This window comes from Kitasatospora sp. NPDC059648 (assembly GCF_042734825.1).
GTDB lineage: Bacteria > Actinomycetota > Actinomycetes > Streptomycetales > Streptomycetaceae > Kitasatospora.
In genome coordinates this window covers 1-57,671 of sequence record NZ_JBHWDU010000043.1, presented here as the reverse complement: position 1 = coordinate 57,671, position 57,671 = coordinate 1, and the positions used below count along the sequence as shown (strand labels likewise).

At 74.1% G+C, this 57,671-nt stretch carries 27 protein-coding genes and 3 pseudogenes (1 of these 30 running past the window's edge); 19 read left to right on the top strand and 11 right to left on the bottom strand.

The features are described from left to right. The 4 genes from ACFV1W_RS23935 to ACFV1W_RS23920 all read left to right on the top strand — a co-directional run. On the top strand, positions 1-1,219 hold the 3' portion of the coding sequence (locus ACFV1W_RS23935; protein WP_380419266.1) for an alpha/beta hydrolase. The gene continues 470 nt to the left of window position 1, outside the view; the window shows 1,219 of its 1,689 coding nt (coding positions 471-1,689); its start codon lies off the left edge, out of view; its stop codon occupies positions 1,217-1,219. A gap of 1 nt (position 1,220) precedes the next feature. Further along, positions 1,221-1,769 carry a hypothetical protein gene (locus ACFV1W_RS23930; RefSeq protein ID WP_380419265.1) on the top strand — a complete coding sequence of 183 codons (549 nt, stop codon included), beginning with the start codon at positions 1,221-1,223 and terminating at the stop codon, positions 1,767-1,769. Between the two features lie 161 nt (positions 1,770-1,930). Beyond that, positions 1,931-2,338: a hypothetical protein gene (locus ACFV1W_RS23925; RefSeq protein WP_380419264.1), complete on the top strand. Its 408-nt coding sequence runs from the start codon at positions 1,931-1,933 to the stop codon at positions 2,336-2,338. A gap of 3 nt (positions 2,339-2,341) precedes the next feature. Then, positions 2,342-4,030, top strand: a complete 1,689-nt coding sequence (locus tag ACFV1W_RS23920) for an alpha/beta hydrolase (RefSeq protein WP_380419263.1) — start codon at positions 2,342-2,344, stop codon at positions 4,028-4,030. A 54-nt stretch (positions 4,031-4,084) separates the two neighbouring features. On the opposite strand, the gene ACFV1W_RS23915 is transcribed toward ACFV1W_RS23920, so the two are convergent. Then, entirely contained in the window at positions 4,085-4,972 is an 888-nt protein-coding gene (locus ACFV1W_RS23915; protein ID WP_380419262.1) for a LysR family transcriptional regulator, read from the bottom strand. Positions 4,973-5,110: 138 nt separating this feature from the next. Here ACFV1W_RS23915 and ACFV1W_RS23910 point away from each other — a divergent pair, with 138 nt between their 5' ends. Beyond that, the gene (locus tag ACFV1W_RS23910; RefSeq protein ID WP_380419261.1) at positions 5,111-6,157 is read left to right on the top strand and encodes a YncE family protein; all 1,047 of its coding nucleotides are present in this window, start codon (positions 5,111-5,113) and stop codon (positions 6,155-6,157) included. A gap of 110 nt (positions 6,158-6,267) precedes the next feature. Then, positions 6,268-6,888, top strand: coding sequence for a hypothetical protein (locus ACFV1W_RS23905; RefSeq protein WP_380419260.1), 621 nt, complete (start codon positions 6,268-6,270; stop codon positions 6,886-6,888). A gap of 136 nt (positions 6,889-7,024) precedes the next feature. Here the strand turns inward: ACFV1W_RS23905 and ACFV1W_RS23900 are convergent, their stop codons facing one another. From ACFV1W_RS23900 to ACFV1W_RS23870, 7 genes are all read right to left on the bottom strand, one after another. Then, positions 7,025-7,237: a DUF6059 family protein gene (locus ACFV1W_RS23900; protein ID WP_380419259.1), complete on the bottom strand. Its 213-nt coding sequence runs from the start codon at positions 7,235-7,237 to the stop codon at positions 7,025-7,027. A gap of 74 nt (positions 7,238-7,311) precedes the next feature. Beyond that, positions 7,312-7,515: a ferredoxin gene (locus tag ACFV1W_RS23895; RefSeq protein WP_380419258.1), complete on the bottom strand. Its 204-nt coding sequence runs from the start codon at positions 7,513-7,515 to the stop codon at positions 7,312-7,314. Between the two features lie 38 nt (positions 7,516-7,553). Further along, positions 7,554-8,759, bottom strand: a complete 1,206-nt coding sequence (locus tag ACFV1W_RS23890) for a cytochrome P450 (RefSeq protein ID WP_380419257.1) — start codon at positions 8,757-8,759, stop codon at positions 7,554-7,556. 140 nt (positions 8,760-8,899) lie between these two features. After that, a complete protein-coding gene (locus ACFV1W_RS23885; RefSeq protein ID WP_380419256.1) occupies positions 8,900-10,363 on the bottom strand; it encodes an FAD-dependent monooxygenase in 1,464 nt (487 codons plus the stop codon). A 116-nt stretch (positions 10,364-10,479) separates the two neighbouring features. Further along, positions 10,480-10,992 carry a hypothetical protein gene (locus ACFV1W_RS23880; RefSeq protein WP_380419255.1) on the bottom strand — a complete coding sequence of 171 codons (513 nt, stop codon included), beginning with the start codon at positions 10,990-10,992 and terminating at the stop codon, positions 10,480-10,482. A gap of 264 nt (positions 10,993-11,256) precedes the next feature. Next, entirely contained in the window at positions 11,257-12,855 is a 1,599-nt protein-coding gene (locus ACFV1W_RS23875) for an MFS transporter (protein WP_380419254.1), read from the bottom strand. Positions 12,856-12,878: 23 nt separating this feature from the next. After that, positions 12,879-13,595 carry a TetR/AcrR family transcriptional regulator gene (locus ACFV1W_RS23870; protein WP_380419253.1) on the bottom strand — a complete coding sequence of 239 codons (717 nt, stop codon included), beginning with the start codon at positions 13,593-13,595 and terminating at the stop codon, positions 12,879-12,881. Between the two features lie 264 nt (positions 13,596-13,859). Here ACFV1W_RS23870 and ACFV1W_RS23865 point away from each other — a divergent pair. The 5 genes and pseudogenes from ACFV1W_RS23865 to ACFV1W_RS23845 all read left to right on the top strand — a co-directional run. Then, positions 13,860-20,369: pseudogene (locus tag ACFV1W_RS23865) on the top strand (SDR family NAD(P)-dependent oxidoreductase); the annotation flags it as partial. Positions 20,370-20,414: 45 nt separating this feature from the next. Continuing rightward, a complete protein-coding gene (locus ACFV1W_RS23860) occupies positions 20,415-32,198 on the top strand; it encodes an SDR family NAD(P)-dependent oxidoreductase (RefSeq protein WP_380419252.1) in 11,784 nt (3,927 codons plus the stop codon). A 59-nt stretch (positions 32,199-32,257) separates the two neighbouring features. Continuing rightward, positions 32,258-35,365: pseudogene (locus ACFV1W_RS23855) on the top strand (type I polyketide synthase); the annotation flags it as partial. Further along, positions 35,362-36,189, top strand: coding sequence for a 2-oxo acid dehydrogenase subunit E2 (locus tag ACFV1W_RS23850; protein WP_380419251.1), 828 nt, complete (start codon positions 35,362-35,364; stop codon positions 36,187-36,189). The pseudogene ACFV1W_RS23855 and the gene ACFV1W_RS23850, both read left to right, overlap by 4 nt. After that, positions 36,186-37,262 carry an alpha/beta hydrolase gene (locus ACFV1W_RS23845; protein ID WP_380419250.1) on the top strand — a complete coding sequence of 359 codons (1,077 nt, stop codon included), beginning with the start codon at positions 36,186-36,188 and terminating at the stop codon, positions 37,260-37,262. The genes ACFV1W_RS23850 and ACFV1W_RS23845 overlap by 4 nt, the downstream gene beginning before the upstream one ends. 1,052 nt (positions 37,263-38,314) lie before the next feature. Here ACFV1W_RS23845 and ACFV1W_RS23840 read toward each other — a convergent pair. Continuing rightward, positions 38,315-39,211, bottom strand: a pseudogene (locus tag ACFV1W_RS23840) (ABC transporter ATP-binding protein); the annotation flags it as partial. A 117-nt stretch (positions 39,212-39,328) separates the two neighbouring features. Here ACFV1W_RS23840 and ACFV1W_RS23835 point away from each other — a divergent pair. After that, positions 39,329-40,750: an MFS transporter gene (locus ACFV1W_RS23835; protein WP_380419249.1), complete on the top strand. Its 1,422-nt coding sequence runs from the start codon at positions 39,329-39,331 to the stop codon at positions 40,748-40,750. A 23-nt stretch (positions 40,751-40,773) separates the two neighbouring features. After that, complete coding sequence (locus ACFV1W_RS23830; RefSeq protein WP_380419248.1) at positions 40,774-41,490, top strand: TetR/AcrR family transcriptional regulator; 717 nt, start codon at positions 40,774-40,776, stop codon at positions 41,488-41,490. 4 nt (positions 41,491-41,494) lie between these two features. On the opposite strand, the gene ACFV1W_RS23825 is transcribed toward ACFV1W_RS23830, so the two are convergent. Then, complete coding sequence (locus tag ACFV1W_RS23825) at positions 41,495-44,371, bottom strand: ATP-binding protein (protein WP_380419247.1); 2,877 nt, start codon at positions 44,369-44,371, stop codon at positions 41,495-41,497. Positions 44,372-44,894: 523 nt separating this feature from the next. Between ACFV1W_RS23825 and ACFV1W_RS23820 the strand changes: the two genes are divergently transcribed. Both ACFV1W_RS23820 and ACFV1W_RS23815 read left to right on the top strand, forming a co-directional pair. Then, positions 44,895-45,908, top strand: a complete 1,014-nt coding sequence (locus ACFV1W_RS23820) for a threonine/serine dehydratase (protein ID WP_380419246.1) — start codon at positions 44,895-44,897, stop codon at positions 45,906-45,908. A gap of 41 nt (positions 45,909-45,949) precedes the next feature. Next, positions 45,950-46,159 (top strand): DUF5988 family protein, encoded by a 210-nt coding sequence (locus tag ACFV1W_RS23815; protein ID WP_380419245.1) that lies wholly within the window; start codon positions 45,950-45,952, stop codon positions 46,157-46,159. Positions 46,160-46,300: 141 nt separating this feature from the next. Here ACFV1W_RS23815 and ACFV1W_RS23810 read toward each other — a convergent pair whose 3' ends face one another. Then, positions 46,301-47,128, bottom strand: a complete 828-nt coding sequence (locus ACFV1W_RS23810) for a hypothetical protein (RefSeq protein WP_380419244.1) — start codon at positions 47,126-47,128, stop codon at positions 46,301-46,303. A 321-nt stretch (positions 47,129-47,449) separates the two neighbouring features. Here ACFV1W_RS23810 and ACFV1W_RS23805 point away from each other — a divergent pair, with 321 nt between their 5' ends. The 4 genes from ACFV1W_RS23805 to ACFV1W_RS23790 all read left to right on the top strand — a co-directional run. After that, positions 47,450-50,506: an amino acid adenylation domain-containing protein gene (locus ACFV1W_RS23805; protein ID WP_380419243.1), complete on the top strand. Its 3,057-nt coding sequence runs from the start codon at positions 47,450-47,452 to the stop codon at positions 50,504-50,506. Positions 50,507-50,933: 427 nt separating this feature from the next. Beyond that, positions 50,934-51,707, top strand: a complete 774-nt coding sequence (locus ACFV1W_RS23800; protein WP_380419242.1) for a thioesterase II family protein — start codon at positions 50,934-50,936, stop codon at positions 51,705-51,707. Positions 51,708-51,718: 11 nt separating this feature from the next. Further along, on the top strand, positions 51,719-52,489 hold the full coding sequence (locus ACFV1W_RS23795) for a BTAD domain-containing putative transcriptional regulator (protein WP_380419241.1): 771 nt from the start codon (positions 51,719-51,721) through the stop codon (positions 52,487-52,489). Between the two features lie 253 nt (positions 52,490-52,742). Next, positions 52,743-57,671: beta-ketoacyl synthase N-terminal-like domain-containing protein (locus ACFV1W_RS23790; protein WP_380419240.1), on the top strand; the 4,929-nt coding region annotated here is incomplete at its 3' end.

Here is a 57,671-nt window from a genome sequence, read left to right as displayed (position 1 = left end):
CACCCGGCTCGCCCACCTCGCCACCAACGCCGGCAACGGCACCGGCCTCGACTCCGCCACCGCCAAGGCCGACACCGCCGCCGCCAACGCGCTCGAACAGGTCCCCGCCGCCGGCACCGACCCCAACAGCGTCAAGGCCTGGTGGAACGGACTGACCGACGAGCAGCAGCACCGGATGGTCCTCAACCACCCGGACCAGATCGGCAACATGGACGGCATCCCCGCCGTCGACCGGGACCAGGCCAACCGGATCAACCTGGCCCGCGGCAAGCAGGACATCCAGCGCCAGCTGGACGGCCTCGGCCCCGCGCCGTCGGCGACCATCGGTTCCGGCAGGTTCATCCGCCCGAACCCCGCCTACACGGACTGGCAGCAGAAGCACGACGACCTCACGGACAAGATGAACGGCATCAACGCCATCGAGGGGCGGCTGAACCATCCGGTCGACGACAAGCACCCGCCGACCTTCCTGATGGGCTTCGACACCAACGGCCATGGCCACGCCATCGTCGCGGTGAACAACCCCGACACCGCCGACAACGTGTCGACCTACGTCCCCGGTACCGGCGCACGCCTGGGCAGCATCGGCAGTGACATCAACCGCTCGGACGTGATGGTCGCCTCGGCCAACGACGCCAGCAAGGGGAAGAGCACCACCTCGTCGATCACCTGGGTCGGCTACGACGCGCCGCAGAGCATCATCCCGGAGGCCGCGGACGACACGTACGCGAAGAACGCGGAGGACAAGCTGGTCAGCTTCGAGAACGGCCTGCACGCCACCCACAACGGGAAGATCGGGAACAACACCATCCTGGCCCACAGCTACGGCACCACGACCGTGGGCTACACCATGCGCGACCACGGCCTCCCGGTCGACAACGCCGTCCTCATCGCCAGCCCGGGCGCCGGTGTCGAGAACGCCAAGGACCTGCGCATCGACCCGAACCACGTGTACGCGGCACAGAGCCCCGCCGACGCGATCGGCTGGGCCGCCGCCACCGACCCCAGCGGGATGGGGGACAACGTCTGGGACAACATCAAGACCGACTGGGGCTTCGGCGACGGCGACCACCACCTGATGTACGGCCGTCAGACCACCGCCCCCCAGTTCGGCGCGAACGTCATGCCCGTCGACCCCAACGCCGGGCACTCCGACTACTGGAACGACGGCTCGCCCACCCTGGCCGCCATGGGCCAGGTCATCGCCGGAAAGCACTGACATGAGCACCACCGACCAGGCCCGCCCGATCGGGCGGGCCGCGGCCACCACCGCTGCCGCCGCCGTCCTGACGGCCACCGCCCTGGCGCTGAGCGGCTGCGGCGCGGCCACCGTGCACGAGCGGTCGCAGCCCACGATGACGCTCGACCAGGCGAAGAAGCAGATCGACGGCTACCGGTCGGACATCCTGGCGAACCTGCCGGTCAAGCCCGCGACGGATCGGACGGATCCGGCCCCGTACAGCGACTCGGAGTGCGACGCCAACGACATCGGCCCGCACGGCCGGGAACAGACGGAGCGCTCCGCCGTCTTCGCGGACCTCCCCCTGCCCGACCGGACGAAGGCCGCCGACGCCTTCCGCGCGTACCTCACCGGGCGGGGCTTCCAGGTGGTGCCGGAGCCGCCCGACGCCCACATCGGCTGGGTGCGGATGAAGAACCCCAAGGACGACTTCCTCGCCGTCCTGGACGGCGCCACCGACGCCGGACGCACCTTCCAGCTGAAGGTCAGCTCCCCCTGCGTCTGGCCGAACGGCACCCCACCCGCATAGCCCAACTCCCGTCCGGGGCCGTACCTTTGAGAAGGTGCGGCCCCTTCGCACACACACCCCGCGATCCCCCTTGCCGGGTCGTCACGATCCGCTAGCATGCGTCGTCGGTTACCGCGACGGGCCGCACCAGCAGTCGGCCCGTGACTGACGGGGGGGGACACATGGCAGACCCGGACGCGTCCTTGGACTTCAAGGTCAGACCGGACGAGCTGGACGGCTGCGGACAGAGCGCCCAGCACATCGGCGGGCTGATACCCGGCGAGACCTCGAAGATCACCGACCCGTGCAACCAGGCCGCCGGCACCCTGCAGGGCTGGCTCACCGCCGCCGCCCTGACCGCCTGCGGCAGCAACTGGAAGACCCTGCTGGACAAGCTCGGCGGCGACATGGGCGAGGTCGGCACCAAGCTCGGCGCCTCGGCCGCCTACTACCGCCAGGTCGAGCAGGACATCCACACCAACATGATCCACCCGGACACACCCGTCCCGGACGGGCCCGAACCGGACCCGTTCGGCACCACCGTCGTCCCCGGCCCGGTGAAGCCCCGCAGCGCCGGAGCGGCGGAGTAGCCGATGGACATCAAGACGTTACAGAGCGCCGGCTTCGGCAACCTCACCACCGCCAAGACGGCCTTCGACGCCCTGGCCACCGCCTTCGGCCAACACGTGGAGAACTGGCAGCACGACGTCGTCGACCGGCTGGGCCGCTCCGAGTGGACCGGGACGGCCGCCGGCCACGCCAGCACCCGGATCCAGACCCTGCACGACGAACTCCACGCCGCCCAACAGGAGATCGGCCTGATCAGCCGGGCCCTCCAGGACGCCTACGACGGCTTCGCCGCCGCCCAGGCGCACCTGATCAGCGCCCTCGACGACGCCAGGGCCCAGGGCCTCACCGTCGCCCCCGACGGCGGGATCACCTGGGACAACGACCCCAACTCCCTCACCTTCGCCGGGCACGGCGCCCCGGAGCACGCCAAGGACATCCGGGACCGGATCAGCGCCGCCCTCACCGAGGCCGACCACGCGGACCGGACGATCAGCAAGCGGCTCGCCCACTTCACCACCAACGCGAGCAACGCCACCGGGCTCGACTCGACCGTCGCCACCAACGACACGGCCGCCGCGAACGCGCTCGACCAGGTCCCCGCCGCCGGCACCGACCCGAACAGCGTCCATGACTGGTGGAACAGCCTCACCGACGATCAGCAGCACCGGATGATCCTCAACCACCCCGACCAGATCGGCAACCTCGACGGCATCCCCGCCGTCAGCCGCGACCAGGCCAACCGGACCAACCTGCGCAACGGCAAGGCCGACCTCCAGCGTCAGCTCGACGCGCTCGGCCCCGAGCCGCCCGAGTACGGCGGGGGGTACTCCGCCGGCATCGCCGTCCCGAACCTCGACTACACGGCCTGGAAGCAGCAGCACGACCTCCTCGTCGAGAAGATGAAAGGCATCGACGACATCGAGAAGCGGCTGAACACCCCGGTCGACGCCGCCCACCCGCCGACCTTCCTACTGGGCTTCGACACCAACGGCCTGGGCCACGCCATCGTCGCGGTCAACAACCCGGACACCGCCGACAACGTCTCGACGTACGTCCCCGGTACCGGCGCCCGGCTCGGCAAGGTCGACGGCGACATCAGCCGGTCGGACGCGATGGTCGCCGCGGCCAACGCCGTCGGCAACAACCGGACCACCTCCTCGATCGCCTGGATCGGCTACGACGCCCCGCAGAACCTCGTCCCCGAGGCCGCGGACGACACGTACGCGAAGAACGCCGAGGACAAGCTGCACGGCTTCGAGGTCGGGCTCCACGCCACCCACGACGGGAACATCGCCAACAACACCGTCCTGGGACACAGTTACGGCACCACGACGATCGGCTACACCATGAAGGACAAGGGCCTTCCGGTCGACAACGTCGTCCTCATCGCCAGTCCGGGCGCCGGCGTCGACACCGCCGCCGACCTCCGCATCGACCCGTCCCACGTCTACGCGGCGCAGAGCCAGGGCGACCCGATCGGCCTGGCTCCCGCCCTCGACCCCGGCGGTCTGGCGGACAACGCCTGGGACAACATCAAGTCCGACTGGGGCTTCGGGGACGACGACCACCACCTGATCCACGGCCGGCAGACCACCGCTCCCGAGTTCGGCGCGCAGATCCTGCCCACCGACCCCAACGGCGGGCACTCCGACTACTGGAACGCCAACTCGCCCACGCTGCCCGCCATGGGGCGGGTCATCGCCGGCCAGTAGGGCCGCCACTCCCTCCTCCCGGCCCGGGGCCGTACCTCCGCGAAGGTACGGCCCCTACGCCTGCCGCACCGCGGCCGCCAGGTGCGTACGGAACCAACGCTGGCCCGGGTCCGCCGAGTTGCGCGGGTGCCAGGCCATCCCCACTTCCAGCGGCGGGAGTTCGAGCGGAATCGGGAAGGTGCGCAGGCCCAGCGCCTCGAAGGTCCGCGGCAGCCAGTCCGCCGGGCCGAGGGTCACCAGGTCGCTGTCCCGGGCCAGCAGCATCGCGCCGGTGTGGCTGGGCACCACCACCGCGACTCGGCGGCGCAGCCCGCGCTCGGCCAGCGCGGTGTCGATCGGCCCGTGCCGTCGGCCGCGCCGGGAGACCCCGATGTGGTCGGCGGCGGCGAAGCGCCGGGCGGTGATCCGCCCCTCGAACAGCGGATGGCCGCTGCGCGCCACGCCCACCACCGGCGCGGTGACCAGCGGCCGGGAGCGGACCTCCGGGTCCAACTGCCCGAGCACACCCACCTCGACGTCCACCACGCCCTGGCGCAGCGCCGGTCCGCCCTCCATGGCCTCGGGCAGGAACACCACGTCCACGCCGGGCGCCTCGGCGCGGATCCGTTCGGTGAGCGGGCCTGCCACCCGGACCAGCACGGCGTCGCCGGCCTGCACGGTGAAGGTCCGCTCCAGGTGCGCCGGGTCGAAGCCCGCGCCGGGACGCAGCAGGCTCTCGCAGCCGCGCAGCAGGTCCGCGACCTCCTCGCGCAGTTCGAGCGCCCGCGGGGTCGGCACCAGGCCCTGCCCGGCCCGCACCAGCAGCGGGTCGCCGACGGCCCGGCGCAGCCGGGCGAGCATCCGGCTCACCGCCGCCGGCGAGGTACCGAGCCGCTCGGCGGCCCGGGTCACGCTGTTCTCCTGGAGCAGGGCGTCCAGGGCCCGTAGCAGGTTGAGGTCCATCCATGGCTCCTGAACTGTGGTTTTTCGCTGTGGTCAATGATCCCGTGCCGATCCTTGCATTGTTCGGCCGCCGCGGGGCGCGGAGAGTGGAACCGTCCGAGCCAGTCGGGCGACAAGTCCTCACTTCCAGGAGTCCACGTGCCGAACGACCTCCGTTCCCACCTCGCCGGCGACGTCCTCGCCGTCGTCAGCCAGAGCGGCGCCACCGTCTCGTTCTTCGACGCCGCCACCGACGCCCTGCTCGACAGCCTCGAAGTGACCGCCGAGCCGCACGAGTTGTGCTTCGACCCGACCCGGCGCCTGCTCTGGTGCACCACCGCGTACCACTCCGGCTACTACCACGCCCACGGCGGCCGGAGCACCAAGCTGACCGTCATCGACGCCGACACCCGCCGGATCGTCGAGGTGGTCGACCTGGCCCCCGAGCACGGCCCGCACGGGCTGGCGCTGGACCTCGACCGCGACCGGCTCTACGTCAGCGTCGAGGCGTCGGCGGACCGCCCCGGCGGGGTGGTGGTGGTCGACCTCACGACCCGCCGCCCGCTGGGCCGGATCGACACCGACGCCCCCGGCCCGCACTGGTTCGCCATCTCCCCCGACGGGCGCACCGGTTACGCCACCAACAAGGAGGCGCCGTTCGTCTCCGTGGTGGACCTCGGCCGCGGCGTGCTGACCGCCAAGGTGGAGGTCCCCGGCAGCGAGGGCCTCGCCGTCTCCCCGGACGGCGACCGGGTGTACGTGGGCGCGCCGTACCTCGGCTTCGCCGGCAAGCCGGACGCCGAACCCGGCATCCACGTCATCGACACCCGTACCGGCTCCGTGGTGGAGGTCCTGCCCACCCGGTCCGCCGTCATCCCGGTCCATCTGACCTCCGCCGGCCGGCTGCTGGCGGGCGAGATCAGCGCCACCCCCGACACCGACTCACCCCTCGGCCGCCAGGCCCCCGGCCGACTGACCGTCTTCTCCGCCGCCACCCACCGGCCCCTCGGTTCGGTCGAGGTGGGCCAGTTCCCGCTGACCATCACCTCCTCCCCCGACGGCCGCTTCGGCTACGTGTCCTCCGTCGTCTCCTCCACCGTGGACGTCGTCGACCTCACGACCCTGGCCCCCGTCAGCCGCCTCACCGTCCCCAAGCACGCCGAAGCGGGCGCCCACGGCCTGGCCTACCTCCCCCGGCCCGCCTGACACCACCCGACTCCGGGCGGCGGCAACGCCTCCGTCCGGAGTCTTGTCGCCGCCCCGGGTGCGGAGCATCCTGAGGCACATCCGTTCTTCCGTCGGGTGGGGGAGGCACGATGAGGCGCGGCTCCGGCGCGTTCTGCTCCACGAGGGCGCTGGTCGCGGCGCTGGTCGCGGCGCTGGCGGCGACCACCGCGTGCGAGCCGGTCATCGACCCCCGTGCGATCCGCCACCCGGTCCTGCTCCCCGAACCCGCCCCGCCGTCCGCCCAGTGGATCGTGGACCTCGTCGCCGGGCTCAACGCGCCACCCCAGTGCCCGCAACCGACGCTGCCGACCATGGCCGTCCTCGACACCGACGGCTGGTCCCGGGCGGTCGCGTTCTGGCCGGTGGACAACTTCGACGTCTGCTACGCCGTCGTCAACCACCGGGGCGAGACGCCCACGACCATCTGGTTCTCCCCCGTCGAGGACCTCGTCGCGCGCACCCCCATGCCCGCCGACACCACGGCGGGCGTCGACTCCTACGCCTTCACGGCCTACCGCGGCCGGGTGGACGGCATCGAGGTCTCCGGCGACCCCGACCACCTCGTCAGCCCCGTCCGGCACCTCACCGTCGACCTCGGCCTCGGCGACCTCGTCACCTTCGCCGCGTACCACTACCGCATCCCGTCGACCGGCAGGCCGCTCTCCCTCACCCTCTGCACCCCGACCGGCCCCTGCCGCGACGCCCACTGACCGCCACGCACCCACCGTGGACGGCCGGGGCCCGGCCGCCGCTTCCAAGGGCACGCCTCCACAGGACGGACCGGGACCTGAAGCGCGAGGAGTGCTGATGTCAGTGACGTGACGCCGACACACCGGGGGTGGCGGCTCAGACGGTGTGGTCGAGCTGGGCCCAGAGGGTGCGTTCGGTGGGGGTGGGCGGGACCTCCGGGCAGAGCCGTTCGGGGTGGCGGGGCGCGGTGGTGCCTGCCTGGTTCGGCGTCAGGCCGTGGACGTCCACCCAGAGTCCGCCGAGGCAGGCCAGCGTCTGCCAGAGGCCGGCGACCAGCGGGACCAGTAGGCGTCGGGCGGTGGTACGCATCCGTGTCCTCCTCCGATCGAACGTGCGCCTCCCCCAGAACGCACGGGGGAGGCGCACGGTGGCGGTGTGGTGCCCTAACGCCCCTGGCCCTGTAGGCGCACGGCGCCGGACGGGCAGTTGCGGACGGCAGCCTCGACCTCGGACCGCCGCTCCTCCGCGGGGTCCGCGTCGAGCACGACGACCAGCCCGGTCCGCTCGTCCTGGTCGAAGACGGCCGGCGCGTTCAGGGCGCAGAGGCCGCCGCCGATGCAGGCGCCCTGGTCGGCTGAGACTCGCATGTTCTCTCCTTCTCGCTCTCCTGCTCGGTCCGCAGGGGTCACCAGGTCACGGGCAGGGCGGAGACGCCCTCCAGGCCGCCGGTGTCGCGCAGCGGAACCTGGTCCGCGGGCACCGCGAGGCGCAGCGTGGGGAAGCGGGTGAGCAGGGCGGTCAGCGCCACCTCGATCTCCGCCTTGGCCAGGTGCTGGCCGATGCACTGGTGCACGCCGAAGCCGAGGGCCAGGTGGCGGCTCTCGGAGCTGCGGGTGATGTCGAAGGTGTCCGGCTCCTCGAAGGCCTCCGGGTCGCGGTTGAGCAGGGCGTTGGGCATCAGGACGCCCTCGCCGGCGGCGATGGTCTGCCCGGCGATCTCGATGTCGGCGACCGCGATCCGCCGGGTGACGGTGTCGGCGATGGACAGGTAGCGCAGCAGCTCGTCGACCGCCGAGGGCATCAGTTCGGGCTTGGCGCGCAGCAGGGCGAGCTGGTCAGGGTGTTCCAGTAGCGTGAAGACACCCAGGGCGATCATCGACGAGGTGGTCACGTGGCCGGAGTTGAGCATGACCAGGGCCAGGACGACGAGTTCCTGGTGGCTCATCTCCCCGTTGGCGACCGGTCCGGCGACCAGGTCGCCGAGCAGGCCGGGCTGCGGTTCGTCGGCGTTCTCCATGGCGGTGATCAGGCGGTCCAGGTAGCCGAACAGCTCGCCGATCATCTGCTGGACGGACTCGACGCTCTCCACCTTCTCCAGGCGGTAGCCGCGGTCCTGGAAGAACTCGTGGTCCTCGAAGGGGATGCCGAGCAGCTCGCAGACGATCTTGGAGGGCAGGTGGATCGCGAACTCGGAGACCAGGTCCAGCGGGCCGCCCTTGGCCTGCATGGCGTCGATGAGCTCGTTGGTGATCTCCTCGATCCTCGGACGGGCCTCGCGGGCGCGCTTGAGGGTGAAGGAGGGCAGCAGCATCCGGCGCTGGATGTCGTGTTCGGGCGAGTCCATCTCGGGCAGCATCCGGAACGGACGCGGGGTGCGCTCGGCGGCGGACAGCGCCGGGAAGTCGGGCCGGGTACGGTCGTTGGAGAGCCGGGGGTCACCGAGCAGCTTGTGGGCGACGGCGTGGCTGCTGACCAGCCAGGCACTGCGACCGTCGAACAGCCGGACCTTCTGCAGCGGGCCCTTGCCCTTGAAGTCGTCGTATCCGGTGGGCGGCTGGTAGGGGCAGCTGCGGGACAGCGGGAAGGACGCGGTGGGCGTCGGCTGGGTCATGGACAGGCTCCTGGACTGGGAAGGCGTCTCACGGGCAGGGTGGGCGGAGAGGCGAACACCGGCCTGTGCGGCCGGAGTCGGGATCCGGGGAGGGGGCGCGTGCCGCGGCTTCGGCGGTCACGCGCCCCCTTGACGGCCGGTCAGTTCGCGGTGGTGACGAACCAGGTGGCGAGCGCGGCGTCCAGGCCCGCGGCGTCCGCACCACCGGCCCAGGCCACGAACCCGTCGGGGCGGACCAGGACGAGCTCGGCATCGAGGGCCTGGTCGGGCTCGGCGGCGACGACGGTCACCCAGTCGGCGATCGGCGCCAGGGCGGAGAGGTCGGCCGCGCCGCCGGACAGGTCCAGCAGCACGCCGCGGCCGGCGCTGAGGGCCTCGGCGGTGCCGGTGACCGTCCCGTCGGCGGCCTTGAGGCTCACGTTCGGCACCGGCCGGCCGAGGATCGCGGGCGCCTCGGCGCCCTCCGGCGCCGGGAAGGGGTAGCGCACGTCGCTGACCATGGTGACCAGGTGCCGGTTGACGTCGTCGTAGGTGATCAGGTCGGTGAGCAGCGCCCGGAGCGGGGCGACCGACTCCAGCGGGTACATCAGGGCGGTCTGGGCGCGCAGCGCCTCGCAGGCCCGCGCGCCGACCGGCTGGCGCTCGGCGGAGTAGCTGTCGAGAAGGCCCTCGGGCGCCGCCCCGCGCACCTCGGCGGCCAGCTTCCAGCCGAGGTTGACGGCGTCGTTGAGGCCGGTGTTGAGGCCGTGCCCGGCGGTGAAGAGGTGGTGGTGCGCGGCGTCGCCGGCGAGCAGCACGCGGCCGAGCCGGTACTGGGTGACGTACTCGCTGCGGCCGGAGTAGCGGCGCAGCCAGCGGGCGTTGGCGATGGGGCGCTTGCTGCCGGTGAGGCGCTCGATGTTGGCGTCGAGCTCCTCGATCGTCACCGGGGTGTCGGCCGGGGGCGCGGGGACGTCGAACTCGATGGTCTGCAGCCGGTAGAGGCCGCGCTGCGGGTCGGGCATGGCGCCGAAGACACCGCCCGGGTAGAGCTGGGCCTCGATCTGGCCCTCGTAGGTCTCCAGGTCGGCGAGGACGCCGTACCAGGACGGGCCGCCGGTGACGGTCTCGAAGCCGGCCAGGCGGCGCACGGTGCTGTCCGAGCCGTCGGCGCCGACCAGGTAGTCGCAGCGGATCGGGCTCTCGCCGTCGGCGGAGCGCAGCCGGACGGTCACGCCCTCCTCGTCGGCGTCGAGGCCGACGACCTCGCGGTCGGTGACGACCTTCGCACCCAGGTCCACCGCGCGCTGCTGGAGCAGCGCCTCGACGCGGCTCATCTCGACCAGGTAGTTCTCCTGGTCGGTGACCTTGGTGAGGTCCAGCCAGAGCAGACCGAAGTGGAGCGTGGGCCACTGGTAGAAGCCCTCGCCGCGCAGCTGCTCGGCGAGCCCGCGCTGTTCGAAGAGCTCGACCGAGCGCTGGTGGAAGGTGGAGATCCGCCAGTCCTCGTTGGCCCGCGTCCTGCGGTCGACGACGACGGCCTGCACGCCGGCCGCGGCGAGCTCGCCGGCGAGCATCAGGCCCACCGGACCGGCGCCGGCGATCAGAACGGTGGTGGTGTCCATCAGTGCTCTCCCTGGAGGCTTCAGCGGCTTGGGGGGGGTGTTGCGCGGCCGACGGCCGGCGGGACCGTCGGCGGGCGGCGGCCGGCGGGGACTGCTGCGGCTCGGCGGCCGGAGCGCTACTGCGGCTCGGCGGCCGGCGCGCGCAGGACGATCTCGGCGTGGAACGTGTCGGGCTTGTCGGTCTGCAGGTAGGAGCGGCTGCCGGCCGTTCCCCGGTAGCGTCCGCTGAGGCCGTAGGCGTCGATGCTCTGGCCCTGACCGGCCATGGTGGCCGTGATGTCGACGATGCCCATGGTCCGGGCGGTGCCGTCGGCGAAGGTGAGGAACTCCCGGTAGAAGCCGAAGATCCGGTGGTCCCCGGGGCGGACGTGGACGATGGTCACCGCGCCGGTCAGTTCGGCGAGGTGTTCGCCGTCGGCGGTGGTGATCTCGTTGGTGAACGTCGCGCCGTCCCCGACCCCGATGCCGGCCCCGCTGATGACGATCTCGCGTTGCACGACGACGTCGGTGAGATCGGCGAGGACGATCTCCTCGGTGGCGGCGGGGTCCTCGACCGCGGCCGAGCGGTCGGTGCCGACCGGGATCAGGGGGGTCAGCGCCGTGACGGGGATGGCGACGGGTGCTCCCATGTCGTGACGTCTCCTCTCGCAGGTGTCGCGGCCTTGTTCCCTGTACCTTCGCGAAGGCGACTGAAGCTGGTCTAAAGCCCTTCTTGGCATGCGGAGTTCGAGGTCAACGACCTCCGGAACAGCTCCGGGACCAGCCCCGGGAACGACGGAACCCTCCCTCTCTCCGCGAGCCGGGGGTGTCCCGCGGAGAGGGGGAGGGCGTTCGGTGGGCCCGGTGGCCGGCCGTCGGGCAGGCCGCCGGGCAGGCCGCCGGGCAGGGGCCCGCTAGTCGGACTTCACCGCACCGTCCGCAGGGTCGACGAGCTCCACCTCGACCTCCGCCGGGCGGGGCTTGCGCTTCGGCAGGAAGAGCAGGGTGAGGACCGCGAAGACTCCGAGGATGGCGGCGCTGGCCACCAGCGACTGGGTCATGCCGTGGGCGTAGGCGGTGTTCGCCGCCTGGGTCAGCCGCCCGCCGGCGTCGGCCGGCAGGCCGCCGGCCACCCCGTGGGCGCCGGCCACACTGGCCGAGGCGGCGTCGCGGGCCGCGCCGGGCAGGTCGCGCACCGCGTCGACGATCTTGTCCCGGTAGCCGCTGTTGAGCATGCTGCCGATGATGGCGGAGCTGAACGAGACCGCGATGTTCTGCATGGTGCGGGACATTCCGTTGCCGGTGCCGGCCTGGGAGAGCGGCAGGGCGGAGAGGACCACGTCCACCGAGAGCGGGATGCTCAGGCCGAGACCGAGGCCGAACACCACCAGCCCGAGTGCGACGCTGCCGTAGCCGCTGTCGGCGTGCAGCTGGGAGAGCAGTACCAGGCCGACCGCGCTGACCACCATGCCGACCAGGATGATCGGCTTGGCGCCGATCTTGCTCGCGGGCTTCTCCCCCGCCGCCGCGCCGGCCAGCATCGCGCCGATCAGCGGCAGCAGCCGCACGCCCGTCGACTCGGCGGACGCGCCCTGCACCAGCTGCATGTAGGGCGTGAGCACGAACAGTCCGCCCATCATGGCGAAGCTGACCATGCCGAAGGTGATCGAGCCCCAGGTGAAGTGCCGGTTGAGGAACAGCTTCAGGTCGATCAGCGGGGAGGGGGCCCGGCGCTGCCAGAGGACGAACAGGATCAGGAAGACGAGGCCGCCGATGAGCCCGAGCAGGACCTTCGAGTCGGACCAGCCTTCGAGCGGCTGCTCGATGATGCCGTACGCCATGCCGGTGACGCCGATCGTGACCATCACGGCGCCGGGCCAGTCCAGCGTGGGCGCGGCCGGGTCGCGGCTCTCGGGGACCCAGAGCGCGACGCCGAGCAGGCTGAGCAGGACCACCGGGCCGTTGATCAGGAAGACCCAGCCCCAGGCGAAGTGACTGAGCATCCAGCCGCCGAGCAGCGGGCCGAGCGGCATGCCGAGCATGGTGCCGATCGTGGTCACCGTGATCGCACGCTTGCGCTCCTCCTCGTCCGGGAAGATGACCGGCACCAGGGCCAGCGCGAGCGTCATGATCATCGCGGCGCCGGCGCCCATCAGCGCGCGGGTGGCGATCAGGGCGGTGGCCGACGTGACCTGACTGGCGATCACCGAGGCGATGCCGAAGACCACCAGGCCGGTCACCAGGACCTTGCGCCGGCCGATCCGGTCGCCGAGTTTGCCGGCCGGCAGCAGCAGGCCGGACCAGGCGAGCGTGTAGGACGCGGAGATCCACTGGAGCTGGCTGTTGGAGGCGCCGAGCTCGTCCGAGAGGGTGGGCAGGGCGGTGGCCAGGACGTAGGTGTCCAGACCGATCACGAGGATGCTCAGGGTGAGCGCGCCGAGCGCCCACCAGCGAAGGGTGCCCCGCACGTCGTTCGCCCCGGACCGGGAGGTCGCAGAGCCGGTGATTGCCATCGGAGTTTCTCCTGTTCGGTGTTTCAGTAGGCGCGCTGGAGTTGTTCGCGGTGGCCGTCGGCCATCGCCTGGAACATTTCGGTGACCCGGGCGTTGAGCTTGGCCAGGGTGGCGGAGTCGGGCGGGGTGTCGTTCTCCAGCGAGCGCCGCAGCACGTACGCCAGGAGGTCGGCGCGTGCTTCCAGCGACAGCCCGTCGTCCTCGCCGAGCTCGTCGGCGTTGGAGAAGCCGCGGGCGACGTTCGCGAGGATGTGCTGCGCGGTGGCCCCGGACAGTTCGGGGCGCAGGATGCCCTCGTCGGCCAGCATCTGCAGGTAGTCGGGGTTCTCGGCGAGGTCCTGCTGGGCGGCGCGGACGCTCTCGTCCTGGGCGAGGTTGCCGAGGACGGCGGCGTCGGCGAGCAGCAGGGCGCGGACGAGGGGGCGGCGGACGCCGTCGAGGAAGATCACCCGCATCAGCCGGTGCGGCAGGGCGAGGGTCGGTTCCTTGCCGAGTTCGTCCACCAGGTGGTCGAAGAGCCGGAGGGCCTCGCGCTGCAGCACGGCCCAGAAGAGGGCTTCGCGGGTCTTCCAGTGCAGGTAGACGGTGCCCTTGCCGATGCCGGCGCGGGAGGCGACGTCGTCGATGGTGACCCGGCGGTACCCGTGCTGTTCCAGCAGTTCGGCGGTGGTGTCGAGGATCCGCTCGGCCCGTTCCTGGCGAGCGCCGGACCCCACTGGCAGGCGTTGGGATCTGTTCACGGCACGAGTGTATGACCAGATTTCAAAGTTGGTCAACAAGAAAGTCGTGGTGCCCCGCCCGCCCCGGATCCCGCCCGCCCACTTCCGGCTCCGGACCGCCCCTGCCGACTCCGGACCACCGACCCACGTGCGGCACCGAGGCTTTAGGCCCCGCCAAGGCCCCCGTTAGCCGCCCCTCCGACATTGATCCGGTTGGCTCCGCGCCCTTGTGCGCGCGGATCGCCGTGATCGCCGTCGCGACCAGTGGGGACTGAATCCATGGCTCCGTCTTCCGAGAAACTCGTTGAAGCCCTCCGTGCGTCGCTGCTGGAGAACGAACGCCTCCGGCGGGACAACCAGCAGCTCACCGAGGCCAGGGCCGAGCCGGTCGCCATCGTCGGCATGGCCTGCCGCTACCCCGGGGCGGTGAGCTCACCGGAGGAACTGTGGGACCTGGTGCACGACGGGGTGGACGCGGTCGCGGGCTTCCCCGCCGACCGCGGCTGGGACGCCGCCGCGCTGTACGACCCGGACCCGGAGCAGACCGGCCGGACCTACGCCCGCGAGGGCGGTTTCCTCTACGACGCCGCCCGGTTCGACCCCGAGTTCTTCGGCATCTCGCCGCGCGAGGCGCTGGCGATGGACCCGCAGCAGCGGCTGCTGCTGGAGACCGCCTGGGAGAGCTTCGAACGCGCCCGCATCCGGCCGTCCACCCTGCGCGGCAGCCGCACCGGCGTCTTCACCGGAATCATGTACGGCGACTACGGCGCCCAGCTGTTCCACCGCACCCCCGACGGCTTCGAGGGCTACATCGGCACCGGCAGCGCCTTCAGCATCGCCTCCGGCCGGGTCGCCTACACCTTCGGGCTGGAGGGCCCGGCGGTGACCGTCGACACCGCCTGCTCCTCCTCCCTGGTGACGCTGCACCTGGCCTGCCAGTCGCTGCGCGAGGGCGAGTGCACCCTGGCACTGGCCGGCGGGGCGAGCGTGATGGCCACCCCGAGCACCTTCATCGAGTTCAGCCGCCAGCGCGGCCTGGCCCCCGACGGGCGGTGCAAGGCGTTCGCCGCCGCCGCCGACGGGGTCGGCTGGGGCGAGGGAGTCGGCATGCTGCTGCTGGAGCGGCTCTCCGACGCCGAGCGCAACGGCCACCCGGTGCTCGCGGTCATCCGCGGCAGCGCCGTCAACCAGGACGGCCGCAGCAGCCAGCTCACCGCGCCCAACGGGCCGGCCCAGCAGCGCGTGATCCGGGCCGCCCTCGCGGCCGCCCGGCTCACCCCGGCGGACGTCGACGCCGTCGAGGCGCACGGCACCGGGACCACGCTCGGCGACCCGATCGAGGCACAGGCCCTGCTGGCCACCTACGGCCAGGCGCACAACAGCGAACAGCCGCTCTGGCTGGGCTCGTTGAAGTCCAACATCGGCCACACCCAGGCCGCCGCCGGCGTCGGCGGCGTCATCAAGATGGTCCAGGCGATGCGTCACGGCGTGCTGCCCCGCACCCTCCACGTGGACGAGCCCACCCCGCACGTCGACTGGGAGTCCGGCGCCGTCGAACTGCTCACCGAGGCCCGGCCGTGGCCCGAGACCGACCGTCCCCGCCGGGCCGCGGTCTCCTCCTTCGCGATCAACGGCACCAACGCCCACGTCATCCTCGAAGCCGCCCCGGAGCGCGCCGTCGAGCCGCGCCCCGGGACCGCCGCGCCGGCCCTGCCGTGGGTGCTCTCCGCCCGGACCGAGCCCGCCCTGCGCGACCAGGCCGCCCGGCTCGCCGCCCAGCTGGACCGCCGACCCGCCGACCCCGCCGACGTCGCCCTCGCGCTCGCCACCACCCGCGACCAGCACGCGCACCGCGCGGTGGTCGTCGGCACGGACACCGCCGGGCTCCGCGCCGGACTGGACGCACTGGCCGACGGCCGGGCCGTCGCGGGCCTGGTCCAGGGCGAGGCCGCCGACCCCGGCCGGACCGTCCTGGTCTTCCCCGGCCAGGGCTCCCAGTGGGAGCGGATGGCCGTCGACCTGCTGGATTCCTCCGAGGTCTTCCGCGAGGCCATGGAGGCCTGCGCCAAGGCGCTGGCCGAGCACACCGACTGGTCGCTCACGGAGGTCCTGCGCGGCGCCCCGGACGCCCCCGGGCTGGAGCGGGTGGACGTCGTCCAGCCGGTGCTGTTCGCCGTCATGGTCTCGCTGGCCCGGCTCTGGGAGTCGCTGGGCGTACGGGCCGACGCCGTGCTCGGGCACTCGCAGGGCGAGATCGCCGCCGCACACATCGCGGGCGCGCTCACCCTGGAGGACGCGGCCCGCGTCGTGGCCCTGCGCAGCCGGGCGATCACCGCGCTGGCGGGCAGGGGCGGCATGGCCTCCATCGCGCTGCCGGCCCGGGAGGTGACCGAGCTGATCGGCGGGCGCGCCGACCGCATCTCCGTCGCCGCCGTCAACGGGCCCCGCCACACCGTCGTCTCGGGCGACCCGGCGGCGCTCGACGAGTTGGTGGCCGAGTGCACCGCGCGCGGCGACCGGGCCCGGCTGATCCCGGTCGACTACTCGTCGCACTCCCCCCAGGTCGAGGGGATCCGCGCCGAACTGCTCGCCGAGCTCCGCGGCATCGAGCCGCGCTCCGCGGCGACCGTGTTCTGCTCCACGGTCACCGCCGGGCCGCTGGACACCAGTGCCCTGGTCGCCGACTACTGGTACACCAACCTGCGCGAGACCGTCCGCTTCGAGGCGGCCGTGCGCCACCTCGCCGGGACCGGCCACACCACCTTCATCGAGGTGAGCCCGCACGCCGTGCTGCTCCCCGGCATCCAGGAGACACTGGAGGACGCCCTCGGCACCGACACGACCGGCGCCCTGGTGACCGGCACGCTCCGGCGCGACGAGGACGGCTGGACTCAGCTGCTCACCTCGCTCGCCCGGCTGCACACCCACGGCCACCCGGTCGACTGGTCGGCCCGGGTGGCCGGCGCCCCGGCCGAGCCCGCCGATCTGCCGACCTACGCCTTCCAGCACAGCCACCTGTGGCTGCTCCCCGCCGCCGGCGGCGATCCGCGCGCCGACGGCCTGCGGGCCACCGGCCACCCGCTGCTCGGCGGCGCGGTGCACCTGGCGTCCGGCGGGGGCCGGGTCTGGACCGGCCGCGTCGGTCTCGGCGAGCAGCCCTGGCTGGCCGAGCACCGGGTGCTCGGCTCCGTCGTCCTGCCCGGCGCGGCGATCGCCGACCTCGCGCTGCGGATCGCCGCCGAGGCCGGCTGCGCGGAGGTCGCGGAACTGGTACTGAGCGCCCCGGTCGTCCTCCCCGAGGAGGGCGGGCTCTGGCTCCAGGCGATCGTCGACGGCCCGGACGACACCGGGGCGCGCGCGCTGAGCCTGTACTCCCGCCCGGCCGCCGCCGACGACGGCAAGGACGAGGAGGCGGACGAGCCCTCCTGGACCCTGCACGCCACCGGACGGCTGACCGCCGCGTCCGACCCCGACCGGCCCGCCGCGCCCGCCGCCTGGCCGCCGGCCGGCGCCGCCGAGCTGGACGCGGCCGGCCTCTACGAGCAACTGGCGGCGGTCGGCCTGGAGTACGGCCCGCTGTTCCAGGGTGTCCAGGCCGCCTGGCGGGCGGGTGGCGCCGTCCACGCCGAGGTGACGCTCCCTGACGACGCCGACGTCACCGGCTACGGCGTCCACCCGGCCCTGCTGGACGCCTGCCTGCACCCGATCGCCCTGCTCGGCGCGCCCGGCGAGCCCCGTCTTCCCTTCTCCTGGCAGGGGTTGACGCTGCACCGGGCGGGCGCGCACCGGCTGCGGGTCAGCGTCGAGTCGACCGGGGAGCAGACCGCCCGGATCACGGTCACGGACGAGGAGGGCGCCCCGGTGCTCGACCTCGCCGAGCTGACGCTGCGCCGGATCGCCGCCGACCAGCTCGCCGGCGCCCGCCGGGACGGCGGCGTCGACGCGCTGTTCACCGTCGAGTGGCCCGCGGTCGCGGCGCCGGCCGACCCGCCGGTCCGGACCTGGCTGGTGCTGGGCGGGCCGCCGGCCGACCCGGTGGCCGGCGCCCTGGCCGACGCGGGCCTGACGGCCCGGTCGGCGACCCTCGACGAGGCGACCGAGGCCGACGTCCTGGCGGTGCCCGTCCCCCCTTCGGCCGGCGGCGAGGTCCGCGGCGCCGCCGAACCGGTCCTCGCCCTGGTCCGCGACTTCCTGGACCGCGACCTGCCGGCCGACACCCGGTTCGCCGTGCTCACCCGCGGCGCGGTCACCACCGAACCGGACGGCGACGTCACGGACCTCGGCGGCGCGGCGGTCTGGGGGCTGATCCGCTCCGCCCAGACCGAGAACCCCGGCCGGTTCCTGCTGATCGACACCGACGGCAGGCCCGAATCGCTCCGTGCCCTGCCCGCCGCCCTCGCCAGCGGAGAAGCACAACTTGCCATCCGCAAAGGCGAGTTGGCGGCTCCACGGCTCGCCCGACCGGACACCGTGCTGACCCCGCGCACCGACACCGGCGCCTGGTACCTGGGCACCACCGGCACCGGCACCCTGGCCGACCTGGCCCTGCTGGCCGACCCGGAGGCGGACCGCCCGCTCGGGCCGGGCGAGGTCAGGGTCGAGGTGCACTGCGCGGGCCTGAACTTCCGCGACATCATGCTCTCGCTGGGCCTGGTGACCACCGACGTGCGCCGGCTCGGCGGCGAGATCGCCGGGGTCGTGCTGGCCGTCGGCCCGGACGTCACCGGGCTGACGCCGGGCGACCGGGTGATGGGCCTCACCGCCGGCACCGGACCGACCGTGGTCACCGACCGGCGGCTGCTCACCCTCGTACCGCGGGGCTGGTCCTTCGCCGAGGCCGCGACCGTACCGGTCGCCTTCGCCACCGCCTACTACGGCCTGCGCGACCTCGCCCGGATCACCGCGGGTGAGAGCCTGCTGGTGCACGCCGCCGCCGGCGGGGTCGGCATGGCGGCCCTCCAGCTCGCCCGCCACTGGGGCGTCGAGGTGTACGGCACGGCCAGCTCCGGCAAGTGGCCGGTCCTGCGCGAGCAGGGGCTGGACGAGGCGCACCTCGCCTCCTCCCGCGACCTCGACTTCGAGGAGCACTTCCGGACCGCCACCGGCGGGAAGGGCGTCGACGTCGTCCTGAACTCGCTGGCCCGCGAGTTCGTGGACGCCTCGCTGCGGCTGCTGGCCGACGGCGGCCGGTTCGTCGAGATGGGCAAGACCGACATCCGCGACCCGCAGGAGGTCGCCGCGGCCCACCCCGGCGTCCGGTACCGGGCCTTCGACGTCCTCGACACCGCCGGCGCCGACCGGGTCCAGGAGATCCTCGAAGAGCTGACCGCCCTGTGCGAGCGCGGTGTGCTGAGCCCGCTGCCGATCACCTCCTGGGACGTCCACCGGGCGCCCGAGGCGTTCCGCCACCTCAGCCAGGCCCGGCACGTCGGCAAGGTCGTGCTCGACCTGCGCCCCGGCCTCGACCCGGACGGCACCGCGCTGATCACCGGCGGCACCGGGCTGCTCGGCGGTCTGGTCGCCCGCCATCTGGTCACCGCCCACGGTGTACGCCACCTGCTGCTGGTCAGCCGCAGCGGTCCGGCCGCCGACGGCGCCGGCGAACTGGCCGAAGAGCTCAGCCGGCTGGGCGCCGAGGTCACCGTCACCGCTTGCGACACCGCGGACCGCGCGGCGCTCGAAGCGGTGCTGGCCGACATCCCCGCCGCGCACCCGCTGACCGCCGTGGTCCACGCCGCGGGCGTGCTGGACGACGGCATCGTCCAGTCGCTCACTCCGGAGCGGCTGGACAGGGTCCTGCGGCCCAAGACCGACGCGGCCTGGAACCTGCACGAGCTGACCCGCGACACCGGGCTGCGCGCCTTCGTCCTCTTCTCCTCGATCGCGGGCACAGTGGGCGGGGCCGGCCAGGCCGGCTACGCCGCCGCCAACGCCTACCTCGACGCGCTCGCCCGGCATCGCCGGGCCCGGGGGCTGGCGGCGGTCTCGGTGCCATGGGGCTACTGGGACCAGGCCAGCGGCATGACCGGCCACCTCGACGCCCAGGACATCCAGCGGATGACCCGCAGCGGTCTCGTCCCGCTGGGCTCCGCCCAGGGCCTCACCCTCCTCGACACCGCACTCGGTGCCGACCTGCCGGTCCTGGTGGCCGCCCCGCTGGACACCGCGGCCATGCGCGGCGTCGCGGGCGGCGGCCTGCCGCCGGTGCTGGCCGACCTCGTGCCGGCGCCGCTGCGCCGCCGTACCCCGAGCGGGCGCGGCGGGGGCGCGGCAGGCGGCGCCGCGGACCTCGTCCGCCGCCTGGCCGCCGTGGCCGAGGGCGAACGGGAGCAACTGGTCCTGGACCTGGTGCTGAACCAGGTGGCGGCGGTGCTCGGGCACGGCTCCCACGAACGGATCGCGGCCCACCGGGCACTCAAGGAGCTGGGTTTCGACTCGCTCTCCGCCCTGGAGCTGCGCAACCGGCTCAATGCGGCCACCGGCCTCAAGCTCGCCCCGACCCTGGTCTTCGACCACCCCACCCCGAGTGCGCTCGCCCGGCAGCTGCTGGCCCGGCTCACCCCGGATCCCGACGCCGCCGTCCGCTCCGCGCTGGCGGAGATCGAACGGCTGAACCAGCAGATCGCCGAGGCGGCCGTGGGCCCCGCGCTGCGCGAGGACATCGCCCGGCGGATCCGGGACCTGCAGTGGAGGTGGGACGACGACCGGCTTCCGGTCCAGGGGGCCGACGACCTCGACGCGGCCTCCGACCGCGAGCTGTTCGAGGCACTCGACATCGAACTCGGCACGGCCTGACCGGTGCCGGAGCATCCCATCGAGCAGAAAGGTCAACTCCGCACCGTGGACGACGCCGTGAACGAGACCGGGCCGCAGGCCGACGAGGCCGGAAGCCAGGAGAAGCTGCGCGACTACCTCAAGCGCGCGACCACCAGCCTGCGCCAGACCCGCCAGCGCCTGCACGACCTGGAGTCGCGCGAGCACGAGCCGATCGCCGTCGTCGGCATGGCCTGCCGCTACCCCGGCGGCGTCCGGTCGCCCGAGGACCTCTGGCGACTGGTCAGCTCCGGCACCGACGCGGTCGGCGACTTCCCCGAGGACCGGGGCTGGCACCAGGACTCCCTCTACGACCCCGACCCCGAGGCGCACGGCAAGAGCTACGTGACCAAGGGCGCCTTCCTGTACGACGCTCCCGACTTCGACGCCGGCTTCCACGGGATGAGCGGCCGGGAGGCCAGCGCGACCGACCCCCAGCAGCGCGTGCTGCTGGAGGTCGCCTGGGAGGCGCTGGAGCGGGCCGCGATCCGGCCGGAGTCGCTGCACGGCAGTGAGACCGGGGTGTTCACCGGGGTGATCGGGCAGGAGTACGGCGCCCACGCCGACGCCCCCGAGCTGGAGGGCTTCTTCCTCACCGGCAACACCACCAGCGTCGCCTCCGGCCGGATCGCCTACACCCTGGGCCTGGAGGGCCCCGCGGTGACCCTCGACACCGCCTGCTCGTCCTCCCTGGTGGCGATTCACCTGGCCGTCCAGTCACTGCGGCGCGGCGAGTGCGCGCTGGCGCTGGCCGGCGGGGCGACCGTGATGGCCAGCCCCCGGGTGTTCGTGGAGTTCAGCCGCCAGCGCGGGCTCGCCCCGGACGGCCGCTGCAAGTCCTTCGCCGCCGCGGCGGACGGGACGGGCTGGGGCGAGGGCGCCGGCCTGGTGGTGCTGGAGCGGCTCTCCGACGCGGTGCGCGGCGGCCGGCGGATCCTGGCCGTGATCCCGGGCTCCGCCGTCAACCAGGACGGCGCCAGCAACGGCCTCACCGCCCCGAACGGCCTCGCCCAGCAGCGGGTGATCCGCCAGGCCCTGCGCGCCGCCCGGCTCGCGCCGGTGGACGTCGACGCGGTCGAGGCGCACGGCACCGGCACCTCGCTCGGCGACCCGATCGAGGCCCAGGCGCTGATCGCCGCGTACGGGCAGAACCGGCCGGCGGACCGGCCGCTGCGGCTGGGCTCGATCAAGTCCAACATCGGGCACACCCAGGCCGCCGCAGGCATCGCCGGGCTGATCAAGATGGTGATGGCGCTGCGGCACGAGCAGCTGCCGGCCACCCTGCACGTCGACGAGCCGTCCCCGCACGTCGACTGGACGGCGGGCGCGGTCACCCTGCTGAGCCGGCCCGAACCGTGGCCGGCCGGCGACCGGCCGCGCAGCGCCGGCGTGTCCTCGTTCGGGATCAGCGGGACCAACGCGCACCTGATCGTCCAGGAGCCGCCGGCCGCGACCGCCGTCGACCCGTCCGGCCCGTCCGGCCCATCGGACCAGGCCACCGGCTCCCCCGTCCCGGCCGGCTCCGTCCCGGCCGCCGACGGGCTGCCGCTGCTGGTGTCCGCGCGCAGCGAGCCCGCGCTGCGCGCCCAGGCCGCGCAGCTGCACGCCTTCCTCACGGCCGTCCCGGAGCCGGACCCGGTCGCGGTCGCCCACGCGCTGGCGCTCACCCGCAGCCACCACCCGGTCCGGGCCGCGGTCACCGCGCCGGACCGGGACGGACTGCTGGAGGCGCTGGACGCGCTCGCCCGCGGCGAGTCCGCGGCCGGGCTGCTCGCCCCGGGCGGGCGGAGCGGCCGGCTGGCCTTCCTGTTCACCGGCCAGGGCGCTCAACACCCCGGCATGGGACGGGAGTTGTATGATCGGTTCCCGGCCTTCCGGGCGGCCTTCGACGAGATCCGCGGCCACCTGGACCAGCCGCTGAAGGACATCGTGTTCGCCGCCGAGGGGACGGCGCGGGCCGCCCTGCTCGACCGCACCGAGCACACCCAGACCGCCCTGTTCGCCGTCGAGGTCGCCCTCTACCGCCTGCTGGAGTCCTGGGGGCTGGTGCCCGACCACGTGATCGGGCACTCGATCGGCGAGCTCGCCGCGGCCCACGTCGCCGACGTGCTGTCGGTCGAGGACGCCTGCACCCTGGTGCAGGCCCGCGGCCGGCTGATGCAGGCGGCCCGGCCGGGCGGCGCGATGACCGCCGTCCAGGCCGCCGAGGACGAGGTCGCCCCGCTGGTCGCCGAGCATCCGGCCGAGGTGGCGATCGCCGCCGTCAACGGCCCGCGTGCCGTCGTCGTCTCGGGCGACGAGGCCGCAGTGGAGCGGATCGCCGCGCACTTCGCCTCGCTCGGGCGCAAGACCCGCCGGCTGACGGTCAGCCACGCCTTCCACTCGCCCCACATGGACGAGGTGCTGGCGGACTTCCGCCGGGTCGCCGAGGGCCTGGAGTACCGGCCGCCGCGCATCCCGGTGATCTCCAACCTCACCGGCCGCCCGGCCGAAGAGGAGCTGCGCTCGGCCGGATACTGGACCGAGCACGTCCGACAGGCGGTCCGCTTCCGGGACGGCGTACGGCAGTTGCGCGAACTCGGCGTGACCGCCTTCCTGGAGATCGGACCGGACGCCACGCTGACCGCGATGGCCGAGCAGTGCCTGGCCGAGGACGGCGACGGGGCCGACGGCGACGCCGTGTTCATCGCCCCGCTGCGGCGCGGGCGCCCGGAGCCGCGGAGCGTCCTCGCGGCGGCCGCCGAGGCGCACCTGCTGGGTCGTGACCTCGACTGGTCGGCGGTGCTGGCCGGCGCCCCCACGCCCGAAGTCGACCTGCCCACCTATCCGTTCCAGCGCCGCCGCTTCTGGCTGGACAGCGCCGGGGCCGGCGACGCCGGGGCCCTCGGGCAGAGCCCGGTCGGGCACCCGCTGCTCGACGCCGCCGTCCAACTCCCCGACGGCGGACAACTGTTCACCGCCCGGCTGACCCTCGCCGGGCAGCCGTGGCTGGCCGACCACCGGGTGGTCGGCACGGTCCTGCTGCCCGGGACGGGCTTCCTGGAGCTGGCCCTGGAGGCCGCCGCGCGCTGCGGCCTGGCCGGCGTCGAGGAACTCACCCTGCACAGCCCGCTGCCGCTGACCGGCCACGACGCGGTCCAGCTGCGCCTCCAGGTGGCCCCCGAGGGCGAGGGCGGAACACGGGCGCTGACCGTCCACTCACGCCCCGAGGCGACCGCGCCCGACGGCGAGTGGACCCACCACGCCACCGGCTCACTCACCGCCGAGGACGGCGTCCCGCAGTCGCCGGCACCCGCCGAATGGCCCCCGGCCGACGCCACCGCCGTCCAGGTCGAAGGCCTCTACGAGGACCTCGACGCGCTCGGCCTCGGCTACGGCCCGGTGTTCCGGGGCCTGCACGCGGTCTGGCGCTCCGGCGCCGACCTCCTCGCCGAGGTCGCGCTCCCCGAGGGCGCGGCCGGCGCGCCGTACCGGCTGCACCCGGCCCTGCTGGACGCCGCCCTGCACGCGCTGCTGTTCAGCGGCCCGGACGGCCGGGTCGAACTCGACCGGGTCCGGCTGCCGTTCTCCTGGAGCGGCATCGCCCTGCGGACCACCGGCGCCGACGTGCTCCGCGTGCGGCTCAGGCCCCGGGCGGACGCGGGGAGCGGCACCTTCGCGCTGGACCTGTTCGACCGGGACGGCGAACCGGTCGGCGCCGTCGCGGCGCTCACCCTGCGGGCCCTCGACCCCGCGGCGCTCGCCGCCGCCCCCGCCCGCCGGGACCCCCTGTACCGGCTCGGCTGGACCCAGCTCCCGGCCTCCGAAGCGGTCTCTGCGGCGGCCTCCGAGACCGAGCCCGCGCCGGCCGCCGTGGTCACCGGGGCGGCCGCACTGGCCGAGCTCGCCGAGACCGTCCGCTCCGGTGCCGACGCCCCGGAGCTGATCGTCCTCGACACCACCGGCTCGGCCGACCCCACCGAGTCCGTCCCGGCCCGCACCCACCGGGCCACCGCCGAACTGCTCGCCGTCCTGCAGGAGTTCCTCGGCGACGCCGCGCTGGCGGGCAGCCGCCTCGCGGTGGCCACCCGCTGGGCGGTCGCCGTGCTGCCCGAGGACCCGGCCGTCGAGCCGACCGGCGCCGCACTCTGGGGCCTGGCGCGGGTGGCGCAGTCCGAGAACCCCGGCCGCGTCCTGCTGGCCGACCACGACGGCCGCGAGCCGATCGAAACCGCGCTCCCGGCCGCGCTCGCGGGCGGCGAGAACCAGCTGGCCCTGCGAGCCGGCGCCCGGTACGCCCCCCGGCTGGCCGCCGAGCCGGACGCCCCGGTCCGGCTGCCGGACGACCCGGGCACGCCATGGCGGCTTGAGGTCGCCGAGGGCGGCACGCTGGACGGGCTGACGGCGGTCACCGACGTCGCGCCGGACGAGCCGCTCGGCCCCGGCCAGGTCCGGGTCTCCGTCCGGGCGGCCGGGATGAACTTCCGCGACGTGCTGGTCGCGCTCGGCATGTACCCGGGCCGGGCGTCCATCGGCGGCGAGGCCGCCGGCGTCGTCACCGCGACCGGGCCCGGGGTCACCGGGCTGCGGGTCGGCGACCGGGTGATGGGCCTCTTCGACGGCGCGATCGCCTCCCGCGCGGTGACCGACCAGCGGCTGCTGGCACGCGTCCCGGCAGACTGGTCCTTCGCCCAGGCCGCCACCACCCCGGTGGTGTTCCTGACCGCCTACTACGGGCTGCGCGACCTCGCCGGCCTGCGCCCGGGCGAACGGCTGCTGGTGCACTCCGCGGCCGGTGGCGTCGGCCTGGCCGCTCTCCAGCTGGCCAGGCACTGGCAGGCCGAGGTGTTCGGCACCGCGAGCCCGGGCAAGTGGCACGCGCTGCGCGAACTCGGCCTGGACGACGGCCACCTGGCCTCCTCCCGGACCCTCGACTTCGAGGCGCACTTCGCCGCCGTGACCGGCGGCGCCGGCGTCGACGTCGTCCTGGACTCGCTGGCCCGCGAGTTCGTCGACGCCTCGCTGCGGCTGCTGCCGCGCGGCGGCCGGTTCCTGGAGATGGGCAAGACCGACATCCGCGACGCCGACCAGGTCGCCGACGCGCACCCGGGGGTCGCCTACCGCGCCTTCGACATGACCGAGGCCGGGCCGGACCGGATCCAGGAGATGCTCGGCGACCTGCTGGAGCTCTTCGAACGCGGGGTGCTCACCCCGCTGCCGGTCACCGCCTTCGACGTCCGGCACGCCCCCGAGGCCTTCCGGCACCTCCAGCAGGCCCGCCACATCGGCAAGGTGGCGCTGACCGTCCCGCAGCCGCTCGACCGGGACGGGACCGTCCTGGTCACCGGCGGCACCGGAACCCTCGGCGCGCTCGCCGCCCGGCACCTGGTGACCGTCCACGGCGCGCGTCACCTGGTGCTCGCCGGGCGCAGCGGCCCGGCCGCTCCCGGAGCGGCCGAACTGGCCGCCGAACTCACCGCGCTGGGCGCGACGGTGACCCTCGCCGCCTGCGACGCGGCCGACCCGGCGGCGCTGGACGAACTGCTCGCCGCGGTGCCCGCGGAGCACCCGGTGACCGCCGTCGTGCACTGCGCGGGCACCCTGGACGACGCCACCCTGCCCGCGCTGACCGCCGAGCGGCTGTCGACCGTGCTGCGCCCCAAGGTGGACGCCGCCTGGAACCTGCACCACCGGACGGCCGGCCTGGACCTGGCCGCGTTCGTGCTCTACTCCTCGGTGGCCGGTGTGCTCGGGAACCCGGGCCAGGCCAACTACGCCGCGGGCAACACCTTCCTGGACGCCCTCGCCGAACACCGGCGCGCCCTCGGGCTGCCCGCCGTCTCGCTCGCCTGGGGCCTGTGGGACCCGTCCGCCGGGATGGCCGGCACCCTCGACGGCCAGGAGCGCAAGCGGATCGAACGCTCCGGCCTGCTCGCGCTGGACGCGGGCACCGGGATGGAGCTGTTCGACCGTGCGCTCGGCGCCGGCCGCCCGACGGTGGTCCCGGCCCGGCTCGACCTGCCGGTCCTGCGTCGGATGGCCGCCGACTCGGCGCCGCTGCCCGCCGTGCTGGGCCCGGTGCTCGGCCCGGCCAGGCCGCGCTCCTCCGCACCGGCGCCCGGTGCCTCCCAGCTGGCGCGCAAGGTCGCGGGCCTCGGCGACGCGGACGCCACCGGCGTGCTGCTGGACCTGCTGCGCCGTCACATCGCGGCGGTCCTCGGCAACGACCCGTCCGAACCGGTCGACCCGGCGCAGCCGTTCAAGGACCTCGGCTTCGACTCGCTGACCGCCGTCGAACTGCGCAACGTGCTCGGCCGGGCCAGCGGCCTGCGGCTGCCGGCGACCCTGCTGTTCGACTACCCCACCCCGGCCGAGCTGGCCGCCGAGCTGCTCTCCCGGCTGCGCGGCGCCCCGCAGGCCGCCCCCGCCACCGCGCCGACCGGGCCGGCCGCCGTGCCGGACGAGCCGATCGCCATCGTCGGGATGGGCTGCCGCTTCCCCGGTGGGGCCGACTCGCCCGAGGGGCTCTGGCGGGTGGCCGCCGAGGGGATCGACACGATCGCCGACTACCCGGGCGGCCGGGGCTGGAACCTGGACGAGCTGTACGACCCGGAGCCGGGCAAGGCCGGGCGCGCCTACGTGCGCCAGGGCGGCTTCCTGCTCGACGCGGCCGGCTTCGACGCCGACTTCTTCGGGATCAGCCCGCGCGAGGCGGAGGCCATGGACCCGCAGCAGCGGCTGCTGCTGGAGGTGTCCTGGGAGACCCTGGAGCACGCCGGGATCCGGCCCAGCACCCTGCGGGGCAGCCAGGTCGGCGTGTTCGCCGGCGTGGCCGCCCAGGAGTACGGGGCCGGGTCCGCCACCACCCAGGAGGCGGTGGCCGGTTACGTGCTGACCGGTTCGACCACCAGCGTCGCCTCGGGCCGGATCGCGTACACCCTCGGGCTGGAGGGCCCGGCCGTCACCGTGGACACCGCGTGCTCCTCCTCGCTGGTCTCGGCGCACCTGGCGGTGCAGTCGCTGCGCAGCGGCGAGTGCACCATGGCGCTCGCCGGCGGCACGACCATCATGGCCACCCCGGGGATCTTCCTGGAGTTCAGCCGGCAGCGCGGGATGGCGCCCGACGGCCGGTGCAAGCCCTTCGCGAACGCCGCGGACGGCACCGGCTGGGGTGAGGGCGTCGGCATGGTGCTGCTGGAGCGGCTCTCCGCGGCCCGCGCCAACGGGCACGAGGTCCTGGCGGTGATCCGCGGTTCGGCGGTCAACCAGGACGGTGCCAGCAACGGCCTCACCGCGCCCAACGGACCCTCCCAGCAGCGGGTCATCCGGGCCGCGCTGGCCTCCGCCGGGCTGACCCCGGCGGAGGTGGACGCGGTCGAGGCGCACGGCACCGGCACCGTGCTGGGCGACCCGATCGAGGCCCAGGCCCTGCTCGCCACCTACGGACAGGACCGCCCGGCCGACCGGCCGTTGCTGCTCGGCTCGATCAAGTCCAACATCGGACACACCCAGGCCGCCGCCGGCATCGCCGGGATCATCAAGATGGTGCAGGCGCTGCGCCACGGCGAACTGCCGCGCACCCTGCACATCGACGAACCCAGCCCGCACGTCAGCTGGTCGGCCGGCGCCGTGCGACTGCTGAGCGAGAACACGCCGTGGCCGGAGACCGGCCGCCCCCGCCGGGCCGGCGTCTCCTCCTTCGGCATCAGCGGCACCAACGCCCACCTGATCCTGGAGGCCGCGCCCGGACCGGCCGCGGCTCCCGAACCCGGGACCGCGGACCACGCGCCCGCGGTGCTGCCGCTGGTACTGTCCGCCCGGGACGGCCTGGCTCTGCGCGAGCAGGCCGCCGCGCTCGCCGAGCTGCTGGCCGCCGAGCCCGCACCCGCCCCGGCCGACCTGGGCTTCTCGCTGGTCACCACGCGCGACCAGCACCCGCATCGGGCCGTGGTGATCGGCGCCGACCCGGCCGAACTGCGCGACGGCCTGTCCGCGCTGGCGCGCGGGGAGCAGGCCCCCGGGCTGGTCGAGGGCGTGGCCGGCACGCCCGGCAAGGTGGCCTTCGTCTTCCCCGGGCAGGGTGCCCAGTGGGAGGGCATGGCCCGCGAGCTGCTGGAGACCTCGCCGGTCTTCCGGGAGAGCATCCGGGCCTGCGCCGACGCGCTGGGCCGGCACACCGGCTGGTCGCTGCTGGACGTCCTGCTCGGACGGCCCGACGCGCCGCCGCCGGACCGCGTCGACGTGGTGCAGCCGGCGCTGTTCGCGGTGATGGTCTCGCTGGCGCGGCTCTGGCAGGCCGCCGGCGTGCGCCCGGACGCCGTGGTCGGCCACTCCCAGGGGGAGATCGCGGCCGCGCACATCGCCGGCGCGCTCGACCTGGACGACGCCGCCCGGGTGGTCGCGCTGCGCAGCCGGGCCCTGACCGAGCTGGCCGGCACCGGGGCGATGGCCAGCATCCCGCTGCCGGCCGACGAGGTGACCGCGCGGCTGGCGGCCTTCGGCGGCGACCTGACGGTGGCCGTGTGCAACGGCCCGGCGGCCACCGTCGTGGCCGGTGCGCCACAGGACGTCGAGCGCTTCGTCCAGCGCTGCCGGGACGAGGGCCTGCGGGCCCGCACCATCCCGGTCGACTACGCCTCGCACACCCCGCACGTCGAGGTGATCCGGGAGCGGCTGCTCGCCGAGCTCGACGGGCTGTCGCCGCGGGCCGCGGACATCCCGCTCTACTCCACCCTCACCGGTGAGCCGCTGGACACCACCCGGATGACGGCCGACTACTGGTACGAGAACCTGCGCCGGCCCGTCCGCTTCGACCGGGCCGTGTCCGCGTTGGCCGCCGCGCAGTTCCGCTCCTTCGTCGAGACGAGCCCGCACCCGGTGCTCACCGTCGCGACGGAGGCGATCCTCGATGGCACCGGCGCCGTCATCCCCACCCTGCGGCGGGACGACGGCGGGCTGCGGCGCTTCCTCACCTCGCTCGCCGGCGCCCACACGGCCGGGGTCGCGGTGGCCTGGGAGCGGTCGTTCGCGGCGGCCCGGCCGCGCCGGATCGAACTGCCCGCCTACCCGTTCCAGCACCGGTCGTACTGGCTGCGCCCGCAGACCCGGAGCAGTGCCGCGGGCGTCGGGCTGGCCGCCACCGGGCACCCGCTGCTCGGCTCGGGCACCACGCTCCCCGGCGGCGCCCGGCTGCTCACCGCGCGGGTGTCGCTCGCCGACCACCCCTGGCTCGCGGACCACGCGGTGCACGAGACGGTGCTGCTGCCCGGTACGGCCTTCGTCGACCTCGCGCTGCACGCGGCCGCCCAGAGCGACTGCGACACCGTCGAGGAACTGACCCTGCACGCCCCCGTGGTGCTGCCGGAGCGCGGCGCCGTCCTGCTCCAGGCCATGGTCGGCGAGCCCGACCCGGACGGCCACCGCTCGTTCACGCTGCACTCGCGCCCGGCGGAGGAGGAGCCGGACGGCGAGTGGGTGCGCCACGCCACCGGCGTCCTGACCCGCGCCGGGACGTCCGTGCCGGCGGAGTCGGCCGGGCCGGCCGGGCCGGCCGGGGCCTGGCCGCCGGCCAGCGCCACCGCGCTGGACCTGTCGGCCTTCTACCCCGCGCTGGCCGACACCGGCCTCGGCTACGGCCCCGCCTTCCAGGGCGTACAGGCCGTCTGGCGGGACGAGGCCGGGGTCTACGCGGAGGTCGCGGTGGAGGAGGGGCTCCCGGTGAGCGGCTTCGTCCTGCACCCGGCGCTGCTGGACGCGGCGCTCCATCCCGCCACCGTCTGGTCCGAGGGGCCGGGCGAGGTGCGGCTGCCGTTCGCCTGGAGCGGCGTGCGCTCCCGGGCCGCCGAACCCCGGCGGCTGCGGGTGCGGCTGACCGCGACCGGACCGGAGACCGTGGCACTGCGGCTCGCCGACGAGCACGGCACCCCGGTCGCCGAGGTCGACGAGCTGGCGCTGCGCCCGGTCTCCGCCGAGGTGCTGGGCAGCCTGCGCGCGGGCGCCGGGCAGCCGCTGATGCGGCTGGAGTGGGCCGCGCCGTCGGTCGCGACCGCCCGCCCGGTGTCCGGGCCCTGGCTGGTGGCCGGCTCCCCGGCGCTGACCGAGGCCCTGCTCGCCGCCGGGGTCGAGGCCGCGGACTGCGCCCCGGCGCCCGCCGCCGACGGCGGCCCGGCCGAGCGGGCGCGAGCCCTGCTGCTCTGGGCGCTCACGGTGGTCCAGGAGTTCCTGGCCGACCCGGAGGCGTCCGAGCGGCGCCTGGTGCTGGCCACCCGCGGAGCCGTGGCGGCCGCCGCCGGCGAGCGGCCCGACCCGGCCGCCGCCACGCTCTGGGGCCTGCTGCGCTCGGCCCAGTCGGAGAACCCCGACCGGCTGGCCCTGCTCGACCTGGACGACGACCCGCGCTCGCTGCGCGCCGCCCCGGCCGCCCTGGCCACCAGCGAGCCCCAACTCGCCCTGCGCGCGGGAACGGTGACCGTCCCCCGGCTGGCCACCGAGCCAGCCACCACCGGCGGGCGGCTGGTCCTCCCGGCCGACGGCACGGTGCTCGTCACCGGCGGCACCGGCGTGCTGGGCGGCGTCCTGGCCCGGCACCTGGTCAGCGCGTACGGGGTGCGGCACCTGCTGCTCACCAGCCGGCGGGGCCGTACGGCCCCGGGGGCCGAGGAACTGGTCGCCGAACTCACCGCGCTGGGCGCCGAGGTGACCGTCGAGTCCTGCGACACCGCCGACCGCGCGGCGCTCGCCGCCCTGATCGGGGGCGTCGCGCCCGACCGGCCGCTGTCCGCCGTCTTCCACGCGGCCGGGGTGCTGCGGGACGCGACCGTCCCCTCGCTCACCCCGGAGCACCTGACGGCCGTACTGCGGCCGAAGGCCGACGCGGCCTGGCACCTGCACGAGCTGACGGCCGACCTGCCGCTGACCGCGTTCGTGCTCTACTCCTCGGTCGCCGGGGTGCTGGGCGCCCCCGGACAGGCCAACTACGCCGCGGCCAACGCCTTCCTGGACGCCCTGGCCGAACACCGGCGCGCCCTCGGGCTGCCCGCCACCTCGGTGGCCTGGGGCCTGTGGGCGGAGGCCAGCGGGCTGACCACCGGCGTCGAGTCGGCGCGGGTGGAGCGCGGCGGTCTGAGCGCGATGACCACCCCCGCAGCGCTGGAACTGCTCGACGCCGCGCTGGCGAGCCCGCTGCCCGCGCCCGCCGCCGCCCGGCTCAACCTGCCGGCGCTGCGCCGCCGGGCGACCGACGGCACGCTGCCGCCGGTGCTGCGCGGCCTGGTACGGGTGCCCGCCCGGCGGGCCGGCGCCGTGGACAGCGCCGCCCTGCGGGCCCGGCTGGCCGGGCTGGAGGCCGCGGAGCAGCAGAAGCTGCTGCTGGACACGGTGCGCACCACCATGGCCGCCGTACTCGGCCACGCCAAGCCGGACGCGATCGCCCCGGACCGGTCCTTCCTGGAGCTGGGCTTCGACTCGCTGACCGGCGTGGAGTTCCGCAACCGGCTGGCCGCGGCGACCGGTCTGCGGCTGCCCGCCGCGCTGGTCTTCGACCGCCCGAACGCCGCCGCGGTCGCCGAGTACCTGCTGCGGAACCTGGTGGACGCGGCCGACCCGGCCGAGCAGGTGCTGACGGAGCTGGAGCGGCTGGAGGCCGCCCTGCTGGCGCTGCCGGACCGGGACCGCGAGCGGGGCAGGGTCACCGCCCGGCTCCAGCGGCTGCTGGACCACTGGCACGGGACCGCGGACGACCCCGCCCAGGCGGTCGCCGAACGCATCGGCGACGCCAGCGTGGACGAGGTCTTCGACTTCATCGACCGGGAACTCGGCAGGGCCACGACGTGACGGAGGAGCGAACAGCGATGGCGAACGAGGAGAAACTCGTCGAGTACCTCAAGTGGGTGACGGCGGATCTGGCCCGGACCAAGCAGCGGCTGCAGGACCTGGAGTCCGAGCCGATCGCCGTGGTGGCCATGGGCTGCCGCTACCCGGGGGGCGTGCGCTCCCCCGAGGACCTCTGGCGGCTGCTCGACGAGGGCCGGGACGCCGTCGGCGCCCTGCCCGAGGGGCGCGGCTGGCCCGAGGACCTGTACGACCCCGACCCCGACCGGACCGGCCGGATCACCACCCGGGAGGGCGGCTTCGTCCACGACGCCGACCGCTTCGACGCCGCCTTCTTCGGCATCAGCCCGCGCGAGGCGGCGGCCATCGACCCGCAGCAGCGGCTGCTGCTGGAGGTCGTCTGGGAGACCTTCGAGCGGGCCGGCCTGGTTCCGGCGGCACTGCGCGGTGAACAGGTGGGCGTGTTCGCGGGCGTGATGTACGGCGACTACGGGTCCCGGCTGATCGGCCGCACTCCCCCGGAGGTCGAGGGCATGGTCGGCACCGGCAGCGCGGGCAGCGTCGCCTCCGGCCGGGTGTCGTACACCTTCGGGCTGGAGGGCCCGGCAGTGACCGTCGACACCGCCTGCTCGTCCTCGCTCGTCGCCGTGCACCTGGCCTGCCAGGCACTGCGCCGCGGCGAGTGCACCCTGGCGCTGGCCGGCGGGGTCACCGTGATGGCCACCCCCGGGGTGTTCGTCGAGTTCAGCCGGCAGCGCGGGCTGGCCGCCGACGGCCGCTGCAAGTCCTTCGCGGCCGCCGCCGACGGCACCGGATGGGGCGAGGGCGCCGGGGTGGTGCTGCTGGAGCGGCTCTCCGACGCCCGCGCCAACGGGCACGAGGTGCTGGCCGTGATCCGCGGTTCGGCGGTCAACCAGGACGGCGGCAGCAACGGGCTCACCGCGCCCAACGGACCCTCCCAGGAGCGGCTGGTGCACGCGGCGCTGGCCGCCGCCCGTCTGGTACCGGAAGACGTCGACGCGGTGGAGGGTCACGGCACCGGCACCGTGCTCGGCGACCCGATCGAGGCGCAGGCCCTGCTCAACACCTACGGCAGGGGCCGGCCGGCCGACAAGCCGCTCTGGCTCGGCTCGCTCAAGTCCAACCTGGGCCACACACAGGCGGCCGCCGGCATCGCCGGGATCATCAAGATGGTGCTCGCGATGCGGCACGGCCTGCTGCCGAAGACCCTGCACATCGACGCGCCCACCCCGCACGTCGACTGGGGTGACGGGGCGGTGCGGCTGCTGACGGAGACGGTGCCCTGGCCGCAGACCTCCCGCCCCCGCCGGGCCGCCGTGTCCTCCTTCGGCATCAGCGGCACCAACGCCCACGTCATCCTGGAGGGCGCGCCGTCGGCCGGGCCCGCCGCGGAACCGACCGCCGCAGATCCGGCCGACGCGGTCCCGGCCGGGACCGGACCGACCGCCTGGATGCTCTCCGGCCGCACCGCCCAGGCGCTGCGCGAGCAGGCGGCCCGGCTGCTCGACGTCACCGCCGACCACCCCGGGGCCGAGCCCGCCGCGATCGGCCACGCACTGGCCACCACCCGCACCCGGTTCCAGCACCGCGCGGTCGTGGTGGCCGACCGGCCGGAGGCCGCGCGGGCCGGGCTGACGGCCCTCGCCGAGGGCCGCGCCGCCGCCTCCGTGGTGCGCGGGCGGGTCCGCGCGTCCGGCCGGACCGCGTTCGTCCTCAGCGGTCAGGGCAGCCAACGGCCCGGCATGGGAGGCGAGTTGTACGGGCGCTTCGCGGTCTACGCGGCGGCCTTCGACGAGGTCTGCGCCGAACTGGACCGGCACCTGGAGCGGCCGCTGCGCGACCTGGTGTTCGCCCCTGCGGGCAGCCCCGAGGCCGCCCTGCTGGACAGCACCGAGTACACCCAGCCGGCGCTCTTCGCCGTGGAGACCGCCCTCTACCGGCTGCTGCGCTCCTGCGCCGCCGAGCCCGACTACCTGATCGGCCACTCCGTCGGCGAGTTGACGGCCGCCCACCTGGCCGGGGTGCTCTCGCTGCCGGACGCCGCCGCACTGGTCGCCGCCCGCGGCCGGCTGTTGCAGGGGATGTCCGGGGACGGCGCGATGGTCGCCCTGCAGGCGGCCGAGGAGGAGATCCGCCCGCTGCTGGAGGGGCACCGGGACGTGGACGTCGCCGCGGTCAACGGCCCGGACTCACTGGTGGTCTCGGGCGGCCGCGCGGCCGTCCTGGCGATCGCCCAGCAGTGGCGCGGCCACGGGCGCAAGGCCAAGCGGCTCACCGTCAGCCACGCCTTCCACTCCCCGCACACGGACACCGTCCTGGACGAGTTCCGCGCCCTCGCCGAGAAGGCCGAGTACCACCCGCCGACGATCCCGGTGGTCTCCAACGTCACCGGCGAGCTCGCCACCGCCGAGCAGCTGACCGACCCCGGCTACTGGGCCCGGCACATCCGGGCCGCCGTCCGCTTCCACCGCGGCACCGAGACCCTGCGCGCCGAGAACGTGACCACCTTCGTCGAGCTCGGGCCCGACGCCACCCTCTCGGGGCTGGTCGGCGGCACCCCGGTGCTGCGGGCCGACCGGCCGGAGGCGCTCACCCTGCTGCACGCGGCGGCGGCCCTGGAGGTGGCGGGGGCCGCCGTCGACTGGCCCGTCCTGCTCGGCTCCCCCGGGGCCGCGCCGATCACCCTTCCGACGTACGCGTTCCAGCGCGAACGGTACTGGCTGGATCCGCTCCCGCTGACCGCGGCGCCCGCCGCGTCGACGGACACCGCACCGGCAACGACCGGGACGGCGGGCGCGGCCGAGGCGGCGGACGAGGAGGAACTGGCGGTGCCGGCCCTGGCGCGGCTGGCCCTGGTGCCGCCGGCCGACCGGCCCGACTTCCTGGTCGAGGTGGTGCTCGGCCACGCGGCCGCCGTCCTCGGCGTGGAGCTGGCCGGCACCCTCGACCCCGACGACGACTTCCTCCAGCTGGGGCTCACCTCCTTCACCGCGCTCGAACTCACCCGGCTGATGGGCGAGGACGGCATCGAGGTCACCCCGGGCATGGTCTACGACAACCCCACCCCGCGGCTGCTCTCCCAGCACCTGGCCGAGCAGCTGGCCGACCTCGTCGACGGCACTCCGGCCACCCAGGGGGTGGCCCGGTGACCGAGCGGAGCAGTGCCCGGATCAGCCGGATCGCGCCCCAGCGGCGGCACACCCTGCAGTTCCTGCGCGAGATCCGCGCGTTCTCGCCGGTCTTCCTCGACACCGAGGTCGACATGTCGGCCGTCCAGCGGCTCCGGGCGGACGCCCGGCAGCGCGGTGAGCGCTCCTCGGTCCTGACCTACGTTCTGTACGCGACGGCGCGGGTGTTGGCCCGTCACCCGCAGGCCAACGCGGCGATCCGCGGCGGCGGCCGGCCCAAGGTCGCCCGCTACCCGTCCGTCAACGGCAAGATCACCCTGGACAAGACGGTCGGCGGCGAGCGGATCGTGCTGTCGACCGTCCTGACCGACCTGCAGAACACCGGACTGGCCGAGATCCAGCGGCGGATCGAGCACCACCGCGACGGCGACCCGCAGGTGATGCCCGAGTACGCGGGCGCCCGGCTGCTGCACCGGCTGCCCTGGCCGGTGGGCGGCTGGCTGTTCCGGCTCGGCGTCCGGCCGCTGAGCCGCCGGGCGACCACCTTCGGCACCTTCGCGGTGACCTCGCTGTCGCACCGGCCGGTCGACGGCTTCGCCTCCGTCGGCGGCACCACGATCACGCTGGGCCTCGGCCAGGTGGCCGAGCGCCCTGTCGTCCGCGACGGGCGGGTGGCTGTCGCCCCGACCATGCGGCTCACCCTCACCTTCGACCACCGGGTGATCGACGGCGCGGAGGCCGCGGACGTCCTGGCCGAGATCAAGGCGGCGCTGGAGACCTTCGAGCGGCCGTCCGCGGAGCCGGACGCGCCGGCCGCCGCCGTTCAGCAGCAGGGGGCACGATGAACGACCTGCGGGAACTCAAGCAGTACGTGGGCGCGCACGCCCGCGGCCAGCGGATCCAGAACTACGCCGCAGTACTGGAGCGGATCCGCCACGACGAGGACGGCCCGGGCTCCTGGGTCGGCGAGTGGGCCGCCGAGGGCGAGCGGCTCGGGCGGGCCGGGCAGCACCTGGAGGCCTGCCGGCACTTCATCATGGCGAGGTTCCCCTTCGTGGACGGACCGGCCCGGCTCGCCGCGCTGGACCTCGGCCTCGCCTCCTTCGAGCGCTGGCGCCGGGAGACCGGGCAGGACATCCACCGGCTGGAGGTCGACCTCAAGGGCGGCCGGGTGGTCTGCTGGCAGAGCGGTCTCAGCTCCACCGACCGGCGCCCGCTGCTGCTGCTCATGGGCGGCAACGTCAGCGTCAAGGAGCAGTGGGCACCCGCGCTGAGGATCTTCCGCCGGCTGGGCTTCGCGGCGATGGTCACCGACATGCCGAGCTGCGGGGAGAACTCGCTGCCGTACGACGCCGACAGTCCGGGCATGATCTCGGGCCTGCTCGACGCCGTCGAGGACCGGGCCCGGGTGCGCGAGACGTACGCGCTCGCGATGAGCTTCAGCGGCCACCTCGCGCTGCGCTGCGCGTCGGCCGACCCTCGGATCCGGGGCGTACTGACCGTCGGTGCGCCGGTCAACGGCTTCTTCACCGATGCCGGTTGGCGGCCGCGGATCCCCCGGGTCACGATCGACACGCTGGTGCACATGACCGGTGTCGAGGAGCAGCGGCTCTTCACTGAGCTGCGCGGATGGGCACTGACCGGCGAGGAGCTGGCCGCCCTCGACATCCCGGTCGCCTACGTGGCGAGCCGGCGTGACGAGATCATCCCGCCGGAGGATCCCGGGCTGTTGCTCCGGAAAGTGCGCCGGCTGCGGATGCTGGAACACGACGACGTGCACGGCGCGCCGGACCACGTGGTCGAGACCCAGCTCTTCACCGCGCGCTCGCTGCTGGCCATGCGGGGCGGCGCGGTGCCGCAGCGCGCCGCCCTCGCGGTGCTCGCGCAACTGGCCCGGATCCGCGGACGCTTCGGCTGATCCACCGCCGCACCCGACGGCGCCGCGCCCACCGAGGGGGTGCGGCGCCGTCCTGCGCGGGGCCGGCCCGTCTGAACACCGGGAACCCGCTCACCCACCCGTTCCGGGAACCGCAGAGCGACGGCTGCCCCGGCCAAGGCTGGCCGGGGCAGCCGAAACCAGAACCCGCCGGTGAGATGTCCCGGCTAGGCGTCCCGGTGGCGGAACACCAGGTAGGCGCTGCCGAGGACACCGCCGGTGACGGCGCACATGACGCCGAGTCCCGGCCACGGGCGCATCAGCCGGGGGTCCTGGTGGACCGTCATGATCTGCGCGCCGGCCCGGGTCGGCCAGTAGGTGGCCACCCACTTCGCGAGCTTGCCCGGCAGCGTCGGCGAGAAGGCCGGCAGGATCAGCGTCACCCCGAACAGGCTCGTGGCCGAGCCGGGGGTGCTGCGCAGCAGCCCGCCGACGCCCAGCCCTAGCAGCCCGGCGCTGGCGAGGTAGAGGCCGCCGCCGAGCACGGCGCGCAGCGACTTCGGGTCGGAGAGCCGGGCGTGCGGCGCGCCGTGGCGTTCGAGCATGCGCTGGCCGCCGAGGAAGCCGCCGACGGTGGCGGCGAGGCCGACCGGCAGGGCGGCCGCACCGACCACCACCGCCTTCGCGGCCAGCAGCCGCCCGCGGTGCGGCACGGCGGTGAGGCTGCTGGTGATGGTGCCGGTGTTGTACTCGGCGGTCATCGCCTGGGCGCCCAGCAGGCTGATCGTGAGCTGGGCGAGCAGGTGGCCGCGCAGACTGATCTCGGTCGGGTCGAAGCCCTGCCGCTCGCTCACGGGGATCGACGCGTACTGCTCGCCGGCGGAGTTGCTGGTGAGCACGGCGAGTCCGACGCCCGCCACCACCGTGCCGAGGGTGAGGTACTGGCCGGACTTGGTGGTGCGCAGCTTCACCCATTCCGACCGGACGAGGTCTCCGAAGGTCGGCGGGCGCCGGGCGATCGACGTGGGCTCGGGGACCTCGCGGCGGGTGGGGCGGACGGGCCCGCCGTCCGCCTCGGGCACGGCGGCGGGGGTGGCGCTGTACTGGGCGGTGGCGCCGGTCAGCGCCATGAATGCCTCCTCCAACGACCTTCGGCTGGTGGAGAGTTCGTGCAGAACGACGCCGGATCCGGCGGCCAGGGCGCCGATCTTGGCGCTGTCCAGGCCGGTCACCTTGAGCGTCTCGTGGTCCACCGGCCGCACCTCGGCGCCGGCGGCGGCCAGTTCACCGCCGAAGGCCGTCGCGTTCGGTGTGCGCACCAGGGCCTCGATGGCCGCGTTGGCATCCGTGAACGCCTCGACGCTCATGTCGGCGAGCAGCCGTCCGCCTCCGACCACCAGCAGGTGGTCCGCGGTGAGCGCCATCTCGGCCATCAGGTGGCTGGAGACCAGGACGGTGCGCCCCTCGGCCGCCAGCTCCCGCATGAGACCGCGGAACCAGACGATGCCCTCCGGGTCGAGGCCGTTCAGCGGCTCGTCGAGGATCAGCACGGGCGGGTCGCCGAGCAGGGCGGCGGCCAGGCCGAGGCGCTGGAGCATGCCGAGCGAGTAGCCCGAGGTGGGGCGGTGGGCGGCCCGTTCGAGCCCGACCGCCTCCAGGACCGCGGGCACCCGCGCCGGGTCGATCCCGTTGCTGTGGGCGAGGACGAGCAGGTGCTGGGAGGCCGTGCGGCTCGGGTGCACCGCTCGGGCGTCCAGCAGGGCCCCGACCTGGCGCAGTGGCGCGGGCAGGTCGGCGAACTGCCGCCCGTCGAAGGAGACCGTTCCGGCGGTCGGGGAGTCGAGCCCCAGGATCATCCGCAGGGTGGTCGTCTTGCCGGCGCCGTTGGGCCCGAGGAAGCCGGTGACCTCGCCGGGGCGGACGGTGAAGGTGAGGTCGTCGACCGCGACGACCTCACCGAAACGCTTGCTGAGTCCACGAACCTCGATCACCGACGCCTCCATTCCGTGACCATCTTTCGATATCAGTCAATCACAGAATGCCCTTCACTGTCTTCACTGTTGACTAGTTTTCAAATCTAGTCATACGTTGTGTTGAGGAGGTGGAGAGTGATCACAAGCGCTTACGCCCGCCCTTGGCGCGGCCCCGTCACCGTGGCACTGGGCGTCCTGCTGGTCGGGTTCGACAACTACGTCCTGGTGAACGCCATACCCGCGCTCTCCGCCCGGCTCAGAACCGACACCGCGAACCTGCGCTGGGTCATGGCCGCCTACTCCCTGGCCTGGCTCTGCTCGCTGCTCCCGGCCGAACGGCTCGGCGACCTGCTGGGCCACCGCAGACTGCTGCTCGCCGGGCTGGCGCTCTTCGGCTCGGCCTCGCTGGCGGCCGCCCTGGTCACCACCGCCGGACCGCTGATCGGGCTGCGCGCCGTCATGGGCGCCAGCGCGGCCGTGATCATGTCGCAGACGCTCGCCTCACTGGCCACCGCCTTCCCCGGGGAGAACCGGTCACGGGCGGTCGCGGCGGCCTCGGTCGCGGCGATGCTCGGCCTGCCGCTGGGACCGCTCGCCACCGGGGTCCTGCTCACCCACTTCTCCTGGAGCTCGATCTTCCTGCTCAACCTGCCGATCACCGCCGCCGCCATGGTCGCGGTGGCCCTCGCGGTGCCCGACCACCGCCGGACCGGTGCACCACCCATGGACTGGCCGGGCCTGGCCATCTCCGCCGCCGGCGTCACCGCCCTCACCTACGGGGTCATCGCCGGGCCCACCGCCGGGTGGACCTCCCCCGGTGTACGGGCCTCCCTCACCGCCGGCGCCCTCCTGCTGGCCGCCTTCGCCCGGCACGAACTGACCACGGCGGCGCCCCTGGTCGAACTGCGACTGCTCACCGACCGCCGGATCATCCCGGCCCTCCTCGCCGGGCTGACGGGCGCCCTCGCCATCACCGGCACACTGCTCGTCGTCGCGCCGTTCCTGTTGTTCGTCCAGCACCAGAGCGCGCTGGCCACGGGAGTGGAACTGCTGCCGCTGGCCGTCGGGGTGGCGGTCGGCGGCGCCGTCAGCGAACGGCTGACCACCTGGGCGAGCGAGCGGTCCGCACTGGCCCTGGGGCTGTTGCTGGCCGCCGCCGGGCAGGCGTCACTGGCCGGGCTGGGCCCCACCAGCGGCTACGAACCGGTCGGCTCGGCACTGGGACTGCTCGGCATCGGGCTCGGCGTCGCCTCGCCGATCGCCACCGACACCGTGCTCGACACGCTGCCCGCCGCCCGCGCCCGGGCCGGCAGCCGCCTCTCGCGCTGGTTCCAGAACCTGGGCGGCGTGCTCGGCGCCGCCCTTCCGGGCAGCGCGCTGGACCTCGTCTACCGGGCCCGGTCGGGCGGCGCCGACGGGGCGCTGCGGGTGCCCGTCGACGCGGCCGCGTACTGCTCGGGGATCCGCTGCGCCGCCTGGCTGAGCTGCTTCCTGCTGGTCCTGACGGCCCTGTGCGTGACGCTCGTGCGGCCGTACCGGACGGTCGACGAACTTTGAAAGATCGTTCTACGATGAGAACCGTGAATCACTCCAGCCGCCTTCCCAGTGGGTCCGGCGCTCGCCAGGAACGGGCCGAGCGGATCCTCGACACCACCGCCGAACTGCTGGAACAGCACGGGTACCGCCGGGTCACCATCGACGACGTCGCCTCCCGCGCCGGCATCGGCAAGGGCACCGTCTACCTGCACTGGAAGACCCGCGAAGCCCTCTTCTGGGCCGTGCTGCAGCGCGAGGCCCTCCGGCTCTTCGACCACCTGGTGGACGAACTCGGCAAGGAACCGGCCCTCGCCCTGCCGCACCGGCTGATGCGGGTGATCTTCCTTGAGGGCGTCCGCCGCCCCCTGGTCCGCGCCCTGCTGCTCGCCGACGCCGCCGTCCTCGGCAACCTCGCCCGGGACGAGAGCGTCCGCGCCGCCCAGCAGGACCTCGCCGAGAACCCCGACTACCTGCAGATGCTGGCCGACGAGGGCGTCCTGCGCCCCGAGCTGTCGCCGGCCGAGGCCGTCCACGTCCTGGCCAACGTCAGCCGCGGCTTCTACACGGCGCACGAGCTCGGCGAGGACGACGGGCTGCCGCTGGACGCACGCGCCGACCTCCTGGCGTACGTGCTGCGGCGCTCGCTGGAGAACGACACCCCGCCCGACCCCGCCGACCTGGCCGAGCTCAACGCCCGGGTCACCGGCCTGTTCAGGGTGATGGCCGACGGCCACCGCGAACAGCTCCAGCGGGCTTACTGACGCGTCACCCGGCCTCGGCCGCCCGCCGGCTGTTCAGGGCGGCCTTGCGCCGGTAGGCGACCACGAGCATGCGCGCGGACTGTGCGACGGCCGTATCCGGCAGCGGCACCTGGAGGTCGGCGGGGAGGTCGGCGCGGCGGCCGACCTTCAGCTTGCGGTACACCCGGGTCAGGTGCTGCTCCACGGTGCTGACGGTGATGAAGAGCTTCCTCGCGATCTCCCGGTTGGTGCAGCCGAGCGAGGCCAGTGCGGCCACCCGCAGCTCGGCGTCGCTGAGCGCGGCGACGCCGGCCTGCCCCGGCGTGCGCTGGGCGGGGACCCAGGCCTCCGGCTCACCGGACGCGGAGTCCTCGGCCGGCTCGGGCCGGCTCTCCGGGGCCAGGCTCAGGGTCTGCTCCAGCAGCCCCCGGGACCGGTCCGGCCGGTCGAGCACGGCCTGCGACTCCTCCAACTCGGCCATGGCCAGGTCGAGTTCGAAGCGGTCCCCGGCCTGCTCCAGATTGACGACGGCCTCCCGCAGCAGGATCGGGCGGCGGCTCGCCTCACCGGCCCGCGCGAGCGTGCGCAGGGTGATGCCGCGGCTGCGGGAGTGTCCGGGGCTGGTCTTCTCCAGCTGCTCCTCCGCCAGCATGACCGCCTGCTCCCGCTCCCCGAGGCGCAGCAGCGCGCTCGCGGCGGCGGACCGCCAGGGGACGAGGGCGGGCCGGTCGATGCCCCAGCGGTCCATCAGGTCGCCGCAGGTGACGAAGTCGGACAGGGCGGCGCCGAGGCGCTCGGTGGCCAGGTGGTGGATTCCGCGCGCGTGCAGGTAGTGCAGGCCGTAGCGGGTGGTCAGCATGCTCTTCGGCACCGGGTTGTTCACCAGGGCCGCCGCGCCGTCGTGGTCGCCCAGCGCGCTCTTCGCCAGGATCAGTCCGGCCAGCGGCATGCCGACCGCCATCCCCCAGCTGCGCGGGGTGAGCTGGGCGAGCGCGGTCTCACCGTGCCGTTCGGCGGCCACCATGTCGCCCTGGCGGACCGCGGCCAGGGCCCGGATGGACGAGAGCCGGGCCGTCCAGGCCGGGACGTTGCGGCTGACGGCCTCGTCGAGCAGCGGGTCGCACCAGCTGGCGGCCCGGGCCGGCTGGTCCGCGTAGACGAGTGCGAGCAGGGCGTGCTCGATCGGTTCGAGCATGGTGTCGTCCAGCTCGGAGGCCCGCAGGATCTGCTCCGCGGAACTGAGCGTGGCGTCGTCCGCGTCCCCGGTCAGCACGGTGGACAGCAGGCCGGCCGCCCGGGACTCGAAGCCGATCAGCAGGCTACGGGCCTTGCCCGCGGTCGGCACGATCGGCAGGTGCTCCAGGAGTTCGGGGTAGCAGGTGCGCAACCACTTGGCCAGCGCGCCGAGTTCGGCGGCGAGCTCGCGGCTGTGCTCACCGAGCCGGCCGAGCAGGGAGAGCGCCTCCACCGCATCGGCGACCCGGCCGTGCCAGAGCATCGTCTTGGCCACGCCGATCGCCTCGAAGGGGAGCAGCCGCCCGTCCCGCAGGGCCGCGGCCAGCGAGTCCAGGCGGCTGGCGGAGAGCGCCGGGTTGACCCGCCACTCGGCGCGGACCAGGTCGATCGTGACGGCCAGCCGCTCGTCCTCGCAGACGGCCGCGCGGGTCGCCAGTTTCAGCAGTCGGATGGCCAGTTCGGCCTCGTCGTCGTGCAGGGCGAGGTCGGCGGCCGCGCGCAGGATCTGGGACGCCCACGGCTCGTCCGGCTCGTCGGCGGCCAGCAGGTGGTGGGCCACCTCGATGGCCGACGCGCCGGTGCTGTGCAGCAGCCGGGCCGCCGAGCGGTGCAGCCGCACCTTGTGGTCGGGGCTCAGGTCGTCCAGCACCGCGGCCCGCGCCGCCGGGTGGCGGAAGCCGCCGTCCGCGAGCACCCCGGCCACCGCGAGCTCCTCGACGGCCTGGTCCACCTCCTGGGGGGCGAGGCCGACCAGCCGGTCGACCAACTCGGGCGCCCCGGAGGCGTCCAGCACGGCGAGGGCACGGGCGACCATCAGCATCGGCTCGCTGCCCCGGTGCAGGCAGGCCAGCACCGCCTGGCCGTAGGAGTCACCCAACTCCAGGGCGTCGTCCGGCCGTTCGGAGCAGGCCAGGGCGGCGGCGGTCCGGTGGTCGTCCAGGAGCGCCCGGACGAGAAGCGGGTTCCCGCCCGTGACGGCGTGACAGCGGGCGCCGTGCGCGACGGCCCAGTCACGGCCCAGTTCGGCGCCGGCCATCCGCTCGACACCGGCCGGCGACAGCGGGCCCACCCGGATCCGACGGAAGCCGGGCTGGCGGAGCAACTCGACCCGGAAGAGCGGGTTGTAGCGGTGGTGGTGGTCCGACTCGTTCAGTACGAACAGCACCCGGGCGTAGCGCAGCCGGTGCATCAGGTGCAGCAGGCAGTCCAGTGATCCCGCGTCCGCGAACTGGACGTCGTCGACGCAGATCACCACCGGCCGGTCGGCCGCCGCGGCCACCAGCGCGCCACACAGGGCGTCCAGCGCGGGCGTGGACAGCGCGCCGTCCCCGGCGAGCAGGGCCTCGGGCGACAGCGTGAGCACCTCCGCGGCGGCTTCGGCGAGCGCCCGCAACAGCGACGGGGAGGTCTCCGAGGCCGTCGACGGGGAGAGCAGCTGGGAGACCACGGCCATCGGCACGACCTGCTCGGAGCAGGTGGCGAGGGCGGTGAACACCACCGCGTCCTGGCGCATCGCGCTCTCCGCGAGGGCGTGCAGCAGCTCGGTCTTCCCGCTGCCGACCGGTCCGCCGACCAGGGCCACCTGACATCTGCCGAGCGCGGTGGCCCGGAGCAACTCCTCCAGGGAGTCGAGTTCTCTGTGTCGTTCGACAAGCCCGATCGTCATGATTCCCCCTGTACCGCAGATCGATCGACACCGCCTCGTCGTACGGGACTCCTGCTCCCAGCTCCGCGCTCCGGGCCGGCCCGGCTCCGCGACCGTTGCCGCTCACACCCGGCAGCAGTGAACACCCGATCCGGGCGCCCGGCCCCTGGAACCCCGAAATGTACTCACGGTGTTGGCACCCGCTCACTTGCCGTCTTCCGGGCGGAACGGCTGGCCCGGTGGCCATCGCACTGCATCACGCTCCTCGGCGAGCGGATACGATGGCATGAATGTATGACCGCTCCTGAAAAAAGGTCAACTGTCAAATTTTTCCCAAGACCGCCGTGTCGCCTGCACCCTTTGCCGCCCGGGCGAACCACGCGGCCCCTCCGGGCGCCCCCGCGCCTGACTTGGGCCGACTTTAGAGCCTCTCCCCATACTCATGCCGTACCGCCGGCATCTCCGCAAGTACAGCTGCCGGACGTGCCCGGACTCCCGGAGGGCGCACCGTGGCGCCCCGCCCCGCGAGCGTAAGTGAGGTGCGATGCCCCAGACCAACGCGAGCGTCGCGGTCGCCGAGCGGCCGCTGACCCGCAGTGACGTACACGATGCCCAGCGGCGACTGGCCGGCCGGGTGGTGCGGACCCCGGTCGTCCGCAGCGACGACCTCGACCGCCGAGCCGGCGCCAGGCTCTGGCTCAAGGCCGAAAACCTCCAGCGCGGTGGCTCGTTCAAGCTGCGCGGCGCCCTCCTGGCCGTCGGGCGCCTGGCCGCCGCGGGCAGCCGGGGCGTGGTGGCGCAGAGCACCGGCAACCACGCGATCGCCGTCGCACTCGCGGCGCGCGAGTGCGGACTTCCCGCCACCCTGGTCCTGCCGTGCGACGCCGCACCGACCAAGGTGCGGCGGATCCAGGAGACCGGCGCCCGGGTGATCCAGGCCGGCACCGTCCTGGCCGACCGGATCGCCGCGGTGGAGGAGCACCGGGCGGTGCACGGCTACGACGTCGTCGATCCCTACCAGGACCCCGACGTGGTGACCGGTCAGGGCACCGCCACCGCCGAACTCCTCGACCAGGTCCGCGCGGCCGGGAGCCGGCTGGACGCCGTGGTCCTGCCGGTCGGCGGCGGCAGCGCGGTGGCCGGCGCCTGCCTCGCCACCGCGGGCGAGCACATCGCCGTCGTCGCGGCCGAGCCCTCGTCGGTGCCCGCGCTCACCGAGGCGCTGCGCCGCGGCGGGCCGGTGAACGTCCCGGTACGGCCGACCATCGCGGACGGCCTGCGCCCCGACCGGATCGGCCAACTCCCCTTCGACACCTGCCACGCGTCGCTGGCCGAGGTGCTCACCGTGGACGAGGCCGAGATCGCCGAGTCGATGGCCGTGGCCCTCACCCACACCCGGCTGCTGGTGGAACCGGCCGCCGCCACCGCGCTGGCCGCCGCGCTGCGGCTCGTGGTCGACCCGCGCTGGCGCGGGCTCGACGTCGGCGTGCTGCTCTCCGGCGGCAACGTCGAGGCGACCCTGGTGGCCTCGCTGCTGACCGAGTTCGCCGGCCGGTGACGACTCCGCCGGAGACCCATTCCCCTGACAGGAGGTTCCGCATGGGCAAGATCAAGGCGCTGCTGGTCGGCGGCCCCCAGTCCATCCGCGACGAGGACCGGATCCAGCTCACCGATTCGCTCACCGAGGCCATCAAATACAGCCGCTACGGCGGTTACGAGCATTTCCGGCACGCCGGCGAGTTCGTTTCCCTGGATGGCGACCGGACCGCAGTATTCGAATGGACCGCGCGTACCGAAATTGCGGAGTGACGGGCCTTTCCAGATTTTCCAGAACCGCCGGCGAGCCGAATCACACGGCTCGCCGGCGGTTTTCCGCTGCCCGTTTCCGCCGGGCACGAACAGGGGCCCCGGCCGGAGTTCCGACCGGGGCCCGTCCACTCGGGCGGTCCCTCAATCGCGCAGCAGGCCCCCGACCGCGGCGGCGAGCTCCCGGTGCGCCAGCATCGAGCCGTGCTCCACGTCCATCTCGACCTCCCGGGCGACGGTGACCCCCTCGCCGACCCCGGAGGAACGCATCGCGCGCAGCCCGCTGAGCGGGCTCGCCGAGCTGAACGCCACTGCCCGCCGCCAGCGGTCCACCGGGTCGAGCTCGCTCGCCGCCGCCAGGTAGCTCAGGAAGGACTCGAAGACGGTGAAGAGCTCCTCCCGCCGCGTGGCGTCCAGGCCCACCCGGGTGAAGGCCGGCTCGCCGATCTCCCGGATCAGCCGGATCAGCCCGTCCCGCAGCGCGCCGATCTCCGGGCAGGCCTCCAGGACCTTCAGCCCGGCCTCGCGGGCCGCGGCCACGTCCGCCTCGGAGATCACCGAGGCCATGAAGCCCACGACCTTGTGGTACTGCCACATCAGCGTCTGGGACACGGAGATCTCCGGGTCGAAGACGATCAGCTGCGGCTCGCTCTCCTGCCAGTCGGCGATCCGCTCGGCCAGCGCCGCCGCGTAGACCGCGCCGGCGCAGAAGCCGAGCAGCGCCCGCACCGGCGGCCGCTCCTCCTCCAGCCGCCCGGCCCAGTAGTCGATGTAGCCCTTGCCGCTCTTCGCGTGCTCGGTGCCGTGGGCCGGCGGCACGGTCTCCCAGACCGTCAGGCCGGTGCCCAGGTTCGCCACCAGGTCCGAGAAGCGCGCCTCCGGACGACCGGTGGTGTCGAAATCCACCGCGAGGACGATCCCCTCGGATCCGTCACCTTCCACCAGGGTCTTCCACGAGCCGGACTCCGCCATCACCACTCCTTTGGTCTTCGCGGTCGCATGCCGATGATCCTGCCCAACCCTAAATTCGAGGGAATTCCGACGGTAGCCCCTGGCACCCCTATCCGACCCCTGTCCGTGGATTCGTGCACTGCCGATCCCGGAATTTCCGACTAGGGGTTACCCGGCGGCACCCGCCCTTGTATCGTCGCTGGAAATATGGCAAGCCGTGCCAACAGGATCACAGCCGTCCGTCAAGGGGAGGATCCCATGGGACCCGCAGCGAAAGCCGGCGCAGCACCCGCAGGCCGATCCACACGTGAACTGTCGACGGCCACCCGCAAGGAAGAGGCGATGTGGCTGCTGGAGCGTCTCGTTCCGGAGGCAGCGGCCAACAACCTCTCGCTCGCGTTCCAGGTCGAGGGCGAGCTCGACCCCGTCGCATTGCAGGAGAGCCTGGACGTCCTGCTGCACCGCCACGAGGTGCTCCGGACCGTCTACTTCACCTCGGGCGCCGAGCTGATGAAGGCGGTCGTCCCGGAGCAGGAGTTCGACGTCCGGATCGAGGAGGTCGAGGACTTCTCCCCGGCCGCCGAGGGCATCGAACTCGCGCTCCGACCGTGGGTCACCCGGCGGTTCGCCTTCGACGGCCGGCCGCTGGTGCGCGCGGGGCTCTTCCACCACCCCGACGGCAACGTGGTCTGCCTGGCCTTCCACCACCTGGTCTACGACATCATCTCGGGCACCACGCTGCTCCACGAGCTGGTGGCCGCCTACCAGCGGCTCGTCCAGGGGCAGTCCGTGCCCGCCGAACTGCTCACCGTGGTACCGACGTTCGTGGAGCCCGAGCCGAGCGAGCGCAGCCTGGCGTTCTGGCGCGAGCAGTTGGAGGACTTCGACCCGGAAGCGCTCGACCTCGCCTGCGGCGCACCGGACGGGGCCCGGCCGACGCTGCTCGGCGACCAGGTCGGCCACCGGCTCTCGGACCGGGCCCGGGCCGCCGTCACCACCCTCCAGCGCGAGGCGCGCGCCCCGGAGGCGGTGATCCTGCTGACCGCCTACTACGTGCTGCTCGCCGCGCACGGCGCCGGTCCCGACATCACCGTCGGCTCCCCGGTGAGCGTGCGCCCCAAGGAGGCCCCGGGGTCGGTCGGCCACCACACCAACGTGCTCCCGCTGCGGGTCGCGGTCGACCCGGCCGAGGGCTTCCGGGACCTCGTCCGCCGCGCCCGCGACACCTACTTCGCCGCGCTGGGCCACGCCGACGTCCCGGTGGACAGCATCTCGGACCTGGTCCCCCGTGCCGGGTCGTCCTGGCGCAACCGGCTGTGCCGGCACCTGTTCAACTACTTCCCGCAACTGGACCTGGGCGACGAACTGACGGTGAACGGCCGGCGCGGCCGCCCGCTGGTTCTGGAGAACGGCTACAGCAAGTTCGACCTGGAGTTCTTCCTGGCCTCCGCCGAGTCGGAGATCACGATCATCGCCCGGTACGGCACCGACAAGCTGGGCCGGGCGGACATCGAGGCGCTGCTGGCGCGCTACGACGAGCTGCTGGTCACCTGCGCCGAGGACCCGGCCCGGCCGGTCGGCCGGCTGGAGGTCTGGAACGAGCAGGACCGGGCCGTGATCGGGGCCGCCAACGACACCGTGATGCGCTTCGACCCGCCCGACGTGCCGACCGCCGTCCACGCCAACGTCCGCGCCGACCCGCACGCGGTCGCGGTCGAGCAGGGCGACCGCACCGTCAGCTACGGCCGGCTCTGGGCGGCCGCGCTCGACACCCGGGACCGGCTGGTCGCGGCCGGCGTCGCGGCCGGCGACATCGTCGCCCTCGCCGCGGCCCGGTCTCCCGAGCTGACCGCCACCGTCCTGGGCATCTGGCTGGCCGGCGCCGCCTACCTGCCGATCGACCCGGAGCACCCGGCACAGCGGGTGGCCTACCTGCTGGAGGACTCCGGCGCGAAGGTCATCGTCACCGACCGGGAGCTGGCCCTGCCGGCGGACCGCGCCATGACCGAACTGCCGCTGGCGGCGGTCCCCGAGGCCGAGGCCGCAGCCGACGCGGTCGGCGCGGCGCCCGTGATCGATCCCGAGGCGCCCGCCTACCTCATCTACACCTCCGGCTCCAGCGGCCGCCCCAAGGGGGCGCTGCTCCCCCACCGCGCCATCTCGAACATCGCCGCCGACTACACCGTGCGGCTGGGCGCCACGCCGGGGGACGCCACCCTCTGGATGACCACGTTCGCGTTCGACATGGCCAACCTGGAGCACTACGTCCCGCTCTACTCGGGCGGCCGGATCGTGATCGCGCCGGACGAGGCCCGGGTGGACGGCCGGGTGCTGCTGGAGCTGGTCAAGCGTCACCAGCCGGGCATCATCCAGGCCACCCCGACCACCTGGCGGCTGGTCCTGGACCACGTGGCCGACCAGCTCGACGGCCGGCGGGTGGTCATCGGCGCCGAGCCGCTGCCCGTACCGCTGGCCGAACAGCTGCTGGCCACCGGCTGCGAGCTCCACCACGCCTACGGCCCGACCGAGACCATCACCTGGTGCACCTGGGGCGTGCTGCGGGCCGACGAGGAGCTGGGCGAGCGGCCGCACATCGGCAAGCCGATCTCGAACATCCGGATGTGGGTGGCCGCGCCGGACGGACGCGAGCTGCCGATCGGGGTGCGCGGCGAGCTGTGCATCGCCGGGGCCGGCGTCTCCCTCGGCTACCACGAGCGACCCGAGCTGAACGCGGCCCGGTTCGGCGACCACCCGCAGTGGGGCCGGTTCTACCGCAGCGGTGACACCGGCCGGTGGCGCCCGGACGGCAACCTCGAGATCTTCGGCCGCTCCGACCGGCAGGTCAAGCTCCGCGGCAACCGGATCGAGCTGGGCGAGATCGAGGCGGCCGTGCTCGGCCATCCGCAGGTGCGCGCCTCGGCCGCGATCGTGGTCGGCGACCGCAGCGCGGACGGCCGGCTGGTGGTGTTCGTGGAGTCGGCAGCCGGCCCCGGGCTCGTCTCCGAGCTCTGGGAGCACGCCCGCAGGGAACTGCCCAACTCCGCCATCCCCCAGGACTTCGTCGTGGTCGAAGCGTTCCCCGTCAACGCCAACGAGAAGGTCGACTACCTGGCCCTGGAGGCGCTGGCGAGCGCCGGACGGGCCGCCACCGGCCCGGACGAGGAGCAGGCCGAGCCGACCGACGAGCTGACCCGCTCGGTCATCACGATGTACCAGGAGCTGTTGGGCCGGGACGACGTGTCGGCGCTCACCAACTTCTTCACCCACGGCGGCCATTCGCTGCTCGGCGCCCAGTTGCTCCAGCGGATCGAGGAGTCCACCGGGGTCACGGTGAAGCTCGCCGACCTGTTCTCGGCGCCGACGCCCGCCGCGCTCGCCGAGCACGTCCGCACCCGCTGACCCCGTCCCCCCTGACATCGTTCGTACCCGCTGACTCCAATCCCGGGACCCCCGTGGTCCCGGGACGTCGCCGTGGCGGGGACCGAGGGCGGAAGCCACACCGGCTTCCGCCCTCGACGCGTTCACGCCCAGGGACCTTAAGGGTTCAGCCCGACCACCCCTAGTAACGTTCCGCCACCAACAGTGCGTGCCGGGGTGAAGGCTCAAATCTTCCTCAAGTATTGACTAGGGGGCGGATAGGGGACTGCCGGGCTACCGGCCCGGTCAACGCCGTCCCTAGACTCTGAGAAACCTTCTGATCCCACACCCCGGCAGCCGTCACCCGTCCCACCTGCCGGGGCGGATCGCTCTCACTCGATTCCCCGGCCGTGTTGAGGTACCGCCGACACTGCGATCGCGGTGACGTTCCGTCATGGAAGGAACACGCATGACTGCCACATCCAGGACTACGGCCGCGTGGGTCCGCCGTTTCCACCCGTCCCCCGACGCCCCCGTGCGGCTCGTCCTGTTCCCGCACGCCGGCGGTTCGGCCAGCTACTACTACCCGCTGTCGCAGGCCCTGGCCCCGGACACCGAGGTACTGGCCCTGCAGTACCCCGGCCGACAGGACCGCAGGGCGGAGAAGTGCATCGACAACCTGCCCGAACTGGCCGACCGCGCCTACGAGGCGGTGCTGCCCTGGCTCGACGGCCAGTTCGCGTTCTTCGGACACAGCATGGGCTCGGTGCTGGCCTTCGAGGTCGCCCAGCGGCTGCGCCGGGACCGGGGCGACCTTCCGCTGTGGTTGTTCGCCTCCGGATACCCGGCGCCCTCACGGCTGCCCTCCGGCACCGTCCACCTGCGCGACCAGGCCGGTGTGGTCCGGGAGTTGACGGAGGTCGGCGGCACCGACCCGCAGTGGTTGGAGGACCAGGACATGCTGGACGCGATCCTGCCGGCCATCCGCGGCGACTACCGGGCGATCGAGACCCACACCTGGGTTCCCGAGGCGCCGTTGGACTGCCCGCTGACCATGCTGGTCGGCGACGACGACCCGCACACCTCGCTCGACCAGGCCGCGGCCTGGCAGAACCACACCACCGGGAAGTTCGCCCTGCGGATCTTCCCCGGCGGCCACTTCTACCTCGACGAGCACCGGGATGCCGTGGTCGACACGGTCGCCGGCACCCTGCGCGCCCTCCTCGACACCGCCTCGGCCTGAAGGAGCCTGTGATGAAGTACCAGTTACTGGGGCCGCTGCGCGTCGTCGACGGGACCGGCCCGTCCCACATCAGCGCCCAGAAGGTCGAGACGCTGCTCGCCGCCCTGCTCGTCCGCTCGGACCACGTGGTGACGGCCGACCAGCTGATGAACGAGATCTGGGGCGACCGCCTGCCCCGGCGGGCCACCGCCGGGCTGCACGTCTACATCTCCGACCTGCGCAAGTTCCTCGGCCGGCTCGGCCATCCGGACAGCCCGATCGTCACCCGCTCCTCCGGCTACATGCTGCGGCTGCGCTCGGACGAGGTCGACCACCGGGCCTTCCTCGACCTCACCGACCTGGGCCGCAGATACCTGCGCGAGCAGCGCTACCAGGAAGCCTGCGAGGCCTTCGACCGTGCACTGGCGCTGTGGCGCGGACCGGTCCTCGGCGGCATCGGCGACGGGCCGATCCTGCGCAGTTTCGCCACCTGGCTCACCGAGGCCCGCCTGGACTGCATCGAGATGCACATCGACGCCAAGCTCCGACTCGGCTACCACCGCGAGCTGGTGGGACGACTGTTCGCGCTGGTCGAGGAGACTCCCCTGCGTGAGACCTTCTACCGGCAGCTGATGCTCGCGCTCTACCGCGCGGACCGCCGCGGCGACGCCCTGAAGGTCTACCAGACCGCACGCAGCACCCTGATCGACGAGCTCGGGCTGGAGCCCTGCACCTCGCTGCAGGACGTGCACCGGGCGATCCTGGCCGCCGACGACCGGGTCCTCGCCCGCTCCGGAGCCTGATCCCGCACCCCCACCCCGACGACGAGCCGGGCTGTCCGAACCCCACGCGGACAGCCCGGCTCGTCGTGTTCGCACACCCGCGTGCGGCCGCGTCCGTGCAGGCGGGCGCCGGTTCAGCGGCCGCGTCCACACGGGCAGGCGCCGGTTTAGCGGCCGCCAAGGCAGGGTTTGGCCGCTGCGCCGACGGTGGTCACGACGAGCGTCCTGACCCCGGTACGCGGCCGGCCACACTCCGTAGGAGGCAGCGAAAGCGATGACTGGTGCCAACGGTCCCCAGAATGTTCTGCCCCTGGAAGGCGACGACGCGATCGCCGTCATCGGCCTCTCCTGCCGGCTGCCGCAGGCACCCGACCCGGCCGCGTTCTGGCGGTTGCTGTGCGATGGCGTCGACGCCATCGCCGACGCCCCCACGGACCGCTTCGGCGACGCGCTCGCCGGCCGTCCCGGTGGCCGGGCGGGTTTCCTCGACCGGATCGACCGCTTCGACGCGGCCTTCTTCGGGATCTCCCCGCGCGAGGCCGTCACCATGGACCCGCAGCAGCGCCTGATGCTGGAGCTCGGCTGGGAGGCGCTGGAGGACGCCGGCATCGTGCCCGACGCGCTGGCCGGAACCCGCACCGGCGTCTTCGTCGGCGCCATCTGGGACGACTACGCCACGCTGCTCCAGCGCAGCGGCAGCCGGTCGCTCACCCGGCACACCTTCACCGGCGTGCAGCGCGGCGTGATCGCCAACCGCGTCTCGTACACGCTCGGGCTGAACGGGCCGAGCCTCACCCTGGACGCCGGCCAGTCCTCCTCGCTGCTGGCCGTGCACATGGCCGTCGAGAGCCTGCGGCGCGGGGAGTCCACCCTGGCGCTGGTCGGCGGTGTCAACCTGAGCATCGTCCCGGACAGCACCGCGCGCTCGGTGAGCTTCGGCGGCCTCTCCCCCGACAGCCGTTGCTTCACCTTCGACGCGCGCGCCAACGGCTACGTCCGCGGAGAGGGCGGCGGCGTCGTGGTGCTCAAGCCGCTGACCCGGGCGCTGGCCGACGGCGACCGGGTGTACTGCGTCGTCCGCGGCAGCGCCACCAACAACGACGGAGCCACCCCCGGCCTCACCGTGCCCAGTGCGCAGGCGCAGGCCGAGGTGATCCGGCTGGCCTGCGCGCAGGCCGGGGTCGCACCCGAAGCGGTCCAGTACGTCGAACTGCACGGCACGGGCACCCCGGTCGGCGACCCGATCGAGGCCGCTGCGCTCGGCGAGGCGCTCGGATCCACCCGCCCGCGCGAACTCCCGCTCCACGTCGGGTCGGTGAAGACCAACATCGGCCATCTGGAGGGCGCCGCCGGCATCGTCGGCCTGCTGAAGACCGCGCTCGGCATCCACCACCGCCGACTGCCCGCGAGCCTCAACTACGAGTCGCCCAACCCCGCCATCGACCTGACCGGGCTGCGCCTTCGGGTGCAGCAGGAGCTCGGCGACTGGCCCGCCCCGGACGCCCCGCTGGTGGCCGGCGTGAGCTCCTTCGGCGTGGGCGGCACCAACTGCCACGTGGTCGTCACCGAGGCGCCGCACGCCGCCGAGCCCGGCAGCGCGGGCACCTCCGCCGGGCCGGCCGCCGCCGTCGCGGTGCCGTGGCCGGTGTCGGCCCGCACCGAGCAGGCCCTGCGCGCCCAGGCCGCCCGGCTCGCCGAGGCCCTGGCCTCCGGGCCCGACGCCGTCGAGGCCGTCGAGGCCGTCGACGTCGGCCACTCGCTGGCCGCCACCCGCACCGCCTTCGAGCACCGGGCCGTCCTGCTCGGCACCGACATCGCCGAGCTGCGCGGCCTGCTGGCGCGACTGGCCCGGGGCGAGGACGCGCCCGGACTCGTCCGCGGCGTCGGCGACGACCACGGCCGGACCGTCTTCGTCTTCCCCGGCCAGGGCTCCCAGTGGGCCGGCATGGCCCTGGAGCTGCTGGACGCCTCCCCCGCCTTCCGCGAGTCGATCGCCGAATGCGCGAACGCCCTTGCCGCGTACGTCGACTGGGACCTGCTGGCGGTACTGCGCGGCGCGCCCGGAGCGCCCGGCCTGGACGCGGTCGACGTCGTCCAACCGGTGCTCTTCGCGGTGATGGTGTCACTGGCCCGGCTCTGGGAGTCGGTCGGGGTGCGCCCCGACGCGGTGGTCGGCCACTCGCAGGGCGAGATCGCCGCCGCGTACGTCGCCGGTGCCCTCAGCCTGGACGACGCCGCCCGGGTGGTCGCCCTGCGCAGCCGCGCCATCACCGCACTGGCCGGGCAGGGCGGCATGGCCTCGGTCGCGCTGCCGGCCGAGCAGGCCGAACGGTTCATCGCGCCGTGGGGCGGGCGGCTCGCGCTCGCCGCCGTCAACGGCTCGGCCGCCGCCGTGATCTCCGGTGACGCGACCGCCATCGACGAACTGCTCACCGCCGCCGAGCGGGCCGATGTCCGGGCGCGCCGGATCCGGGTCGACTACGCCTCGCACTCCCCGCACGTCGAGACGATCCGCGAGCAGCTGCTCGCCGAACTCGCCCCGATCCGCCCGCGTGCCGGCGAGGTGCCGTTCTACTCCTCCGTCACCGGCGGACTGCTGGACACCGCCGGGCTCGACGCCGACTACTGGTACACCAACCTGCGCCGCCCGGTCCGCTTCGACCGCGCCGTCGAGGCGCTGCTCGCGGCCGGCCACCGCACCTTCGTCGAGAGCAGCCCGCACGGCGTGCTCACCCTCGCCATCAGCGAGAGCCTGGAGGAGGCCGGCACCGAAGGGGCCCTGGTCCTGGGCACCCTGAGGCGCGGCGAGGACTCCTGGCGCTCCTTCCTCGGCGCGCTCGCCGAACTGCACGTCAACGGCGCCGCGGTGGACTGGCCCGCGCTGCTCGCGCACCACGCGCCGCACCGGATCGCCCTGCCCGGCTACGCCTTCCAGCGCCGCCGCTACTGGCCCGAGCCGCCGGCCGACGGCGACGGCACCGAGACCGCGTTCTGGCCCGCCGCCGGCGAGCCCGAGCCCGAGGAGCAACCGCTGCCCGCCGCCGGGTCCGCGTGGGCGCGCCGCCTGGACGGCCTCACCGACACCGAGCGGGAGGAGGTCCTGCTCGACGTGGTCCGCTCCAGCGCCGCCATCGTCCTCGGCCACCTCAGGGCGGACGCGGTCGACTCCCGGTGCACCTTCAAGGAGCTCGGCTTCGACTCCGCGCTCGGCGTGGAACTGCGCAACCGCCTGGCCGCCACCGTCGGCCTCGCCCTGCCCGCCGCACTGGTCTACAACCAGCCCACCCCGACCGCCCTGGCCCGCCACCTCCTCGACCGGCTGGCCGGCGGCGAGGGCGCCGGAGCCGCCGAGACCGCCGTGGCGAGCGACGAGCCGATCGCCGTCATCGGGATGGCCTGCCGCTTCCCGGGCGGGGCCGACTCCCCCGAGGCACTGTGGCGCCTGGTCGCCGACGGCGTGGACGCGATCGGCGGGTTCCCCGACAACCGCGGCTGGAACCTCACCGAGCTGTACGACCCGGAGCCCGGCACCCCCGGCACGACCTACGCCCGCTACGGCGGCTTCCTCTACGACGCGGACCGGTTCGACGCCGCGTTCTTCGGCATCAACCCGCGCGAGGCCACGGCCATGGACCCGCAGCAGCGACTGCTGCTGGAGACCAGCTGGGAGGCGTTCGAGCGGGCCGGGGTCGACCCCGCGCAGCTGAGCGGCAGCCGCACCGGCGTGTTCGTCGGCGCGATGCCCCAGGAGTACGGCCCCCGGCTGCACGAGGGCGGCGGGACCTACGGCGGCTTCCTGCTCACCGGCACCACGTCCAGCGTCGCGTCCGGCCGCATCTCGTACACCCTCGGGTTCGAGGGCCCTGCGGTGACGGTGGACACCGCCTGCTCGTCCTCGCTGGTCGCACTGCACCTCGCGGCGCAGGCCCTGCGGCAGGGCGAGTGCGGCCTCGCCCTGGCCGGCGGTGTCGCCGTGATGTCCAGCCCCGGCATGTTCGTCGAGTTCGGCCACCAGCGCGGCCTGGCCCCCGACGGCCGGTGCAAGGCGTTCTCGGCCGCCTCCGACGGCACCAGCTGGGCCGAGGGCGCCGGCATGCTGCTGCTGGAGCGGCTCTCCGACGCCGAGCGCAACGGCCACCCGGTGCTCGCGGTGATCCGCGGCTCGGCGGTCAACCAGGACGGCGCCAGCAACGGTCTCACGGCGCCGAACGGTCCCTCGCAGGAACGGGTCATCCGTACGGCGCTGGCCAACGCCCGGCTGTCGGCGGACCAGGTCGACGCGGTCGAGGCGCACGGCACCGGCACCAGGCTCGGCGACCCGATCGAGGCGGAGGCCCTGCTGGCCACCTACGGGCAGCAGCGCGATCCCGAACGGCCCCTCTGGCTCGGCTCGTTGAAGTCCAACATCGGCCATGCGCAGGCCGCGGCGGGCGTCGGCGGCGTCATCAAGATGGTCGAGGCGATGCGTCACGGCGTGCTGCCCCGCACCCTCCACGTGGACGAGCCCACCCCGCACGTCGACTGGGAGTCCGGCGCGGTCTCGCTGCTCACCGAGGCCCGGGACTGGCCGCAGACCGACCACCCGCGCCGCGCCGCCGTCTCCTCCTTCGGCATCAGCGGGACGAACGCCCATGTGATCCTGGAGGCCGCGCCGGAGAGCACCGTCGCCGAGCCCGAAGTCTCCGAGGTGCTGCCGCCGCTGCTGCTCTCCGCGAAGAGCGAGCCGGCCCTGAGTGAACAGGCCGCCCGGATGCGCGAGTTCATCGACTCCGACGGCGACCGGCACCCTGTCGAGGTCGCCAGGGCCCTGGCCACCGGACGGGCGCTCTTCCCGCACCGGGCGGTGGTGTTCGGCGAGAGCCGGGAGGAGCTGCTGGCCGGCCTGGCCGCTGTGGCCGAGGGCGCGTCCAGCCCGCAGGCCGTCCAGGGGACGGTGCGCGCCGGGAAGACCGCCTTCCTGTTCACCGGACAGGGCGCACAACGCCTCGGCATGGGCCGGGAGTTGTACGAGACCCAGCCCGTGTTCGCCGCCGCCTTCGACGAGGCCTGCGCCGCGCTCGACCCGCACCTGGAGCGGCCACTGCGCGAGGTCGTGTTCGGCGACGAGAACGCCCTCCACCAGACCCAGTACACCCAGCCCGCGCTCTTCGCGCTGGAAACCGCACTGTTCCGGCTCTACGAGTCGCGGGGCGTCACACCGGAC

Coding starts and splice junctions, on each gene's coding strand:
- ACFV1W_RS23875 (WP_380419254.1), bottom strand. CDS start 12,855: ATGGCAATCACCGGCTCTGCGACCTCCCGGTCCGGGGCGAACGACGTG.
- ACFV1W_RS23825 (WP_380419247.1), bottom strand. CDS start 44,371: ATGACGATCGGGCTTGTCGAACGACACAGAGAACTCGACTCCCTGGAG.
- ACFV1W_RS23845 (WP_380419250.1), top strand. CDS start 36,186: ATGAACGACCTGCGGGAACTCAAGCAGTACGTGGGCGCGCACGCCCGC.
- ACFV1W_RS23805 (WP_380419243.1), top strand. CDS start 47,450: ATGTGGCTGCTGGAGCGTCTCGTTCCGGAGGCAGCGGCCAACAACCTC.
- ACFV1W_RS23795 (WP_380419241.1), top strand. CDS start 51,719: ATGAAGTACCAGTTACTGGGGCCGCTGCGCGTCGTCGACGGGACCGGC.
- ACFV1W_RS23905 (WP_380419260.1), top strand. CDS start 6,268: ATGAGGCGCGGCTCCGGCGCGTTCTGCTCCACGAGGGCGCTGGTCGCG.
- ACFV1W_RS23800 (WP_380419242.1), top strand. CDS start 50,934: ATGACTGCCACATCCAGGACTACGGCCGCGTGGGTCCGCCGTTTCCAC.
- ACFV1W_RS23930 (WP_380419265.1), top strand. CDS start 1,221: ATGAGCACCACCGACCAGGCCCGCCCGATCGGGCGGGCCGCGGCCACC.
- ACFV1W_RS23915 (WP_380419262.1), bottom strand. CDS start 4,972: ATGGACCTCAACCTGCTACGGGCCCTGGACGCCCTGCTCCAGGAGAAC.
- ACFV1W_RS23815 (WP_380419245.1), top strand. CDS start 45,950: ATGGGCAAGATCAAGGCGCTGCTGGTCGGCGGCCCCCAGTCCATCCGC.
- ACFV1W_RS23880 (WP_380419255.1), bottom strand. CDS start 10,992: ATGGGAGCACCCGTCGCCATCCCCGTCACGGCGCTGACCCCCCTGATC.
- ACFV1W_RS23925 (WP_380419264.1), top strand. CDS start 1,931: ATGGCAGACCCGGACGCGTCCTTGGACTTCAAGGTCAGACCGGACGAG.
- ACFV1W_RS23920 (WP_380419263.1), top strand. CDS start 2,342: ATGGACATCAAGACGTTACAGAGCGCCGGCTTCGGCAACCTCACCACC.
- ACFV1W_RS23820 (WP_380419246.1), top strand. CDS start 44,895: ATGCCCCAGACCAACGCGAGCGTCGCGGTCGCCGAGCGGCCGCTGACC.
- ACFV1W_RS23810 (WP_380419244.1), bottom strand. CDS start 47,128: ATGGCGGAGTCCGGCTCGTGGAAGACCCTGGTGGAAGGTGACGGATCC.
- ACFV1W_RS23900 (WP_380419259.1), bottom strand. CDS start 7,237: ATGCGTACCACCGCCCGACGCCTACTGGTCCCGCTGGTCGCCGGCCTC.
- ACFV1W_RS23890 (WP_380419257.1), bottom strand. CDS start 8,759: ATGACCCAGCCGACGCCCACCGCGTCCTTCCCGCTGTCCCGCAGCTGC.
- ACFV1W_RS23885 (WP_380419256.1), bottom strand. CDS start 10,363: ATGGACACCACCACCGTTCTGATCGCCGGCGCCGGTCCGGTGGGCCTG.
- ACFV1W_RS23895 (WP_380419258.1), bottom strand. CDS start 7,515: ATGCGAGTCTCAGCCGACCAGGGCGCCTGCATCGGCGGCGGCCTCTGC.